This is a genomic window from Pseudochelatococcus lubricantis, from assembly GCF_042432495.1.
GTDB lineage: Bacteria > Pseudomonadota > Alphaproteobacteria > Rhizobiales > Beijerinckiaceae > Pseudochelatococcus > Pseudochelatococcus lubricantis.
Map to the genome: position 1 here is coordinate 1 of NZ_JBHLXC010000004.1, position 56,396 is coordinate 56,396.

At 63.4% G+C, this 56,396-nt stretch carries 51 protein-coding genes, 1 tRNA gene, 1 pseudogene and 1 CRISPR repeat array; of the genes and pseudogenes, 15 read left to right on the forward strand and 38 right to left on the reverse strand.

Going from position 1 to position 56,396, the window contains the following annotated elements:
- The first annotated feature begins 110 nt into the window (after positions 1-110).
- Positions 111-2,462: a CRISPR direct-repeat array (repeat unit 32 nt; unit sequence GTTTCTATCCACGCTCCCACGCGAGGAGCGAC).
- Between the two features lie 203 nt (positions 2,463-2,665).
- The 7 genes from cas2 to cas3 form a co-directional block, all read right to left on the reverse strand.
- Entirely contained in the window at positions 2,666-2,956 is a 291-nt protein-coding gene (gene cas2 / locus ACFFJ7_RS10445; RefSeq protein ID WP_166950079.1) for a CRISPR-associated endonuclease Cas2, read from the reverse strand.
- A gap of 9 nt (positions 2,957-2,965) precedes the next feature.
- Positions 2,966-4,000: a type I-C CRISPR-associated endonuclease Cas1c gene (cas1c, locus tag ACFFJ7_RS10450; RefSeq protein WP_377592184.1), complete on the reverse strand. Its 1,035-nt coding sequence runs from the start codon at positions 3,998-4,000 to the stop codon at positions 2,966-2,968.
- Positions 3,997-4,668, reverse strand: coding sequence for a CRISPR-associated protein Cas4 (gene cas4 / locus ACFFJ7_RS10455; protein WP_166950075.1), 672 nt, complete (start codon positions 4,666-4,668; stop codon positions 3,997-3,999). Before cas4 ends, cas1c begins: the two co-directional genes overlap by 4 nt.
- Positions 4,668-5,621 (reverse strand): type I-C CRISPR-associated protein Cas7/Csd2, encoded by a 954-nt coding sequence (gene cas7c, locus ACFFJ7_RS10460; protein WP_377592185.1) that lies wholly within the window; start codon positions 5,619-5,621, stop codon positions 4,668-4,670. The genes cas4 and cas7c overlap by 1 nt, the downstream gene beginning before the upstream one ends.
- Positions 5,618-7,387, reverse strand: coding sequence for a type I-C CRISPR-associated protein Cas8c/Csd1 (cas8c, locus tag ACFFJ7_RS10465; RefSeq protein WP_377592186.1), 1,770 nt, complete (start codon positions 7,385-7,387; stop codon positions 5,618-5,620). Before cas8c ends, cas7c begins: the two co-directional genes overlap by 4 nt.
- Entirely contained in the window at positions 7,384-8,058 is a 675-nt protein-coding gene (cas5c, locus tag ACFFJ7_RS10470) for a type I-C CRISPR-associated protein Cas5c (RefSeq protein ID WP_446686877.1), read from the reverse strand. Before cas5c ends, cas8c begins: the two co-directional genes overlap by 4 nt.
- A 465-nt stretch (positions 8,059-8,523) precedes the next feature.
- Positions 8,524-10,761, reverse strand: a complete 2,238-nt coding sequence (gene cas3, locus ACFFJ7_RS10475; protein WP_377592188.1) for a CRISPR-associated helicase Cas3' — start codon at positions 10,759-10,761, stop codon at positions 8,524-8,526.
- 391 nt (positions 10,762-11,152) lie between these two features.
- On the opposite strand from cas3, the gene ACFFJ7_RS10480 reads away from it, so the two are divergent.
- From ACFFJ7_RS10480 to ACFFJ7_RS10510, 7 genes are all read left to right on the forward strand, one after another.
- Positions 11,153-11,848: a FadR/GntR family transcriptional regulator gene (locus tag ACFFJ7_RS10480; RefSeq protein ID WP_166950067.1), complete on the forward strand. Its 696-nt coding sequence runs from the start codon at positions 11,153-11,155 to the stop codon at positions 11,846-11,848.
- A gap of 258 nt (positions 11,849-12,106) precedes the next feature.
- Positions 12,107-13,864 (forward strand): ABC transporter permease, encoded by a 1,758-nt coding sequence (locus ACFFJ7_RS10485; protein WP_377592189.1) that lies wholly within the window; start codon positions 12,107-12,109, stop codon positions 13,862-13,864.
- A gap of 95 nt (positions 13,865-13,959) precedes the next feature.
- Complete coding sequence (locus tag ACFFJ7_RS10490; protein WP_377592190.1) at positions 13,960-14,985, forward strand: ABC transporter substrate-binding protein; 1,026 nt, start codon at positions 13,960-13,962, stop codon at positions 14,983-14,985.
- 12 nt (positions 14,986-14,997) lie between these two features.
- A complete protein-coding gene (locus tag ACFFJ7_RS10495; RefSeq protein WP_377592191.1) occupies positions 14,998-16,116 on the forward strand; it encodes an ABC transporter ATP-binding protein in 1,119 nt (372 codons plus the stop codon).
- 132 nt (positions 16,117-16,248) lie between these two features.
- Positions 16,249-17,415, forward strand: coding sequence for a mandelate racemase/muconate lactonizing enzyme family protein (locus ACFFJ7_RS10500; protein WP_208394111.1), 1,167 nt, complete (start codon positions 16,249-16,251; stop codon positions 17,413-17,415).
- Positions 17,416-17,430: 15 nt separating this feature from the next.
- The gene (locus ACFFJ7_RS10505; protein ID WP_166950059.1) at positions 17,431-18,582 is read left to right on the forward strand and encodes an enolase C-terminal domain-like protein; all 1,152 of its coding nucleotides are present in this window, start codon (positions 17,431-17,433) and stop codon (positions 18,580-18,582) included.
- Between the two features lie 49 nt (positions 18,583-18,631).
- On the forward strand, positions 18,632-18,850 hold the full coding sequence (locus tag ACFFJ7_RS10510) for a transposase (protein WP_377592192.1): 219 nt from the start codon (positions 18,632-18,634) through the stop codon (positions 18,848-18,850).
- A 78-nt stretch (positions 18,851-18,928) separates the two neighbouring features.
- Here ACFFJ7_RS10510 and ACFFJ7_RS10515 read toward each other — a convergent pair whose 3' ends face one another.
- The 5 genes from ACFFJ7_RS10515 to ACFFJ7_RS10535 are packed head-to-tail and all read right to left on the reverse strand — an operon-like array spanning position 18,929 to position 24,269.
- The gene (locus ACFFJ7_RS10515; protein ID WP_377592193.1) at positions 18,929-19,723 is read right to left on the reverse strand and encodes an HpcH/HpaI aldolase/citrate lyase family protein; all 795 of its coding nucleotides are present in this window, start codon (positions 19,721-19,723) and stop codon (positions 18,929-18,931) included.
- 44 nt (positions 19,724-19,767) lie between these two features.
- The gene (locus tag ACFFJ7_RS10520) at positions 19,768-20,634 is read right to left on the reverse strand and encodes an HTD2 family dehydratase (RefSeq protein ID WP_377592194.1); all 867 of its coding nucleotides are present in this window, start codon (positions 20,632-20,634) and stop codon (positions 19,768-19,770) included.
- Positions 20,635-20,652: 18 nt separating this feature from the next.
- Positions 20,653-21,843 (reverse strand): CaiB/BaiF CoA transferase family protein, encoded by a 1,191-nt coding sequence (locus ACFFJ7_RS10525; protein ID WP_377592195.1) that lies wholly within the window; start codon positions 21,841-21,843, stop codon positions 20,653-20,655.
- Positions 21,840-23,021 carry a CoA transferase gene (locus ACFFJ7_RS10530; protein WP_377592196.1) on the reverse strand — a complete coding sequence of 394 codons (1,182 nt, stop codon included), beginning with the start codon at positions 23,019-23,021 and terminating at the stop codon, positions 21,840-21,842. Before ACFFJ7_RS10530 ends, ACFFJ7_RS10525 begins: the two co-directional genes overlap by 4 nt.
- A gap of 27 nt (positions 23,022-23,048) precedes the next feature.
- Positions 23,049-24,269, reverse strand: coding sequence for an FAS1-like dehydratase domain-containing protein (locus ACFFJ7_RS10535; protein WP_377592197.1), 1,221 nt, complete (start codon positions 24,267-24,269; stop codon positions 23,049-23,051).
- Positions 24,270-24,305: 36 nt separating this feature from the next.
- On the opposite strand from ACFFJ7_RS10535, the gene ACFFJ7_RS10540 reads away from it, so the two are divergent.
- Positions 24,306-24,629: a hypothetical protein gene (locus ACFFJ7_RS10540; protein WP_377592198.1), complete on the forward strand. Its 324-nt coding sequence runs from the start codon at positions 24,306-24,308 to the stop codon at positions 24,627-24,629.
- A 344-nt stretch (positions 24,630-24,973) separates the two neighbouring features.
- Here ACFFJ7_RS10540 and ACFFJ7_RS10545 read toward each other — a convergent pair whose 3' ends face one another.
- From ACFFJ7_RS10545 to ACFFJ7_RS10590, 10 genes are all read right to left on the reverse strand, one after another.
- A complete protein-coding gene (locus tag ACFFJ7_RS10545; RefSeq protein ID WP_377592200.1) occupies positions 24,974-25,552 on the reverse strand; it encodes a cysteine hydrolase family protein in 579 nt (192 codons plus the stop codon).
- 82 nt (positions 25,553-25,634) lie between these two features.
- Positions 25,635-26,270: a GntR family transcriptional regulator gene (locus tag ACFFJ7_RS10550; protein WP_377592202.1), complete on the reverse strand. Its 636-nt coding sequence runs from the start codon at positions 26,268-26,270 to the stop codon at positions 25,635-25,637.
- 69 nt (positions 26,271-26,339) lie between these two features.
- Entirely contained in the window at positions 26,340-27,170 is an 831-nt protein-coding gene (locus tag ACFFJ7_RS10555; protein ID WP_377592204.1) for an N-acyl homoserine lactonase family protein, read from the reverse strand.
- 38 nt (positions 27,171-27,208) lie between these two features.
- Entirely contained in the window at positions 27,209-27,943 is a 735-nt protein-coding gene (locus tag ACFFJ7_RS10560; RefSeq protein ID WP_377592206.1) for an ABC transporter ATP-binding protein, read from the reverse strand.
- A complete protein-coding gene (locus ACFFJ7_RS10565; protein ID WP_377592208.1) occupies positions 27,936-28,712 on the reverse strand; it encodes an ABC transporter ATP-binding protein in 777 nt (258 codons plus the stop codon). Before ACFFJ7_RS10565 ends, ACFFJ7_RS10560 begins: the two co-directional genes overlap by 8 nt.
- Positions 28,709-29,695: a branched-chain amino acid ABC transporter permease gene (locus ACFFJ7_RS10570; protein ID WP_377592209.1), complete on the reverse strand. Its 987-nt coding sequence runs from the start codon at positions 29,693-29,695 to the stop codon at positions 28,709-28,711. Before ACFFJ7_RS10570 ends, ACFFJ7_RS10565 begins: the two co-directional genes overlap by 4 nt.
- Positions 29,688-30,599: a branched-chain amino acid ABC transporter permease gene (locus ACFFJ7_RS10575; RefSeq protein WP_377592210.1), complete on the reverse strand. Its 912-nt coding sequence runs from the start codon at positions 30,597-30,599 to the stop codon at positions 29,688-29,690. Before ACFFJ7_RS10575 ends, ACFFJ7_RS10570 begins: the two co-directional genes overlap by 8 nt.
- Positions 30,596-31,516 (reverse strand): NAD(P)-dependent oxidoreductase, encoded by a 921-nt coding sequence (locus ACFFJ7_RS10580; RefSeq protein WP_377592211.1) that lies wholly within the window; start codon positions 31,514-31,516, stop codon positions 30,596-30,598. Before ACFFJ7_RS10580 ends, ACFFJ7_RS10575 begins: the two co-directional genes overlap by 4 nt.
- A gap of 4 nt (positions 31,517-31,520) precedes the next feature.
- Entirely contained in the window at positions 31,521-32,270 is a 750-nt protein-coding gene (locus tag ACFFJ7_RS10585) for an SDR family NAD(P)-dependent oxidoreductase (protein ID WP_377592212.1), read from the reverse strand.
- Positions 32,271-32,361: 91 nt separating this feature from the next.
- Positions 32,362-33,576: an ABC transporter substrate-binding protein gene (locus tag ACFFJ7_RS10590; protein WP_166950028.1), complete on the reverse strand. Its 1,215-nt coding sequence runs from the start codon at positions 33,574-33,576 to the stop codon at positions 32,362-32,364.
- A gap of 587 nt (positions 33,577-34,163) precedes the next feature.
- Here ACFFJ7_RS10590 and ACFFJ7_RS10595 point away from each other — a divergent pair.
- Complete coding sequence (locus tag ACFFJ7_RS10595) at positions 34,164-35,390, forward strand: CaiB/BaiF CoA transferase family protein (protein WP_377592214.1); 1,227 nt, start codon at positions 34,164-34,166, stop codon at positions 35,388-35,390.
- Between the two features lie 18 nt (positions 35,391-35,408).
- On the opposite strand, the pseudogene ACFFJ7_RS10600 reads toward ACFFJ7_RS10595, so the two are convergent.
- Together ACFFJ7_RS10600 and ACFFJ7_RS10605 are read right to left on the reverse strand one after the other, a co-directional pair.
- A pseudogene (locus tag ACFFJ7_RS10600) lies at positions 35,409-35,492 on the reverse strand (integrase core domain-containing protein); the annotation flags it as partial.
- Positions 35,493-35,986: 494 nt separating this feature from the next.
- Positions 35,987-36,741 (reverse strand): IS5 family transposase gene (locus ACFFJ7_RS10605; protein ID WP_377592216.1). Its coding sequence is split into 2 segments (ribosomal slippage): positions 35,987-36,408 and positions 36,408-36,741, totalling 756 coding nucleotides; the frame shifts between segments, so codons are not numbered across the junction.
- Between the two features lie 97 nt (positions 36,742-36,838).
- On the opposite strand from ACFFJ7_RS10605, the gene ACFFJ7_RS10610 reads away from it, so the two are divergent.
- Positions 36,839-37,249 (forward strand): hypothetical protein, encoded by a 411-nt coding sequence (locus ACFFJ7_RS10610; RefSeq protein WP_377592217.1) that lies wholly within the window; start codon positions 36,839-36,841, stop codon positions 37,247-37,249.
- A gap of 292 nt (positions 37,250-37,541) precedes the next feature.
- Here ACFFJ7_RS10610 and ACFFJ7_RS10615 read toward each other — a convergent pair.
- From ACFFJ7_RS10615 to ACFFJ7_RS10660, 10 genes are all read right to left on the reverse strand, one after another.
- A tRNA-Ser gene (locus ACFFJ7_RS10615) sits at positions 37,542-37,631 on the reverse strand.
- Between the two features lie 301 nt (positions 37,632-37,932).
- Positions 37,933-38,799 carry a phosphonate ABC transporter, permease protein PhnE gene (phnE, locus tag ACFFJ7_RS10620; protein ID WP_166956552.1) on the reverse strand — a complete coding sequence of 289 codons (867 nt, stop codon included), beginning with the start codon at positions 38,797-38,799 and terminating at the stop codon, positions 37,933-37,935.
- 54 nt (positions 38,800-38,853) lie between these two features.
- On the reverse strand, positions 38,854-39,783 hold the full coding sequence (gene phnE / locus ACFFJ7_RS10625) for a phosphonate ABC transporter, permease protein PhnE (RefSeq protein WP_166956556.1): 930 nt from the start codon (positions 39,781-39,783) through the stop codon (positions 38,854-38,856).
- Between the two features lie 104 nt (positions 39,784-39,887).
- On the reverse strand, positions 39,888-40,820 hold the full coding sequence (gene phnD / locus ACFFJ7_RS10630) for a phosphonate ABC transporter substrate-binding protein (RefSeq protein WP_166956559.1): 933 nt from the start codon (positions 40,818-40,820) through the stop codon (positions 39,888-39,890).
- An 82-nt stretch (positions 40,821-40,902) separates the two neighbouring features.
- Positions 40,903-41,715 carry a phosphonate ABC transporter ATP-binding protein gene (phnC, locus tag ACFFJ7_RS10635; protein WP_166956562.1) on the reverse strand — a complete coding sequence of 271 codons (813 nt, stop codon included), beginning with the start codon at positions 41,713-41,715 and terminating at the stop codon, positions 40,903-40,905.
- A gap of 221 nt (positions 41,716-41,936) precedes the next feature.
- On the reverse strand, positions 41,937-43,307 hold the full coding sequence (ntrX, locus tag ACFFJ7_RS10640; protein WP_166956566.1) for a nitrogen assimilation response regulator NtrX: 1,371 nt from the start codon (positions 43,305-43,307) through the stop codon (positions 41,937-41,939).
- Complete coding sequence (locus ACFFJ7_RS10645) at positions 43,297-45,633, reverse strand: sensor histidine kinase NtrY-like (protein ID WP_377592218.1); 2,337 nt, start codon at positions 45,631-45,633, stop codon at positions 43,297-43,299. Before ACFFJ7_RS10645 ends, ntrX begins: the two co-directional genes overlap by 11 nt.
- A 176-nt stretch (positions 45,634-45,809) precedes the next feature.
- Positions 45,810-47,240: a site-specific DNA-methyltransferase gene (locus ACFFJ7_RS10650; protein WP_377592219.1), complete on the reverse strand. Its 1,431-nt coding sequence runs from the start codon at positions 47,238-47,240 to the stop codon at positions 45,810-45,812.
- A 214-nt stretch (positions 47,241-47,454) separates the two neighbouring features.
- Positions 47,455-47,580 (reverse strand): type B 50S ribosomal protein L36, encoded by a 126-nt coding sequence (gene ykgO / locus ACFFJ7_RS10655; protein WP_166956575.1) that lies wholly within the window; start codon positions 47,578-47,580, stop codon positions 47,455-47,457.
- Between the two features lie 236 nt (positions 47,581-47,816).
- The gene (locus tag ACFFJ7_RS10660) at positions 47,817-48,287 is read right to left on the reverse strand and encodes a DUF3016 domain-containing protein (protein ID WP_377592220.1); all 471 of its coding nucleotides are present in this window, start codon (positions 48,285-48,287) and stop codon (positions 47,817-47,819) included.
- Between the two features lie 742 nt (positions 48,288-49,029).
- Between ACFFJ7_RS10660 and ACFFJ7_RS10665 the strand changes: the two genes are divergently transcribed.
- The 4 genes from ACFFJ7_RS10665 (at position 49,030) to ACFFJ7_RS10680 (ending at position 52,352) form a co-directional block, all read left to right on the forward strand.
- Entirely contained in the window at positions 49,030-49,446 is a 417-nt protein-coding gene (locus ACFFJ7_RS10665; RefSeq protein WP_377592223.1) for a DoxX family protein, read from the forward strand.
- 4 nt (positions 49,447-49,450) lie between these two features.
- Positions 49,451-50,344 (forward strand): VOC family protein, encoded by an 894-nt coding sequence (locus ACFFJ7_RS10670; protein ID WP_377592225.1) that lies wholly within the window; start codon positions 49,451-49,453, stop codon positions 50,342-50,344.
- A 14-nt stretch (positions 50,345-50,358) separates the two neighbouring features.
- On the forward strand, positions 50,359-51,360 hold the full coding sequence (locus tag ACFFJ7_RS10675) for a glutathione S-transferase family protein (RefSeq protein WP_166956522.1): 1,002 nt from the start codon (positions 50,359-50,361) through the stop codon (positions 51,358-51,360).
- A gap of 77 nt (positions 51,361-51,437) precedes the next feature.
- A complete protein-coding gene (locus tag ACFFJ7_RS10680; RefSeq protein ID WP_166956495.1) occupies positions 51,438-52,352 on the forward strand; it encodes a LysR family transcriptional regulator in 915 nt (304 codons plus the stop codon).
- 149 nt (positions 52,353-52,501) lie between these two features.
- Here ACFFJ7_RS10680 and ACFFJ7_RS10685 read toward each other — a convergent pair whose 3' ends face one another.
- Together ACFFJ7_RS10685 and ACFFJ7_RS10690 are read right to left on the reverse strand one after the other, a co-directional pair.
- Positions 52,502-53,212: a L,D-transpeptidase family protein gene (locus ACFFJ7_RS10685; RefSeq protein WP_166956498.1), complete on the reverse strand. Its 711-nt coding sequence runs from the start codon at positions 53,210-53,212 to the stop codon at positions 52,502-52,504.
- Positions 53,213-53,746: 534 nt separating this feature from the next.
- Entirely contained in the window at positions 53,747-54,127 is a 381-nt protein-coding gene (locus tag ACFFJ7_RS10690) for a tautomerase family protein (protein WP_377592227.1), read from the reverse strand.
- 97 nt (positions 54,128-54,224) lie between these two features.
- On the opposite strand from ACFFJ7_RS10690, the gene ACFFJ7_RS10695 reads away from it, so the two are divergent.
- Positions 54,225-55,082, forward strand: a complete 858-nt coding sequence (locus tag ACFFJ7_RS10695) for a LysR family transcriptional regulator (protein ID WP_377592228.1) — start codon at positions 54,225-54,227, stop codon at positions 55,080-55,082.
- Here the strand turns inward: ACFFJ7_RS10695 and ACFFJ7_RS10700 are convergent.
- Together ACFFJ7_RS10700 and tnpC are read right to left on the reverse strand one after the other, a co-directional pair.
- Positions 55,026-55,481 carry a hypothetical protein gene (locus ACFFJ7_RS10700; RefSeq protein WP_377592229.1) on the reverse strand — a complete coding sequence of 152 codons (456 nt, stop codon included), beginning with the start codon at positions 55,479-55,481 and terminating at the stop codon, positions 55,026-55,028. The two genes, ACFFJ7_RS10695 and ACFFJ7_RS10700, sit on opposite strands and share 57 nt — an antisense overlap.
- A 25-nt stretch (positions 55,482-55,506) precedes the next feature.
- Positions 55,507-56,121: an IS66 family transposase gene (gene tnpC, locus ACFFJ7_RS10705; protein ID WP_377592230.1), complete on the reverse strand. Its 615-nt coding sequence runs from the start codon at positions 56,119-56,121 to the stop codon at positions 55,507-55,509.
- Between the last annotated feature and the right edge of the window lie 275 nt (positions 56,122-56,396).

Below are 56,396 nucleotides of genomic sequence, written 5' to 3' on the forward strand. Positions count from 1 at the left end.
AAAATCACAAAGGTCGATGACCTGATGCCGTGGCGTTGGAACGGATAGCGGTCAGACCGGACGCTTACGGAGCGACGGATGGCACCTATAGCACAACTGCTATGGGCGGGGTTTCTATCCACGCTCCCACGCGAGGAGCGACGCGCGTATCTCGATATGAGCCGCGAGCGTGGCGGGGTTTCTATCCACGCTCCCACGCGAGGAGCGACGGCGCTCGCACAGGCTATCGGCGTCGAGCATCGGGTTTCTATCCACGCTCCCACGCGAGGAGCGACCCCTCCCGTTGAAACACGGAGCCCCCCGATGTCTGTTTCTATCCACGCTCCCACGCGAGGAGCGACCAGAAGCCCGGCGCGAAACCCGGACGCATATTCAGTTTCTATCCACGCTCCCACGCGAGGAGCGACGGCTTTTCGCTTCGACTATCGCAGCCTTGACCGTGTTTCTATCCACGCTCCCACGCGAGGAGCGACTAGTGGAGCTGGAGGGTCTGGCCGAGGGATGGCAGTTTCTATCCACGCTCCCACGCGAGGAGCGACACGTCATCAAATACGTATGCCGATACGACGCGAAGTTTCTATCCACGCTCCCACGCGAGGAGCGACGGACGTGGCGCAGAAGGCGGCCGCTCCCATCGGGTTTCTATCCACGCTCCCACGCGAGGAGCGACGCGTCGAGGATGTTGGCGTGTCGCTTGACGAGCTGGTTTCTATCCACGCTCCCACGCGAGGAGCGACAGTCGACCGTCGCTGGGTCCGGCGACAGCAGCGCGTTTCTATCCACGCTCCCACGCGAGGAGCGACGCGTCAGCGTCGGAGGCAGCGGCGACTTGGGCGCGTTTCTATCCACGCTCCCACGCGAGGAGCGACGGTCGGCTGCCGTCAGCCAACGACGATAGCGCCAAGTTTCTATCCACGCTCCCACGCGAGGAGCGACTTCATTTTCATCCCGTTTCTGCTCGCGGCGTTGTTTCTATCCACGCTCCCACGCGAGGAGCGACATTTGGCGCTCGCGCCAGTCCGCGAGCATGTCGGAGTTTCTATCCACGCTCCCACGCGAGGAGCGACGCCCGTGGGCGCGTAACCGCGAGCTTCGGCGACCCGTTTCTATCCACGCTCCCACGCGAGGAGCGACGCGACGACAGACGCCCCAACAGGTCGCGTGGATCAGGTTTCTATCCACGCTCCCACGCGAGGAGCGACACGACGTTCCCGACTTCCTGCACGCGCCGGTGGTGTTTCTATCCACGCTCCCACGCGAGGAGCGACGCTCGCCGCCGCGCCCCAGCCCGAACATGTAAAGGTTTCTATCCACGCTCCCACGCGAGGAGCGACATCCACAGTCGTCTCACTCCGGCCTTCCTCGCTCTCGTTTCTATCCACGCTCCCACGCGAGGAGCGACGTCGCCTTGTTGACATTGGTGCGGAGCCAGGCACAGTTTCTATCCACGCTCCCACGCGAGGAGCGACTGCGGCAGATGGTTGACATAAGGTCTGTCACAGATAGTTTCTATCCACGCTCCCACGCGAGGAGCGACTGCTATCAGTCGAGGCGTTTAGCGCATGGTTCAGGTTTCTATCCACGCTCCCACGCGAGGAGCGACGTAATCGTTGATGTACAATTTCATGTATGGCGTTGTTTCTATCCACGCTCCCACGCGAGGAGCGACCGACAGCTCGGGGAATTTCACCAGCATCTCGTCGTTTCTATCCACGCTCCCACGCGAGGAGCGACGCCGGGCATACCTGTCGACTGAATATCGTGAGGCGTTTCTATCCACGCTCCCACGCGAGGAGCGACATTCGCACTATAAGACATTGCACCCTCCTAAAAAGTTTCTATCCACGCTCCCACGCGAGGAGCGACGCCTGTTTCGCCTGCTTCTTGGCCTCCTGGTTCGCGTTTCTATCCACGCTCCCACGCGAGGAGCGACAGAGATCGCGGCCAGATGTCGTGTCCTCCAGCAAGTTTCTATCCACGCTCCCACGCGAGGAGCGACCAAGCTCAAGGCCGATCTGATGGCCAGGCGCGGTTTCTATCCACGCTCCCACGCGAGGAGCGACCGCCATCGTCGCCCGAATGCGGCGGCAACAACATGTTTCTATCCACGCTCCCACGCGAGGAGCGACCGGTGTTGCCGCGCGCAACGCGCGCCGGTTCCAGGTTTCTATCCACGCTCCCACGCGAGGAGCGACTGCTCAATGCAATGACTGCACCACCAGCAGCGCCAGTTTCTATCCACGCTCCCACGCGAGGAGCGACTCGATCTCGCCTTCGACGTGATACGTCTCACCAAAAGCGTTTCTATCCACGCTCCCACGCGAGGAGCGACCTGGTATGACATGCAGCCCGGCGATCTTGACCCGTTTCTATCCACGCTCCCACGCGAGGAGCGACGCTCCGGGCATGAAAAAGCCGCCTCGAAGGGCGGTTTCTATCCACGCTCCCACGCGAGGAGCGACGCCCTCTGCCTAGCAGATTGTTACGGCAAAGGAACTGTGGCTCGTAGTGCGGACGTGTGATTTTTTAGGTGCTTACTGAAGGATTGCCGGCGATGGAATCGGAGAGTATCAATGATTCCAGTTTGTTACCTTCTGTGCGAACATCCCGGTGTTGTGCGGCACGCTTGGGGTTCGCGCAGTGTGGGCACTGGGCTTGCGGGGGATCAGACGATCAGCGTTCCGCCAAGGTCGGTCGCGGGTTTGGCGCCGACGTGCTCCACCTTTCGCCGCCAGTTGGAACCCAGGTAGTAATAGCGCAGACTGTCGAGTTCCGGCTTGATAATGCTCTCGAGCCGGGCTTTTAATTTCGTCCATTGAGCGGGATCCACTTCGATCTCGAAGACCGAGTATTGTACACGCTGTCCATGGTCCCGGCAGGCTTTAGCTACAGCGCGCAAGCGCGCGTCCCCTCCTGCTTCGGTCGTCTTGACGTCGTAGGTCACGAGCACCATCATGAGAACGCCCTACTTCCAGAACCATGGAGGATAGGCGTCGATGTCTCCCCGCAGATGCCGGGCCAGCAGTTGCGCCTGCAGATAAGGTACCAGCCCGAGCGGTGTCTTCTCGTCCAGAAAGAGATGCTGCCGTTCCTCCCGCTTGCGCTCCTGCCAGGCGGTCAGCACAGTCTTGCGCGCCTCGTCCGACATGATCACCGCCCCGCCGTCCCGCTTTTCGAAATCGCCTGCCCGCAACTGGCGCCGATTGACCAGCGACAGCACCAGCCGGTCGACCAGGACGGGGCGCAGTTCCTCCATCAGATCCAGTGCCAGACTCGGGCGGCCGGGCCGGTCACGGTGCAGGAAGCCCACGGCCGGATCGAGCCCCACGCTTTCACAGGCGCTGCGGCAGTCATGCGTCAACAGGGTGTAGAGAAAAGACAGCAGCGCGTTGACGGGATCGAGCGGCGGACGGCGCGACCGGCTCCGCCAGCGCATTTCCTCATCCGGCGAGCGGATCAGGTGGTCGAACACCGAAAAATACAGGTTGGCCGCCTCCCCTTCCGATCCACGCATGAGATCGACCGTATCGTCGACGCTCTGCACGCGGCGGATGATCTGGGCCAGGCGCCCGGTAACGCCGACGATGCGGTCGCGGGCCAGAGGATCGAACGTATCGCCATAGTCGCGCAAGCCACGCATCAGCACCGCGCGCTGGTTGGACACTTTGCCGATGACGATCGAACGCACTACGTCTTCTGGATTATCGGAAGCCTTGTATTGGGCGCGCCGCAGCAGGACATTGCCGCTCACCGGCCCTTCCACGCGGGCCTGGAACCGGCCATTGCGCTCCAGCAGAACCAGTGTGATGCCCGCCGCTGCGCAGGCAGCCATCAGCGCCGGCGATAGATAGATCGCGCCGAAAATCACCACGGAAGCGAGCATGTGCAGCGGCACGCGGACGCGCTCGGCGCCTTCCACCTCCACCACCAGGTTCTCGCCGTCCTTGCGGAGCGATGCGCCTTCCGTGGTGACGTAGAGCGTATTGAGAAGCTTTTTCATGAAAGCTCCCCCGTTTCAGACAAAAGTGTGGTCACCATGCGATCGCGCCACGCCTTGACCGGCTTCACAACCGCGTCCGGGCGACACAGATCGATCAGCGAACAAGCCCGGCAACGGGAGCGATGAGGAGTCGGCGGTGGAGTGCGGCGCGACGCAAAGACCTCCGCGAGCGCGTCGATGGTCTGTCGCGTCAAGTCCCGCAACGCACTATCGAACGGCACCACGACCCGCCGTTTCGTTTCGGCGTAATAGAGCGCGCCCTCCGGCACGTTCCTGCGGGTCATTTCCTCAAGGCAGAGCGCCTGCGCGCAGAGTTGCACCTCGTCGGCCCGATGCAGCTTGGCCTTGCCGCGCTTGTATTCGACGGGAAAGGGAGTCTCCACTCCCTCTCCCGCATGAAACTCGACCATGTCCGCGACGCCTGCGATGTTCAACCGCTCCGAGGCGAGCGGCAACGCCATCACGCGGCGAACCCCGCGCGCCTTGCGAGAACCGCCTTTATCCGCCACGGCGTGCAGGACATCGCCTTCCGCCGTGAACCGGTTGTCGGCCCACAGCCGCTCCAGATGGATGAGCGCCGCCTGCCGCAGGCAATAGACTGCATGCTGGAGAGCGGAAAGCGGAATGGGCTCCGCCTCCCCCGTGTCATGCGCCGCGGCAGGCACCATCACAGCCTCTCGATGATCTCAACCCCCGCGGGCAAACTGTCCTGATCGACGCGGATGATATAGTCGGAAAAGGCGCGGGCGGGCGACAGGGTGTCCGGATTATTGCCGATTGCCTTGAACTCACCTTCCACGTTGCGTCCGATCTCGATGCGATCGAACAGTGCGTGGGCGGGTGCGTTGCCAAGCGCGCTGTCGTGCCTGAACACAATGAGCCGGCGCGCCGCCATTTCACCGCGCGCCGCCGAGCGATCGTGCTCGAACATATTGGCGAGCGCCTCGAACAGCAGGTCGAGGTCGGCCTCGGAAAAGCCGGTGCGTTCCGCGAACTTGGCGGAGATGAAGCCGTGCGCGACATAGAGGCCGTAGGGCACGATGTATTTCCGGCCCATGGTGCGGTTGTCGACGCGCTCGGGCCCTTCCTCGCTGCCCTCGGCCCGCTGTTTCCTTTCCGCCTCGTTGGTGGCGGCCATGCGGGTGATGGAGATTTCAAGCGGCATGATCGGCTCGGCGGACCGCGCGAACGTCAGCTGCACCGGCCCCTTCACCTGCCCGCAGTTGATGCCGGTGGACATGACAGCGCCGAAAGTGCGCACGTCGAAGAAGTTCAGGCACATGAAATCGCGCAGCTTTCTCGCCTCCGCGTCGTCCTTGGGGTTGAGCTTGGCATCCTTGTTCACCTTCGCATCGCCGGGACGCAGCGCCCGATAGGCCTGCCGGTGCTTGTCGTTGAGGATGGCGCCTTCCTCGACATAGATATGGAAGCCGTCCTGCCCACCCCGTGCCAGTTCCACGTAGTTGCGGATCTTGCGTTTCAGGCTGACGTCCGTCACCAGCCCCTTGCTGGTCTCGGGATCGATGCGCGGCAGGTTGCCGGCGTCCGGATCGCCGTTGGGGTTGCCGTTGGCGACGTCGAAGATGAAGGCGAAATCGTAGCGATTGGCAAGAACGGTCATTGTGCGGCCTCTGCGGATTCGGTGGCGGTTTCAGCGGCGTCGACGGCCTTGCTGAAAAATTCATTGCGCTGATGGTAATAGCCGAGGCCGAACAGGGCCTGTTCCTCGGGCGACAATGAATTGGGGAACGGATCGCCTCCCGGCTGCATCAGCCCCATGATTTCGCCCAGCTTCTTTTCAAGGTTGACCCGCAACCCCGGCTTGTTCTTGCCAAGTTTCGACAGATGGTTGGCGGATCCGCTGTCCAGAATGGAAAAAACCTTGCGCGGCTGAGAAGAGGCGGAGCCGTAGAACTTGTCCTTGACGGTGGCGTTGACGTTGTTGCCAAGCGCCGCCCTCTGGATCTGCTCGTAGACGGCGAAGAGCCGTCCCAGCACGTAACCCCGGTTTTGATGCGTCGGGTCGAGCGCCACGGGCGCCTCCTTCTCCATGTTGAAATTACGACAGATGACCGCTTTCATCATACTGACGCGATAGGCGTTGACGTCGCCATCGGCGCGGATGCGCATCAGCGTGGTGGACAGCAGCGTCAGCGGATAGTGGGTGCCGGCGAGGATCGTGCGTATCCACTCCCCGGCGAGATTGGACGGCACGTTCTCGCGCTTGTTCTGCACGGCGAGTTCCGACAGGTAGCGCCAAACGCCGATGTAGGGTTCGCGCGGCAGCGGAACGATATGCATGTCGGCGAGATATTGTTGATAATGCTTCGTCAGCGTGCCGAAATCGTCCTCGTAATAGAAGCGCACTGACAGGCGCGCAGCATTCGGCGCGAGGCCCAGCACATGGAAACGCACGCCCTTGGCCAGCCTGGGCTCGATATCGTCAAGCCGTTCACCCTTGCGGATACGCCTGAGATGATCGCCGATCGTGTCCGTGTCGCCGGCCGTGTCGGCGGCGGCACTGACGAATTGCGCGAACAGGCTCTCGGCCTCGTCCGCCGCCTCGCCGTCATCCTGGGACCACGCCCAGAACACGGTGGAGGCATCGCCGATCTGCACCCGATGCCGGCTGTCGCGCTCCAGAAACCGGTTGAGCACCGTCGTGTAGGCGAAGGCCGCCGCCTCGGAGACGGGCGCGTTATCACCCTGTTCATGGCCGTATGAGGTGAAAGCGTCGAGGTTGAAGGAAACCAGCGCCGCCCCGGACGATTGCGCACCCCAGACACCCTTGATGGACGGATGAAGCCGCGCCACCGGCCCCCGCTTGCCGCTGACGAGACAGATTTGCGCATCCCGCTCGCCCGCTCCCGACAGGGTCCGCCACAGCTCGCGCGCAGCAGGGCGGTCGTGTATGCGGATATCTCGCAGGCGCTCGCTCTTCAGCGCGAAGACGACATTCTGGTCCTTCATCTCATCGGACCAGAGTGGCGGCGTGAACTGTTCCGGCGTCCAGGATTGCAGGAAGAGCCGGAGCGCCTTGAGCCCTTCGTCTTCCGTCCCGTCCAACGCTTCAAGATGCTTCGCGACGAAAGCCGCGTGCTCTTCGGCGGTGCGTTTTCCCTCCCCCGCTGTCACGCCCAGTACATAGGAGGTTTTGTCCCACAGGAAGTTTGGCGCGATACCGGCCGTGCGTTTCACCGGCTGCGGCACGAGCAACTGGCGCGGTTGCTTCTTCTTGCCGGACCCGTCCCGCAGATCGACGACATGCACCACCGACCCGTCCCCGGCCAGTGAGATCAAAACACCTATCTTTTCCGATGAGAAGCCATAAGGTGGCGCGTCCGGCAGCCGATCATAGGCTTGCACCAGCGAGGTCAGGATGCTCATCGCAGTATCTCCGGCGAACCGGGTGCCGGCACCCTGACGACGCCGTCTTCCAGACGCGCCCTGAAGAACAGCGATGGGCGGTCCTTCGCCTTGTGGTCGATGTCCCACAGCATGAGCCCGAGATCGCGTGTCTCGTCGATGGCCTTCGGCAACGGCTGACCGGCCGGCAACAGGGAGAAACGGGCAGCGAACTCGCGCGTGCCAAGGCAAGGCTGGTGAAAACATTGTCCGCGCGCGGCGCGCCGGTTGAACATATCGAGATGCTTGCCCACGCTGTCATCGGGGCCCGCCCTGTCGGTCAGCACGAAATGCGCTTCGATGACATAGGCGACATCGACAAGAACGGTGGACGCCCGCTGCTGACGTTCCTCGTCAACCAGCAATTGCAGCCCTTCGAGGCTGCCTCGGTTCATGGCTGTCTTGATGTTGCCAGCCGGCGCCTTGTGCCCGACCTCGTTGCGGCGGATGGATTGGAACTTGATGGGCCTGAGGACGTGAATCGCGTCTATAATGAAATTTATAGCCGGCTTCCAGTGTATAGATTCAAGAATTCCGCGCGCCGCTGAGGGAGTCATAATATCATAGCTGACACGCTCCACTTTTAGTTCCGCCCTCGTAAAACAAGCGTTGTCGCCAGAGACGTTGAGTCTGATGCCATAAGCCAACGACACCTCCTGTTCTATTTTGCGCAGCCGCTCGCAAGAACGTATTTTGGTAGCTTGTTGTAGCCAATTGACGGATTGTTAGCTTCCAGGAGCCGGATGAACTCCCTCTCTTTTCGGAGAACCTCGGCGTCACTTGCCGTAGCAGACTCCCACAGGATTTCACGGCAAATAGACATTTTCCGCCGCGACTCGCGCGTAGGAAAATCAGCCTCCACTGATGGCGTATGAGGACTGCCGAAATACGCAATGGAATCAGTGAGGTCACTGCCTACGTAAATTTTGCCGTTGGGCCAAGTAACCCTATAAACAATCTTTATCCGATTCATGGCGACACCTCGGCGCAAACAGCGCACTCTCAAGCTGCACGGTATAGCACTTGTCATCCCATGCGGGGGACGCGGACAGAAACTTGTTTTTTCAAATGATCTCGTGCGTAGCGGGCTAGTCGGCATGCCCGCTACGCGCCTTCAATCACACAACCAAATCCTCTATCGCCAGATAATCGGCATCCTCCCAGATCAGCCCAACATCTTCCCGGTAGAGCTTCATGTTACCCAGCACCGCAAACTGATCGCCGCGCAACTCTGGATGCGCGAAGTAAGCCTGCTTATTGGCAATCAGCAACGCCCGCGCCTTCGGCGGCACCTGCACCACGTAGCTCTGTAATTGACGTGCGATCGTGCTGGAGGAAATATCCGGCACGCCAAGTCTAGCCACAGCCTCGCGCGCAGCGTCGTCCAAAGCCACGATCACCGGCTCCATGCCGCTTTCGATCATGCGAAAATCTGCCGCCGCCGAGCGATAGGCAAAATCCGTCCCGCCACGCACAATCCTGAACCGTTCACAGATCTTCTTTTCATCCAGCCTGCTCTCACCTAGCCGCCAGTATACTTCTGCGAAATAGGCCTGCATTGCATTGACGGAAAGCAAATCCGGATGATCGTCCATGATACGCTGCATATCACCGATCAACCCGGCGATCTCGACAGGCGGCGAATAATCGGGCGCGCGGAATACGCTGACGATACTATCGTCGACTGGGCGCTTTCCCTCCCGATTGCACCGTCCGGCCGCCTGGACGATCTGGTCCAGCCCCGCCTCAGCGCGCCACACTTTCGGGAAATCGACATCGACACCGGCCTCGATCAGGCTCGTTGCGATCACCCTTACCGGCCGATCACGCTTAAGCCGCTCCCGCATATCTTCCAGAATGCGGCGCCGATGCGCGGCGCACTGGCGTGTCGTCAGATGCACCAGCCCTTCAATCCCCGCTGACTCAGCCTCCTTGTAAAGCTCAAACGCATGCCTGCGGCTGTTGACGATCACGAGCGCCTGCGGCGCGTTCCGGAGCGCGCGAATGAGAGCATCGTTATCCATATCGCCGACATGCCGGATACGCGCCCGGCATAGTTTCTCCGCGAGCCCCTTGGGATCGGGCGCAAGTTCCCGGCCCGCGAGCGGCAGGCCGTGGGCAAGGTCGCGCTCATCCAGCGCAGGCTGGGTTGCCGTGCAGAGCACGATGGTGCAGCCGTAGTTCAGCGCCAGCTCATCCAGCATTCGCATGCAGGGCCGCAGCAGATGGCGCGGAATCGTCTGCGCCTCATCAAGGATGATTATGCTGTTGGCGATGTTATGCAGTTTCCGCGCCCGCGATGGCCGCGCGGCGAACAGGCTCTCGAATAGTTGCACGTTGGTCGTCACCACCACGGGAGCAGCCCAGTCCTCCATGGCGAGCTTCAACTTGTCCCGTTGCTGCGGCGGTCCTTCACGACCGTGTTTCTCTTCATCGATAGCGGAGTGATGCTCCAGTACATGCTCGCGCCCAAGAATCTCACGAAAAATCGCCGCCGTCTGGTCGATGATCGAGGTGAAGGGAATGGCATAGATGATACGCGCGTGGCCATGCGCCCGTGCGTGGTCCAGCGCGAAGGCCAGCGACGCAAGCGTCTTGCCTCCACCGGTCGGCACGGTGAGCGTGAAAAGGCCGGGCCTTTCCACAGCCCGGGCACGGACATGGGCGAGGATGTCGCCGCGCAGCCGATTCAATGGCGTATCGGACTTTTTCCCGTCCATGTAGGCGCCGAAAGCGTCATGGAAACCGGGAAGCAATGCCTGCAAAGCGCACCATTCACGATCCGCCTGCCGCCCTTCCAGCGCCATGTAAAAGGCTTCGGTATCCCTGTAATCGGCATCTACGAGACAGGAAAAGATCATCCGCCCGATAACCGAGATCTGGAACGCCGCATGCGGATTGCGGATACGTGAGAAAAACTCCGGAACAAGTTTTTCGGCATTTGGAAGCAGTTCCGTTTCCCAGGCGGGATCGGGAGGGACAGTAACTTTATCGAGACGGTCGTTCAACGTACCGCGCACTTCGCCTCGCCGGTCCGGCAAGCCCGCATGATGACCGGCAATCGCGTAGGCAATCAGTTCAGCGATGCTTCTGTCCGGCCCCGAAGTGAGCGAGAGAACCGCCTGCGCTCCAGCCGTCGAGTGATCAACCCCTTCCGGCGCGCCATCAAGGCGTCTTTGGAATGCCGCCGTGTACTTACCGAGATCATGCAGCAGCCCGGCCAGACGGGCCGCGTTCGCGAGCCCCAGACGCGCCGCCATTGCCGCCGCCAGCTCGGCAACCGCCAGCGAATGGTCCCTCAGAATCTGCCAGTCGCTCTTGTCCGCCCTCTTTCCCGTATGTGCATAATAAATCATATCATTCTCTCAGTTGGCAGCATGCTTCAGAGCGTTTTCGACATCGATCTGCGCGAGATGCGTTCTAGGAGCGAATTCTCGAATGTCGTCCACCGCAGGGACTGCGCGGTGTTCCTCTCATCGAGTCCGGCGCTTTCGGACCGCCAGTGGGCTGCGCAAACTCCGCGCACGGTATAGCGCTTTCCGACCAGAATTCGATCAAAAACGCGGAACCCAGACTCTTTCCTGCTTCAACTTGGACAGGACACCGCGCCTTGAGCAGGATTCGAACATATCGAGAGTCGAACAAGCGGCAGACCGCAAAAACGCTTGACATGCCCCATCACGCCCAAGATACTGGTCTGACCATCTGGCCACCGGATGTTCTAACCAAACCCATAGAGCGGTCAGAATGAGCGACCTCGGAATATCTCCTATCGAAAAACGGACCGCATCTGAGGCAATCGTGCAGCAGATCCAGCGTTTGATCGCCGAGAAGCGGTTCAAAGCGGGCGACAGGCTGGGCTCGGAGCGCGAGCTGGCGGCGTCGCTCGGCGTGAGCCGGTCCACGCTGCGCGAAGCCTTGAAGACCCTGCAAAGCACGGGGATCATCGAGGTCCGGCCCGGAACCGGGACTTTCGTATGCGAGGCACAGATCCGGCCGTTCGCCAATATCGCCGAGTTGGGCGACGTGGAGAAGCGCAAGCTGCTCCAGCAGGTTTCCGACGCGCGCAAGCTCGTTGACGTTGAGGTGGCCGGCGTTGCCGCACAGGTTTGCAACAGGAAGCTGATCGCGGAAATCCGCCGTCACGTCGACAACAGTCGGATCGACGTCATCCGGGTCAAGAACGAGTTTGCACTCGACCTGCAGTTCGAGGCCCTCATAGCGCGGGCTACGGGCAACCCTTATCTCGTCGAGCTGCAGCGCGTCGCCCATGAGATGTTCGCCCGCGCATGGACACAGGGCGGTTTCATCCCGCGCCCGGCGTCAGTCCGCATGGCGCAGCACGAGGCAATTATCGAGGCGATCGAACGAGGCTCCGCCGCCGACGCGAGAGCCCTCATGGCCGCCCACCTCGATCTCGGCATCATGCCTGAAGTCGGATGACGCCCCGCCAGCCTACTAAAGCGTTTTCACGCAAAGTGTATACCGCTCCGCGTGAAGAAAACGCGCAATACCAACAACCTTCTATATTTCGGCGTTTAATCGAAATGCCGGAAATAATTAAGAATTGATAAGCCGCTGGAGCGCTTTCCGATCAGTTGAAATCAGCTAATCGATCAGAATTCGCTAAATCAAAAAATCTGGATTCTGTCTTGTTTAAACGAAAACAAGACAGATTCTAGCGGCACTCTGGAGGAAACAATGGAAGCAACCGCGCCGAAATCGGCCGCGCCTTACACCGATTACCGATGGGCAAGCGCTTGGAAGCTGGCAGTTCCGCGTCTTTGGATCGCATTGCTTCTCGTCATCCTTGGGTTCCTTGTTCTGTATCCCGTCGCCATGCTGACCTATGGGGCGCTGACGAACGAGGATCCCGTCAGCGGCTCTGGCCAGGGCACCATCTCGCTGTCGAATTTCCTGGCCGTGCTCAGTGACCCCGCGGTCAGGAGGGCGACCTGGAATTCACTGGTTATCTGTACCGGCGGCACGGCGATCGCGGTAGTCGTCGGGCTTCTGTTTGCCTGGACCACCGTGCGAACCAATACGCCGATGCGGCGCTTCATCGAAATAGCAGGCATGCTGCCGCTTTTCGTACCGCCTCTCGTGGCCGCCTTTGCCTGGGGCCTGCTTGGGTCGCCACGCACGGGCCTCATCAACGTCGCTTTCAAATTCATGGGATTGCCGCTCAGCGTCAATTTCTACTCGACTGCCGGAATGATCTTCATTTTCGGCATTTACTACGCTCCGTACGTCTACATGTTCACGGCCTCGGCATTGAAGAACATGGACCCGTCGCTGGAAGAGGCTGCGGAAATCGCCGGCGTGGGTCCCTTTCGGACGCTGTTCACTATCGTCTTCCCCCTGATAACGCCCGCGATCCTGTCCGGAACGCTGCTGTCGTTCGTGGTGATGCTGGGCATCTACGGCATACCTGCGGCGCTGGGCACACCCGCCCAGATTTCCGTGCTGACAACCTACATCTACGGCCTGATCTCGTGGTCCCCACCCAATTACAACGCTGCGGCTGCAACATCCGTCATCCTCATCGCCGTAACCGCCCTGTGCGTGCTGCTTCAACAGCGGATCATGAGAGGGCGCAGCTACGTCACGGTTTCCGGCAAATCCTTCCGGCCCAAGCAACTCGATCTCGGCAGTTGGAAATGGGCCACCTTTACGTTCGCCCTCGCGTATCTCATGCTCGGCGTCATTTTGCCCACCATCGCGCTGCTCATCGCCTCGTTCAAGAAGTTCCTGTTCATTCCCGACATCGGGGCGCTCTTCAATTTCTCAGCCTATTCGCTGTCGCATTACGAGCAGCTTTTCGCCAATCCGCTGACGTGGCGCTCGGTTGTCAACACGTTCGAGATCGGCCTGGTGACTGCGATCATCGGCGGGGTGCTGGCTTTCTCCATCAGCTACACGGTCTACAGGACAAACCTCCCCGGGCGCAGAACGCTCGATATCATCTCGACGTTACCGGTCGCGATTCCCGGCCTTGTTGTCGGCGTGGCCTACATCTGGGCCTGGATCGGCTTGCCGCTCAACCTCTACGGAACGATCTGGATCCTGGCGCTCGCCTTCGTCGCCCGCTTCCTGCCCGACTCGGTGAAGTCTCTGTCTACATCCCTGATGCAAATTCACAAGGATCTCGAAGAGGCGTCTCAGGTCTGCGGCGTAGGCGTCCTGGGCACGATCCGTCAGATCATCGTGCCGCTGGTGATGCCGGGCCTGATCTCGTCGATGAGCCTGCTTTTCATCCTCGCCATCCGTGAACTCGGCTCGTCGCTGTTCCTTTACGTGAGCGACACGATACCGATGGCGGTCCTGCTTCTCGATTTTTACGAGGGAGGCAATGTCGGTGTCACGGCAGCGTTCAGCCTCGTGCAGACGTTGCTGCTCGTCGCTGTCATAGGTCTTTCCACGGTGGTCGCCCGCTCCTTCGCGACCTTTTCCAAATAGAGGTTTTGCAGATCGGTCCTTCTGAAGACCAGCCAATATCCCGGCAAAAACAAAACAAAGCCGGGGACTTAATACCAACAAACGGGAGTGAAACAATGAAATACTTTACATCCTATAAAGTATCTATTGCTGCATCCTTGCTTGTGCTCGCCATGGCGGGTGCGGCCAAAGCGCAGGACGAACTGGGCGGCGCGGCGCTGATCGAGGCGGCCCGCAAGGAGGGCAAGCTCGTTCTGTACACCTCCAACCAGATCGAGGCGGAACAGGAACTCGTCAAGGAATTCAACAAGCGCTTTCCCGACATTCGCGTCGAGATCGTGCGTGCTCCGGGGAGCCGGCTGGCAACGCGCATCGCCACCGAGCTTTCGGCGAACCAGTTGAGCGCCGACGTGATCGATATGTCGGACCGCGGCCTCGTGGCCGAGATCAAGGACGCCTTCGCCGACTACGCACCGCCCAATGCGGCCGATTATCCGGATGCGGTGAAGTCCATACCCAACCTGTGGCCGAAATCGACCTGGGGCTTCGTGCTCGCCCACAACGTCGCCATCGTACCGGAAGGCCCCTCCAGCTGGGCAGACCTGCTGAAGCCCGAATACAAGGGCAAGGTCGGGCTGGTCGTCGCCAACTCCGGAGGCTCGACATGGACGACCGCCATGTTCCAGCGCAAGGAGTTGGGGGACGACTTCTGGCAGAAGCTGGCTGGAAACGGCGTCACCGTCTATCCGAGCGGTTCGCCGCTGGCCAGCGCCCTCGTTCGCGGCGAGGTCGCGGTCGGCGCCGCGCAATCCAATTCGGTGATCCCGCTGGCGCGGGACGGGGCGCCCGTCAGCGTATCCTTCCCGCAGGAGGGCATTCCGATCACCCCGTCCGCCGCCGGATTGACCAAAACCGCCAGGAATCCCAACGCCGGCAAGCTCTACCTGAACTGGTCGCTTTCCGCCGAGGGGCAACAGGCGTGGGTGAAGGGCCAGGGCGGCTTTTCCACGCTGCCGCAGGCAGGCCTGCCCGACGGCGCGCAGGAAGGCGCGGTCAAGCTCTGGCTGCCCGATCCGATCGAGTATCAATCCGTTCGGAACGCGTGGATCGCCGAATGGAACACGATCTACAACGTCCAGTAAGGAGAGCGGTCGATGTCGGCGGAACTTCGCATTCGCAACCTTCAAAAGCGCTTCGGGGCAACCAACCTGCGCCCGGCGGTGGACGACGTGAGCTTCACCATAGCGCCCGGCGAGATCGTCGTCTTGCTCGGGCCGTCCGGCTGCGGCAAGACCACGACGCTACGGTCGGTGGCCGGCCTGGAGAAGCCGACGGGCGGCACGATCGACATTGGCGGCGAGCGCGTCGCTGACCCGGTCAACAAACGCTTCGTCCTTCCCCAGCACCGCAATCTGGGAATGGTGTTCCAATCCTATGCCGTGTGGCCGCACATGACGGTCGAGCAAAATGTCGCCTATCCGCTTCGCCACCGCCGTATCGGCAAGGAGCAGACCAAGCGCAAAGTGGATGAGGCCATCGAGATCGTTGGCCTCGGCGCCTACCGCGAACGCCCGGTCGTCGCGCTCAGCGGCGGCCAGATGCAGCGCGTGGCGCTGGCGCGCAGCCTCGTGTACCGGCCGCGGATCCTGCTGCTCGACGAGCCGCTGTCGAACCTCGACGCCAAGCTGCGCCTGCGCCTGCGCGACGACCTGCGGACGATCATCAAGGATGCGGGCGTCACGGCGCTCTACGTCACGCACGATCAGTCCGAGGCGGTGGTCATCGCTGACCGGATCGGAGTCATGAAAGACGGCAAGCTGCTCCAGCTTGACGATGCGATCACGCTCTACAACTCGCCGGCGGATGTGTTCGTCGCCAACTTCACCGGCGCCGGCACCCTGCTTGCCGGGCGGGTGGAGCGCGTCGCTCACGGGATGGCGCTGGTGCAACTCGACGATGTTCCCTACTCGGTCCGTACCCGCGTGCCCGATGATACCGCACCGGGTGACCGGGTTCTCGTGTCGGTCCGGCCGGAAAACGTCCACCTCGAAACGGAGCGTCGAGAGGATGGAGAGATGGCTGGCATCGTCAAGTCGCTGCAATACGAAGGCACCCAGACCGCCTACAGGATCATGGTCGGCGACAAGGAAGTCCATTGTACCGAGCTTGGCACACGTCCGCGGTTTGCCCCAGGCGACACGCTTTTTGTCTGGATTCCGCCCGAGGTGTGCTGGGCCTTCCATGCGCGGGCAGGAACGGCGACGAGCCACTGAAAGCGGCGGGGCTGCCCCAGCTCGCCCGCCGCGCTGGTGCACATCCGAGGTCTTTGATTGCGAGCGGATTCCCCTCGGTCGGACGGTTCCGACCCACCGGCGGGAGGAAGCCTGTTTCTGGAGAGAAGTTAAATGGTGACCATCACCAATGTTGAAGCTCTGCACGTCGGCCAGTTCATGTACGCGAAGGTGACCACGGACGAGGGTATCACCGGTATCGGCGAAGCTGGGATATGGGGACATCTGGGGGCTGCGGGCGCGGCGATCGAGCGCTTCGCGGAGTACCTGGTCGGCAAGCCCGCCTTCGCTATCGAGCATCACTGGAACGTGATGCACCGGTTCAGCTATTTTCAGGGCCTGGCGATCAACGCCGCGATCTCGGCCATCGACATCGCCCTGTGGGACATCAAGGGCAAGGCGCTCGGCGTCCCTATCTACGAGCTGCTGGGCGGGGCCGCGCGCACAAAGGCACGCATCTACGGCCACATATACGAAAGCTCCATCGACGGAGTATTGGCGGAATGTGAGCGCAAGATGAACGCCGGATTTACTGCATTCGGCCATCTCAACCCTTTCCTCGACGAAGGAAACGAAAAGGTCTATTTCAAGACCCACGTCGCCAAGATGCGCGATGCCGTCGATAATGTAAGGCGCATGCGTGAGGTCGTCGGCGACAGGGTCGACCTTCTGATCGAGCTGCATCGCCGCCTCACGCCCGCCGAGGCCATTACCTTCTCGCGTGAAATCGAGCCTTATCATCCGATGTTCGTCGAGGACCCCATCCGGCCGGAAGGGGCGGACGCCATGGCGCGCGTGGCGGAGCGTATCCCGGTTCCCGTCGCCACGGGCGAGCGCTTCGGTACGATTTACGAGTTCCAGGCTCTGCTGGCCCGCAACGCAGTCGAATACGCGCGCATCGACGTGTGCCTTTGCGGCGGGATCACCGGCGGCAAGAAGGCCGCAGCGATCGCCGAGGCGCATCACGTGCAGGTCGTGCCGCACAATCCCCTGTCGCCCATCGGGCTGGCGGCGTGCCTGCAACTCGCTGCCGCCATTCCCAACTTCGCCATCCAGGAATACGCGACCGGCTTCGAGGATGGAATCTTCACCTCCACCATGACGCATCTTGGCAGCGACATCGTCGACCGGGTTCCGGTTCCGGTCGACGGCTTCGTGGAGATTCCCGACGGACCTGGCCTCGGCATGTCGTTACTCGATGACGCCGCAAGGATCAGGCCGCCCTCGACGAAGCCGATCTCAATGCGGCCGCACTTCGACGGATTTGTCGTGGATCAATGAACCAGGAGAACCAAAGTGCAGATAGAATATCTGGAGGTCATTCCCCTCGACCTGAAGCTGGAGCAGACATACAGCGGAGGCACCTACAAGGTCGATTCCCGGCCGACGATCGTGACGCGCGTCTATCTTTCCAACGGAATCGTAGGCGAGACCTACGGCGGTGATGAGTTCCATACGCAGATGGAGATCGTCTCGGTCATCCGGGATCATCTCGATCCCCTCCTGCGTGGCGAGGACGTACGGGACCATCAGCGGCTGTGGTCGAAACTCTTCAACATCAATCTCGATCTCGGCAACAGGGGTCTCCATCAACTTGACATGCACCCGCGCGGCATCCTCCTGCAGGCCATCAGCGCGGTCGACAACGCGCTGTGGGACGCCCGCGGCAAGCTGTACGGCGTGCCCGTGTACAAGCTGCTCGGCGGCGCGCGGGACCGCGTTCCGGTCATATCAATAGGCGGATACTACCCCGTCGATGACACCGACCCTTGCGAGGCGATCGCGCAGGAGGTCGACCACGTCCGCGCGGCCGGCTGCATGGGCATCAAGATGAAGGTCGGCAGGATCGAGCTTGAGGCCGATCTGGAGCGTGTCCGCGCGGCGCGCAAGGCCGGCGGCCGGGACTTTATCCTCACCGTGGACTCGAACCAGGGCTGGGCTCCACACGACGCCATCAGGTTTTGCGTCGCGCTTGAGAAGCTCGACCTGAACGTGCGCTGGATCGAGGAGCCGCTTAAATGGTGGGATCAGACCGACGGCCTGCGTCTCCTTGCCTCCAAGACAAATATCCCGATCAACGTCGGCCAGGGAGAGATTTCCGGCCGCGCGTGCCGGGACCTTATCACCAAGGGCGACGTCAACATCCTCAATCTCGATTGCACACTGTGTGGCGGTATCACCGAGTGGCAGCGCGTTGCGGACATGGCGAGCCTGATGAATGTCGAGATGGCGCACCACGAGGAACCCCAGCTCGCTATCCACCTGATCGCGGGTAACCCGCACGGTCTGTTCGTCGAGATTTTCGCCGACCGTCGTCGCGACCCCCTGCTGTGGATGTTGCCGGAGAACTTCCCGATCATCGAGAATGGCTACATGAAGGCGCCGGACGCCCCCGGACTGGGCATCACGTTGAACCAGGATGTCATCGCGAAGTTCAGGATCGCGTAAAGCGTATCCCCCGCCGCCCTGCCGGCGGCCCGGAGCATGCCGCAGCTTCATGGAAGTGGCGACATGCTCACACCCCTTGGCTGGAGCAAGCGCCCGTCCATCGGACCGGGGTCGGATCGAGAAAATTTTGGGAGCCTGGAAGCGCAGTTACCGCTTGCGGTGGATGCGATGGAAAGGCTTGGCGAAAGCCACCACACAGATCAGCCTGACCGCCATCGCCTACGATTTCAAACGCAACTACACCATCCTGCGCGTTCAAGGTGCGTGAGCTACGGTCCGGAGAAGCGCATGTCGCCTGTCGACTTGCAATCAGACTAGCGGCGCCGTTCCGGCAATGGATGGAAGATCATGCTATCTCGGCGAGGATCGCCCGGGCGCGCTCAAGCACGGGCCGGTCCACCATCTTGCCGTCCACCTGCACGGCGGCGCCGGCGCTCGCCTCGATGGCGCTCACGATGCGCCGCGCCCAATCGATTTCCGCCTCCGAGGGAGCGAACCCGGCGTTGACGCGCGCGACCTGACTGGGATGGATGCACAGCTTGGCGGTGAAGCCGAGGTCGCGCGCCCGGGCGATGTCGGCTGCCAGGGCGCTCTCGTCCTGCAGCGCGACGGTGACACCGTCGATCGGCGGCGGCAGACCGGCGCGGCGGCAGGCGACGACGATCTGGAACCGGGCAGGATCCAGCACCGCGCCGGTGCCGGGGATCCGGGCATCCGCACCGAAATCGAGGTTGCCGAAGGCCAGCCGCGCAACGCCTTGTGACGCGGCGACCGCACCAGCCTCTACCAGCCCGTCCACACTCTCGACAATCGCGATGAGCGGCCTGTCCGGCAGGGCCCGCGCCACGAGCGCGATGCTCTGCGTATCGGCCTTGGGCACCATGACGGCCGCCTGCGGACACTCGGCCAGCGCGGCAAGATCGGCCTCGAACCAAGGCGTGTCGGCGCCGTTGATACGGACGACGCCGATGCCGTCCTCGACGAACCACTGCATCGCGTGCTGCCGGGCGAAGTCCTTGTCCTGCGGCCCGACCGCATCCTCCAAATCGATGATGATCCGGTGGGCGCCCGACGACGCGGCCTTGCCGAAACGGTCCGGGCGGTGCCCGGGAACAAAAAGGTAGCTGCGCGGATGATTCATCCTCTGCCCCTGCAAGGTGGGTGACCTCTTTTCCCGATGGGCGCTCAGGGCCGGAAGGCCGCTTCCGCGCGCATCGTCAGTTCGCCGTCAGGCCCCTTCGCCCAGAGCGACAGCCCGTCCCCGTTCTCCTGTCTCGCGGCCTCCACATGAAAACCGCGATCCACGAAAAGCGGCGCCATCGCCCGGAATTCGAAACGCGACAACGGCTGCTGCGGCCGCGAGCGCGTGGCAAGCCCGTGCAAAAGCGTGGCGATCAGCGGGCCGTGCACCACGAGGTCCGGATACCCTTCCTCCTCCCGCACATAGCGCTGGTCGTAGTGGATACGGTGTCCGTTCGAGGTGAGGGCCGAATAGCGGAACAGCAGCACCGGATCGGGTTGCACCGGCTCCGACCACTCCGCGCTCTCCGGCGCGGGCGCCGGGCGGGACTTGGCGGCACCGGGCGCAGGGGCGTCTCGATAGACGATGTCCTGCTCCTCCTCGATGCAGACCGCCCCGTCATGCGCGATCGTATGGCGGACAGTGACGAAGACGAGCGTACCGGCGCTGCCGTTCTTGACCGCCACATTGGCGATCTCGCTGGTGCGGGCGACCGTGGGACCGACCGGCAGCGGCGCGTGATAGACGAGCCTTCCTCCGGCCCACATGCGCCGTGGCAGCTTCACGTCCGGCAGAAACCCGCCGCGCTTGGGATGGCCGTCCGGCCCGAGATGGCTGCGGCGTACGAACGGATTGAAGAACAGCCAGTGCCACCCCGGCGGAACCGTGCCGGTATCTCCGGGCACCGACTCCAGATCCAGCGTGGCGGCCAGGGCCTCCACACGATCCGCGGCTATCACTGCATGCGTCGTCTGCGTGCGGCCGATGGCGTCGGCGTAGTCGTCGCCGACCTTGTGGACCTCTTGCGACATGCTTCTTCCCCCCGATGTTCAATAGATAACCCGGTCCGCGACGAGTTCCTCGTATTCCTTCCGGCCGATGCCCAGAAGCTCACCGTAGACGTATGCCTCGTGCTCCCCAAGCTCCGGCGTTCCGCGCTCGATGCCCACCGTGCTTGCCGAGAAGCGGGCCGGAAAGCCGACGGCTGCGCGCTCGCCCTCACCAGCCGCCGCGACACGCACGATGGCGGCGCGGGCGCGCAGATGCGGGTCGTTGACGATGTCCTCCGCGCTCCACGAGACATGCGCCGGCACCCCGGCGCGCTGCAGCCGCTCGGCGGCATCGTCGGCGTTCTGCGATGCGCTCCAGTGCGCCACGATGTCGTCCAGCGCCTCACGGCGCGCGTGGCGCTCCCCGGCAGTGACGAACCGCTGATCCATGGCAAGCTCGGGCCTGTTCATGACGGCGAGGAGCGCGTGCCATTGCGGCTCGGTTTCCACCGCGATGCTGAGCCAGCGATCCGGTTCGGCCGTCGCGAAAAGCCCGTGCGGCGCACGCCTGTAATCCTCGTTGCCCATGCGCTCCATGGTCACGCCCGCCGCGACCGCTACCAGCGCCTCTCCGATGAGCGAGGATGCAACCTCGCGTGCAGCAACGTCAACATGCGTCCCCTCACCCGTCCTGCGGCGCTGGTGCAGCGCCGCGACAGTCGCGAGGGCGGCATTGAGGCCCACCGAATGATCCATGACATGCCGCATCTCGACCGGGGGGCCGTCCCGATAGCCGGTGAGATAGCCGAGGCCGCCCCACGCGCCGAACAGCGGCGCATAGCCCGCGAAATGCGAATCCGGCCCAGTCTGACCCGACGACGACACCGACACCATGACGATGTCAGGCTTGACGGCGCGCAGGACATCGTAGCCGAGGCCAAGGCGCTTCATGACGCCGGCCCGGAAGCTCTCGGCGGCGACATCCGAAATGGCCACGAGCTGCTTGGCTATCGCTACTCCCCTCGGGTGCTTCATGTTGAGCCGGACGGAAAGCTTGTTCGACGCCACCTGATCGAAGCTCGCCGGCCCGGTGCGGCCGTACACGGTGTGCGGCTTGCGGAAAATGTCCGGACGCAGTGAGGTCTCGATCTTGATGCATTCCGCGCCGAGCTGGGACAGCATGTGGGTGCAGAACGGCCCTGCGGCATGCACGGTAAAGTCCGCTATGCGGATTCCTTGCAGAGGTTTCACGCGCTTTCCCTCTGATCCTGGCCGACACCGGGATGGCGGCGATGTTGCGCTGTGGGGCTGTCCGCCTCCGGCCCCTCCGGCAGGTCGCGCATCGGTAGCGGCTTGTCGCCGAAACGGAAGGGCGCGGTCTGGATACGGCAGGCGCCGGCGCCGGGGACGTTAGCCTTGGCGAACAGCTCCCGCGCGTTTTCATGGCGCCCCGCCAGCACGTGGACGGGCGAACCGTACCGTGCCATCGGCACGCCGAGTTCCTGGGCGCGGGCAACGAGTTCGTCCACCGGCTGATGGCGCGCCCACGCCCGGATCTGCCGGTTGAGGAAATCGCCGCGGGCGCTGCGTTCCGCGGGATCGGACAGGGCCTCGTCCAGCGCCCAGCCCGGACGGCCCATCAGTTCGACAAGCCCCTGCCACTGGCGCTCCTCCAGCGTGAGAAGCTCCACATGGCCATCGAGGCACGCGATGACGCCGCCGTAGCGGAACGACCGGCTGACACGGTGCTCCAGCGACCCGTCTCCGTAACGCTGCACCATGAAGGCCCCCACGGCGACAGTGGCGTCCTGCGCCGAGACGTCGACATATTGGCCCTTGCCGGCCCACAACGCGGCGAGCGCGGAGAGCGCCCCGGCTATGCCGCCCTGCATCTCGGCAAAGTGCCCGGCGATCTTCAACGGCGGACGATCCGGAAACAGGTCCGCCGACAGGCCGTTGGGCAGCAGGAAGCCCTCGCCGCTGGCGTGGATGACGTTGAGTTCGGTTCCTAGCCAGTCAGCCTTCGGACCCGTGGCGCCGAACGGCAGCACCGACAGGTGCACGACATGCGGGTGACCGGCCGCGATGCGCTCGGAGGAGAGGCCGAGCGCATCGCGCCCGCCGATCGGCGTATCGTCGATAAGGATGTGCGCCTCGCCGACGAGCCGGTCGAAGTCGGCGCGCCCCGCTGCGGTCGTCAGATCGCAGATCACGCTGCGCTTGCCGGCTGAATGATAGGCGAAGAGCGCGCTCACCGCCGACTCAGGAGACAGGAACGGCGGTTCCCGCCTGAGCGGACTGAGGCCGGGCGGTTCGACCATGGTCACTTCCGCGCCCATGGCCGCGAGCAGGCGCCCGGCATAGGCCGCCGCGACGCCCGATGCGTGCTCCACGACCCTGATGCCGGAGAGGGGTAGTTGCGTGTCCATCGTCTTGCGCACTCCGGAACTGCGGCTTCAGCGCACGACCGGCAGGTCGAGGTCGAGGTTCGCACCGTCGAAGCTTACCTGGATCTGCGGGTCACGGCTCGGCAGGATGACGGTGGCCAGCCCCGGCGTCGTCACCTCGCCGCGCTGGTTCTCGCCCCAGATCTCCAGATCGACCAGCGCATGCCCGTCCTTGATGTACTTGCGGCTGACGCGCCCCTTGCACCAGGTCGAATCGCCCATGGTGTTGAACCGGCGCATCTCCGTGCGGATGCGCTTGAGGAAGGCCGCGTCACCCATCCAGTTGGTGACCAGCGAACACATCCACGACGACCGCTGCGGGCCGTAGTCGTAGACGCCGGGCACGCCGACTTCCCTGGCCGTGCTCTCGCGGTGGTGGCCGATGCCCGTATACTCGATGCCGCCGCCCGCCTCCGGGTTGCGGAAGAAGTGTCCTGGATGCTTCATCGCCGCCTTGAAGACGACGCCGTGGGTGTGGCCGCGCCCGCAGCCGACCAGAAAGCCCATTGTATCCATCAGCGACAAGGGCCCGCGTACGATCGGATCGAGCTGCTCGCCCTCGCGCACGTCTTCCCAGTAGCGCACGTTACTGCCGCGCATGCGCTCCTCCTCGCGCAGGATCGCATCGTCGAGCTTCTCGAATTCTTCCGGCGTGTATTCGTAGGGCGTGATGTCCTTGTACTTGCCGGCATCGCGCGCGGCCTTGCGCTCATGGCGCGTGCAGGTGCCGAGCGCGCGGGCGACGAGTTCGCCGTGCTGGTTGACATAGGTCGCCTCGACGTACTGGAGCACGAGACGGCCGGAGAACTTGCTCTCCTTCTCCTCGACGCCGACGACGCGCTCGATGGCGCTGATCCGGTCGCCGGGGCGGATGTGGCGGAACAGTTCCCAGTCGTTGCCAGCGTAGAAACCGTGGACGCCGGGCAGGCCCCAGCGCGTGCGCCCCACCCAGCCGAAGGCCATCGGGAACATCGGGTGGCCGACCTGGATGCCGAAGCGGGTGTTCCGGCCGTATTCCAGCTCGCGATAAAGCGGGTTCAGATCGCCGATGCCATTGCAGAAGTTTCGCAGGGTGTCGGTCGTCGCGTCCTGCAGGTACGGCCCTTCGGGGCGCAGTTGCAGGCCAATCATGGAGCGCGCGTTGGCGACCGCCTCGTCCGTGATCCTGCCCTCCGCGGGCGCGCCGCCGACGTCCTGCTTGTTCCTGTCAATCGTTTCTACCGTAGTCAAAGGTCCATCCTCCCTTGTGGATATGGTCGTTACGCCGTGGAGATCGCGGTCGCGGCGACGCAATGCGGGGCTGGCTCCGGCCGGGAATGCGCCGATCGCCTGCCGCCGGACACCGCTGCGGAAACCGGGGAGCTTGTCCCAACCCGCTTCCCTCAATCGGGAGCGCATTGCGCCCCTGTCGGCAGACATCATGCGCTTAATAATGCATTTTATATGAAACCGGTCAACCCGATTCTTTCCACCCGCCTTGCGCCGAATTTCTCCCGCCGCATCATCTATTTCATGCTGGTCAATGACTTCTGTCGCGCCGCAGAAAATGCTCGCTGGAGAATCAAATTCTCAGCGCAATCCAAGATATAATGCATTGTATGGAAATTTCTATGAAGCCGTAGCCGCTTCCGGAGCGCATTCCGATCAAGCGGAATCATCTGATCCACAAGCGCCCGCTCGTGATCGAAAGCCGAGAACCGGCCGGCGTTCTCGTGACCTGATAGCCTGTCGCAAGCACCTTCAGGCAACGTCGACATCAGGTCATGCGCGAATGGAACGCATGAGATAAAACAGCGATAATTTTTAAGCGTCTCGCTAAAACGTCCAGATGCCCTAGAATGTGTCCTGTTTACGTTGAAACAGGACACATTCTATATTTATTATTTTGAGCGAATGCTGATCGATCAGATAATTATATCTGATCGAAACACGCTCTAGATCCTGAATTCGGCGGCCGTCGTCACGTCGGCGAAGCGGCGGACACCCGCCAGCGCAAAGGCGTGCTCGTCATCGGTCGCGCCAGCGCAGCAATCTTCCAGCACAACGCAGTGGAAATCGCGGTCATGGCCTTCGCGCGCCGCCGCCTGCACGACGCCGTTCGTCGACACCCCGGTCAGCAGCAGCCGCCGGATGCCCTGCGCGCTCAGAAGCGGCTCAAGCGGCGTGCCGTAGAAGGGGCTGACGCGATGCTTGACGATATCCGCATCCCCGTCCTGCGGCGCGAAGTCCGCGTAGACTTCCGTGCCCCAGGTGCCGAGCTTGAAAAGGCCGTTGTCCCTGGCGCGGGAGAAGACCGGCGAGGCGGGCGGGCATTCCCGGTAATCGGGCGAAAAGCCGACGCGCACATAGCCGATCCGGATGCCCGCCTCGCGGGCGCGGGCAATGGCGTGCGCCGTATTGCGGTAAACGTCGCGCTCCCTGCATCTGGGCACATAGGTCCGGGCTCCGGCACCGTCGGGATGCACCAGGTCGTTGATCATGTCCATGACGAGCAGAATCGTGTCGGAAGGCATTGTCGGCTCCTTGGTTTGACGTCCCTTGTGGGGAATGAGGGCAAGGCGGAGTCCGGCAACGGAGGGCTAGGATCGCCCTGCCCTAGTCCGTGTAGCTCGCCTTGAATTCGTCCCAGCCGGCGCGGATGTGCATGCGCAGCGCCACGAGCAGCGCGGCTTCGTCGCGCACAATGAGCGCGCTCAGCATTTCCCGATGCTCGATCGAGGCGCGCTCGATCCGGTTGTCCAGCCGGTTGATGAGATCGAAGGGATAGCGCGCCCACAGGATGCGGACGAAACGCAATGTCTGCGGCAGATGCGCGGCCATGTAGATCAGCTCGTGAAAACGGTAGTTGATGACGCGGACCGCCTCGCGGTCGTCTTTCTTCGCCGCTTCCTCGATCTGGCGCTGAAGCTCGCGCAACTCCTCCAGATGCTGCGGCGTGAGGCGGGCGAGAGCGGCAAGGACCAGCTTGGATTCGAGCATCATGCGTAAGTCCACGATCTCCTCGGTGGCGTGGATGTCGAACGGTGCCACCACCGCACCCCGGTGCGACGAGCCCAGCACGAATCCTTCCGCCTCCAGCAGCTTGATCGCCTCGCGCACCGGCGTGATGCTCGTGCCGATCTTCTCGGCGAGTTCCGCCTGCTTGAGCTTCGATCCGCGCGGGAAACGCCCCGATATGATACCTTCCCGCAGGTAGTCCGCGACCCGCTCTTCCTTCGTCTGATGCCTCAACTTGTTGCCCTTCCTCGCATATGGCCGACAAGGAATAGACTGGATAATCCTGCATGATGCAATCTTTCATCATCGGGATTCCGTCGAAGAGGCGGGAGCGAGGTCGACGCGCACCACCCGGTCCTCAAGCCCCGGCCCGGCGGCTGGATAAAAAGCGGCGATGCGGGGATCATGCGCGGGGATGACGTGATCGTCGCTGTCGGCGAGTTCCCTGATGCGGTCGTGCGCCGCGATCATGTCGGACAGGTTGAAGGCGACGGCGAACGGAACGCCGCGCTCGTATTCCTCGTAGTAGTGCAGCGCGTCCGACGCCAGCACGACCCAGCCGCGCGCCGTGCGCACGCGGACGATCTCCTGCCCGTCGCAATGGCCGCCGACCCAATGCACCGACACGCCGTCGGCGATCGTCCGGTCAAGGCCGTGCAGCGCGAGCCGTCCGGCATGCAGCAGATGGACGAGGCGGGCGATTTCGTCTGGCTCATAGGCGCGGCGGAACCACGGCTTTTCCATCCACGGGCCGGTGACGTAGGCCATCTCCCGCGCCTGCATGAAAAACTGCGCCTTGGGAAAGGCATCGAGATGGCCGATGTGGTCGTAATGCGCGTGGGTCAGAATCACCGTCTCGACGCCTTCGGGCGCGATGCCGAGGTGTCGCAGCGCCTCGACCGGATGCAGGAGAATGCCATGTCCGTGGCGCTCGGCCTTGTCGGGATGCATTCCCGTGTCGACGACGATCACGCTCTCGCCGCTCTTCAGGACCCAATAGTAGAAGTCGAGCACCTGCGGCTCGTCGGGTTGCGTTTCGAGAATGAAATTCTGGCCGCGCACGCGCCGCGCATTCGTGCCGTAACGGATGGCGAAGATTTCGTACTCGGTGCGATTGTCTGATGCTTCGGACATGGCTGACCCCGCTGGCTTCCTCGCTTGATGCGCCCCGCTCAATGGGAGGCCGTCGCGCCTAGATAGGCGTCGATCGCCTCCTGGCGCGCGGCTTCGCCCTTCAGGTCCTGCGCGCGGCGCCACCCCACGATCCGTCCGCTGCGCAGGAAATGGACCTCGTCGCACAGCCGCATCGTCATGCGCAGATTCTGTTCGACGAGCACGATGGCAAGATGCGTCTCCCGGCGAATGGTCGCCAGCCGCTCGAACACCCGGTGCACCAGCAGCGGCGCCAGCCCGAGCGAAGGCTCGTCGAGAAGCAGCAGGCGCGGGCCGGCCATCAGACCGCGGCCAATGGCGAGCATCTGCTGCTCGCCACCGCTGAGCCGCCACGCCGGGCCGTCGGCCTTGTTGGCGATTTCGGGAAACATGTCGAGCACCATGTCGATGCGCGCGCGCCGGGCCACTCCCGGAACGTGATAGCCGCCGAGCACGAGGTTCTCGCGCACGGTCAGATTCCCCACGATCTCGCGGCCTTCGGGCACATAGACGATGCCTGCCCGCACCCGCTGGCGCGCCGGCAGGGACTGCACCGGCTCGCCGTCGAAGGTGATCTCGCCCGTGGCGGGCACGAGACCGGCGACGGCCTTCATGATCGATGACTTGCCCGCGCCGTTGGCGCCGAGCAACGCCACGACGGAACCGGTGCCCACGTCGAACGACACGCGCTCGGCCGCCTGGGCCTTGGCGCCGTAATAGACGGAGAGATTGCGCACAGTGAGCAGGCTAGTCATCGTCGCTCCCCAGGTAGATGCGCACGACCTCGGGATCGTTTCTCACCGCCGCGGGTGTGCCGCAGGCGACGAATTCCCCGAAGTTGAGCACGTAGATGCGGTCGCAGATCGACATCACGAGGTCCATGTCGTGCTCGACGACCACCATGACGAGATCGGGCGTGGCGAGGTTGCGCAGCGCCCGTGTCAGGTCGCGCGTCTCGGCGTTGTTGAGCCCCGCCGCCGGTTCGTCAAGGAGCAGCACCGACGGACGCCCGACGATGGCGCGCGCGATCTCGACCAGCCGCTGCATGCCGGGCGGAAGCTGCCCGGGCATCAGCGCCGCCGCGTCCGCCAGCCCCAGATCCGCCAGCGCGGCGAGCGCCGCCTCCCGCATGGCGTTGCGCTCCCGTCGCCCCCTCGGCAGGGGCAGGAACGCATCAAGCCATCCCGCATGAAATTTGCGTGACAGGCCGATCATCACGTTCTCAAGCACGGAAAGATCAGGGCAGAGAGCCACCGTCTGAAAACTGCGGACAATCCCCTTGCCGGCACGGGCCGCAGGTGACAGGCCGTCGAGCGGCTCGCCGGCATAGGTGATCGTGCCGCCCTGCGGCCTGTAGGCTCCGGTCAGGCAATTGAAGAGGCTCGTCTTGCCGGCGCCGTTCGGCCCGATCAACCCGGTAATTTCGCCCGGTCGAAACTCGACATCGAGCCCCTTGAGCACCTTGATGCCACCGAACGAAAGGGAGATGCCCCTGCCCTGCAGGGTCGCGGCACCGGCGTTCATGACACACCTCGCGCGCGACGGTGCATCATCCCGCCGATCTTCGGCAGATAATGTCCGCAAAGAATGACGGCGAGCAGCGCCAGACCGTAAAGAACCGGGATCCACGCACCGGACGCCGACAGGAGCTGCGGCACCAGCGTGAGGAAGGCCCCGCCGATCAGCGCGCGTGGCAGCGTGAGCCCATAGAAGCTGACGACCGATCCCACCAGCAGGAAAATTGCCGACCAGAGTGTGAATCCGCTGGGCGACACGGTCGAGCTTGCGAAGGCCAGCGTCGCGCCCGACAGTGCGGCAATGCCGGCGCTGATGCCCATGACGCTCACCCGCGCCCAGACCCGCCGCGTGCCGAACGCATCGGCGGCCGCAGGGTGCGAACGGGCGAGCAGCAGCTTCAGCCCCTGGCGCGAATGGCGAAGTCGGGCCAGCGCATAGGTGACGGCGACGAGCACGACGAGCGCGGCGTAGTAGCGCTGCAGCGACATACCGACACCGGGCACCACGGGGCGCGACACATAGAGCCCCTCGAAGCCGCCCGTCCATTCGTCGGCGTTGTTGATGATCTCCGGCAGCGCCAGCGCGAGCGCCATGGTCGAGACCGCGAGATAGATGCCGGACAGCCTTCTGGACGGCCAGGCGAAGCAGATGCCGGATACGACCCCGAGCGCCAGCGCCACGGGCAGCCCGACAAGCAGCGATACCCCGAGGCGATGCTCCAGGATGGCGACGGAATAGGCTCCGACTGCGGCAAAGAAGCTGTGTCCGATCGACACCTCGCCGCCGTAGCGCACCAGAACGCTCACCGCCAGCACGCCAATACTGTTGGCGAAACAGACGCCCAATGTATAGGTCCAGGAACCCGTCACGGCGAACGGCAGGCATACCAGCACGGCGATGAGGACCGGCGTTGCCCACCGGCCGGCCTGCAGCCGCCAGTCGGAACCCGACCGAGCCGGGCGGCCGGATTGCACGACGCTCTCAGACACGCGACCCTCCCACTTTCGCAAGTGCCCCGCTGGGGAAGATGTTGAGCGCCAGCAGGATCACGCCGAGCAGGAAGGTGCTGCTGAACTCCGGCGATACGTAAAAGGTGAACAGGTTCATGAAGATGCCTATCAGGATACCGCCCACGAGACTGCCCGGCAGGCTTGCGAAGCCGCCGAGCACCGCGGCGGCGAAGGCCTGCAGCATGAACGTCGCGACCGTCGTGGAGCTGAGGAATGTCGTAGGCACGATGAGCAGAGCCCCGACGACGCCGAGTATCGCCGCCACGCACCACGCGAAAAGATGCACCGAACGCAGGTTCAGGCCGCACACCTCGGCGGCGAAGGCGTTGTCGGAGATAGCGCGGAAAGCAACGCCGAGCTTGGTGTAGTCGATGACGAAGAACAGGATGCCGATGGTGACCACGGCGACGAACAGCACCGTCAGGTCGTAGCCGGTTATCAGTAGTCCGAGGATGGACGCGCTGAAGCGTGGCACCGGCAGGTCGAGGCTGACGATATCCGCACCGAACATCAGCAGCGTCGCACCCTGCACCACAAGCCCGACGCCCAGCGTTGCGATGGTGGCCGTGAGATCGGATTCGAACACCAGCGGCGCGATCAAGGCATAGCTCACAAACGCGATCGCGATCGCCGCAATGACAGCGAGCAGCACCGCCGCCCCCCACGAAAGCTCAAGCAGCAGGCCGCTGGAAAAGCCGTAGACGAGAAACGCCGCGAAGCCCGCCACGTTGCCGTGGGAGAAGTTCACCACCCGCGAGCTTTTGAAGATCATCACCAGCCCCAGCGCGCCCAGCGCGTAGAGGCAGCCCGTGATGACGCCCGACCAGATCAGCGGAAACAGGTCGCGCAACACACTTCCGACGGTTTCGACAATGACAGTCATGATCCGTCTCCGGCCTGTGACCCGTCTTCCGCCATGGTGGCGTCCTCGACGAGCCGGATGACGCCGGGGAAGTAGCGTCCGCCCAGGCCCTTCTCGATCGCCTTCTGATAGTAGCGGCGCACGGTCTCGGCCGCTTTCAGCGGCACACCCGTCTCATGGGCGAGCTGGAAGACGTAATCGATGTCCTTCAGCACGTATTCAGGCGGGAAGGAGCGCTCGGGAAAGTCGCGCGGCAGCATCGACTTGCGCCCGTGATTGCGCAGCACGAAGCTGTCCCCGGAGCCTTTCGACACCGCGTCGAGCAACACCTCGGGCGCCACGCCGGCCCGCTCGCCCAGCACGATCATCTCCGCCAGCGTCACGACATTCTCGAACACCAGCATGTTGTTGACGAGCTTGAGAACCTGACCCGCGCCGACATCGCCGCCGTGGGTAATATCGGTCGCGATGTAATCGAGCAGCGGCTTGATGCGCTCGAAGACAGGCGGCGGCGCGCCGACCATGACGCTGAGTTCGCCGCGCTGGGCCGCCTCACGGGTCCGCGCCACGGGAGCATCCGCGAAGGCGATGCCCTTGCGGGCGAGATCGGCCGCCACGGCGCGGGCGAGAGCGACGGGCGTCGTTGACAGATCGACCACGACAGCGCCCGCCTTGGCATGGGTCGCCACCGCCCCCTCTCGGCAGACCGACTCGACCTGCGGCCCGCCGGGCAGGGAGAGGAAGATCACGTCGGCCTCAGCCGCCAGGGCTTCGGGCGAGGTCGCCGGCTCGGCCTTCGTGTCCGCCAGGGCCTCCAGCGCCGTGGCCGACAGATCGAAGGCGATGACGCGGCCGGGGTGCTTCAGCGCCACGTTGCGGCACATCGGGCCGCCCATGACGCCCAATCCGATAAATCCAATCGTCTCGGCGTTGCTCATATCATCAATCCATCAACATGCCGCCGTTCACGTCGAGAACGGTGCCGGTGATCCAGTTGGACGCGGGTGAACACAGAAAAAGGATGGCCTGCGCCACGTCCTCGGGCTGGCCGAAACGGCCGAGCGGCACGTTGCCGTTCGGGGACGGCGCGGCCCGTTGCGTAACCGTCTGCCACATCGGGGTCTCCACCGGCCCCGGCGCGACGACGCTCGCGAACACGCCATGCGGCGCGCCCGCCTTGGCAACCCATTTCATGAGGCCGTGTACCGCGGACTTCGCGGCGATATAGGCCGGCCCCGAAGCGACACCGCCGATTTTCGCGGCGATCGAGCCGAGGGCCACGATCTTGCCGGCCCCCTGCTCCATCATGACGGGAAAAACCTCCCGCAACGGGTTGACGACGCCCATCAGGTTCACGTCGAGGATCGCTCCCCACTCCTCGTCCGTCGCTTCGGTGAGGGAGCGGTGCGAGATCGTCCCGGCGCAGAGCACGAGGACATCGATGCGACCGACCGCGTCAAGGACCCACGACACCGTCGCGCGCGTCTCTTCTCGTGAGGTCACATCATACCTGCGGTACTTTACGCCGCTCGTGCCGAAATCCGTGTGCTCGACTATGTCGGTCGCCACTACCGTCGCCCCCGCCTCGGCGAGAGCGAGCGCCGTCGCCCTGCCGATGCCGCCGGCGGCGCCGGTGACCAGTGCGGTGCGACCGTCAAGGCGCGCCGGAGCACTAACCGGAATGTTGGCCATTCCTATCTCCTCATGAATTGAAAATCGTCATTGAAAGCCAGCGTGGAAAGCCAGCTCGCGCCCGCCCGTTGCACACCCGGCGTCAGCGCACTCAGTTGCCCGTCGTCGCGTCGAACACCACGGTGGGATACGGCCGGAAATCGCGCACCAGGACGAATTCCCCATTCTGCGCCTGGATGATGCCCTCCTGGCGGGTGCCGCGATGGTCACCCGGACGGAAGGATACGCCGCGCGCGCCGCCGACGGCGGCGTTGTCGAGCGTTTCCAGCGCCGCGATCAGATTTTCGCGCGTCAGCGGCTTGCCGCTGTCGAGCAGGGCCTCGAATCCCTTGGAGAACACCGCCGCGTTGCTCCAGCCGTTGAGGCCGAACACGCCGACGGGATCATCGGGATAATACTTCTTGATGGCATCGCGGTACGCTGCGACCTGCGCATCGTCGCTTGAGACCGGCAGCAGCCAGGACGAGAAATAAGTGCCGTTCAGCAGATCGCCGGCCAGCTTGAACGTCGACGGGTCCGCGGTGAAGAACGGGGCAAACCATTTGACATTGAGTCCCTGAAGATCAGCGACCTTCAGCGCGGCGGCGAGGTTCGCGTTCGATCCGAACAGGATGACCGCTTCCGCGCCCGCATTCGCAACCCGACGGATATGCGGGCTGAAACTCGTCGTCTTGACGTCGAAGGAAACGGACTCGGCCGGCGTCAGCCCCTGCTCGGCCATATAGGCGTCGAAGCCGCGCTTGGCGGACTTGCCCAGCTCGTCGTTCTCCCACAGTAGCGCGATCTTCTTGAGCCCCAGCTCCTTGACAGCATAGTCCGCGTTCGCAGCGGCCGACCAGCCGTAATCCGGCAGCAGCGGGAACACGTTGCGCTCGACGAAGAACGCGCTCGCGCCGCCGATCGGCCCGATCATCGGCAGCCCGACCTCTTTCGCATAGGGAATCACCGCCGTATTGGTAGCAGTACCGACCGACGCCGCCAGGGCGAAGGCGCCGTTGTCCTCCACGAGCTGGCGGGTGACGGCGACGCTGCGGGCCGGATCATAGCCGTCGTCATAGGTGACGTAATTCACCGTCCAGCCCTTGATGCCGCCGTTCTCGTTCTGATGCTTGAAATGGGCTTCAGCGGCGTGGGTGAGGATGGAATAGAACGGGACCGGCCCGGTCACCGGCGTGAACGCGCCGACAGTCACCACCTTTTTTTGCTCGTCTATCCCCACCTGCTGGGCGCCGGCAGAGAAGGCCGCGCCAACCGACAGCGCCAGAGCAGCTGCGGCTACAATACTTTTTCGAACATGCACCTTCATTGTTTCCCTCCCCATCGAGCTGCCGTTAGGACAACCGCGCTTTCATCGAAGCGAAGAGCTGTTCCCCGGCATTGTTATGGACTCCCGGCAAGGCGTGCACCGCTGCTATCCCTCTTCGAGCGCGCCCCGCCAGTCTGCCAATCTTTTTTTGCAGGCTATTGCGACCAGACGTATCGGTCAACAAAAAATGCACCATGCATTATATGAATCTCTCGCTATTTTCGCTCCGCACAGCTGATCCGCAGCCGCCCTACCAAGCTGCCGGACGATGTCCTCTCGATAGCGCAAGGCTCGGCCCGTATAGCCATCCTCTCAACCCGTCACTGCCCGGAGCCTCAGTTTGCGCCTGCAAACTGAGGCAAAGCTAGATAATTAGCATCCTGAGCCTGAATGGCGCTGCGGCCATATCCGCGCGAATCGTCCCCCAAATTATACAGCGACATTTGCTTCAGGCAGCAGCAACCACGGCAATCGGCAACAACCATTGCACCAGGCGCCATCTCCATGCATTATGTAAAATGCATTATTTGATCACTCCGCCATTGTGTTTGATTGGCGGTCGACACCTAAAGCGATAAGGAGAGGTAATGTTCACCGGGGTTCTCGCCAATCGGACCGTGCTCGAACTGGGCAGCATGATCGCCGCACCGTTCGCCACCCACATACTCAACCAGATGGGAGCGGAAGTGATCAAGATCGAACCGCCGTCAGGCGACACGACGCGCAAGCTGGTTCGGGGCGGCCCAAGCGGCACATACATCGCCTACAATCGCGGCAAGAAGAGCATCTGTCTGGACCTGCGGTCGGACCGCGGTCTGGAGATTTTTCACAAGCTGGTGAAGAACGCCGACGTCGTGGTGCACAATCTGTCCCCCGGCGCGGCGAGGCGGCTGGGCGTCAGCTACACAGGCTGCTCAGCCATCAACCCCGCTATCATCTATTGCCACATCAAGGGATACGGAGCCGGGCCGCTGTCGGAGGGCGTCGCCTCGAATCCGATCGCGGAAGCCGCCACGGGCGTCATGTATGCCAACCGCGTCGACGGCAGGCCGTCACGCCTTGGCCCTTCGTATCACGATCAATTCGCCGGCTGCTATGCCGTCATGGCCATTCTGTCGGCGCTTCTCGACGCAGGCGGGGATGCCAGGCGCCGCAACATCGAGCTTGGTCTCTATGAAACCGGCCTGCACATCGCAGCGCGTGAGCTTGTCGGTGTCCAGCTGAATTCACAGCTCCTCGGCCGGCAGGATCAGGAACCCTCCCCCGAGTTCAGCATTCCGGGATACGGCGCCTACGAGACCCGCGACAACCGGTGGATTTATCTGGTCATGCTGACCGATGAGCACTGGAGCAAGTTCTGCAAAGCCGCATCCGTGGCGACCGATCCCGAGCTGGCGACCCTGCGGCAGAGGCGAAAGAGCCGGCCGCAGGTCGAGCAGCTTGTGAGCGCGGCGGTCGAGACCTTCGACTACGACGAGCTTGCCCGCAAACTGTCGGAGGTTGGCGCCGGCTTTACCGAGGTCCTTTCCCCGGACAGGGTCCTCGACGCACCGCAGGCCCGCGAATCCGGAAAATACGCGCAATTCCCATTCTCGGGCTACGCATTCGCGGCCCCGAACTTTCCGCTGCCGGCGCTAACGGGAGAAAACGTCGAGAACTCACCGCCTCCGCTCCTCGGGGAGCATACATATGCCGTGCTCCAACAGATCGGGTATGAGGATGAAGAAATACGGTCGTTCATCACCGAAGGAGCAGCATTGACCGCCAACCACGACGCCGAACTGTGGGCGAAAGTGCGCGACGCCAAAGCGTAACCGCATGCAATCGCATTGTGCGTTCAGGCACTCTGCCCGAAACCTGCCGTTGAACGACTCGATGAACGAGTTGTCGGTCGGCTTGCCTGGCCGCGAGAAGTCGTGGAGGCGCGAAAAATAAATGGGAACCTGACGGCGAAGGCGTCGATAATTATTTTGGAATGGCGGATCAGTTAACCCATTGAAAAATGGGTGAATACCGCGTGAATGACCGTCTCCAATGGGGGTTTTTAGGGACCTTACGGATTATAATTCCTGAATAATTATGAACTGTCTGATTTTGTTGGTGTTATTGCCGAACACGGCAATCTGAGCGGTCATATGGGCTGCAGATTGGCGAACTCACCATAGCCACCTTCAAGGGGCGAGCGTCGCCCGAAACCGCTTGAGGGAAGTTGGTGTCAATAAATTTCCGTCCACTATCCGAATCGCAATGCCGACGAGCGCGCTGTTGATGTAGGCGTCCTCAACTCGCATATCACTTTGCTCCTCTGTAGCTTGCTTTACCGCTTCCCTGCATATCCAGCGCTTATTTTCAGCCAACCAGTTAGCCCATATACTTATTTCTTTAGCGTCTAGGCTCAGGACTCATTGATTTATAGGTAGAAGGTGACGGCGGCGGCGATGCATATGGCGGAAAAGAAGGTGTGGGCGCATCGCTCATAACGTGTTGCGATGCGTCTCCAATCTTTGAGACGGCCGAACATGATCTCGATCTTATGGCGCTCTCGGTAGAGGACAGCATTATGCGGGATTGGGCTCTTTTGTTTGGCGCGTGACGGAATGCATGCTGCGATCCCGCGCTCGGCCAGATCCTTGCGCAACCAATCGGCGTCGTAGCCCTTGTCTGCCAGCAGTTCCTTGGCCGGTGGCAGGTGGGGTATCATCAGGCGGGCACCCCCGTAGTCGCTCATCTGACCTTCGGAAAGCAGCATGACGAGGGGACGGCCCCGGCCGTCGCAGACGGCATGAAGTTTGGAGTTCAGGCCGCCCTTCGTTCGTCCGATACGTCGGGGAACATCCCCTTTTTTCCCGTGGCCGCATACTGATGAACGCGGACACAGGTCGAGTCGATCATGACGATATCACCATCGTAGGCTGCCGAGACTGCTGCAAGAAGCCGATCCCATACCCCGGCTCGGCGCCAGCGCACGAAACGGTTGTAGCAGGTGGTCGGCGGGCCATAACGCTCCGGGATTTCCGCCCAGGGTGAGCCCGTTCGAAACCGCCAGAGGATACCATTCAGCACCCGCCGGTCATCGGCCCAGGGAACGCCACGGGGCTTGTTGGGCAAAGGCGGCGAGATAATCGACCATTCGTGGTCGGTTAGTTCGTAGCGACGACGCGTCATCAAAGGCATCCTTAGTTGGAAGCCTTGAATCAGAGAACGCCAGAAACGACAAGCAATTTTATGAGTTTCCGCCGTAGTGCGGGGTGGGATCGATACGATGGCGTCCGGCCCCATACTTCATCGTGAAGACGACGGCGAAACCCTGACCCTGTCGGTGCAGGCAACGCTCAAGCGGGTGGGTATGGAGATGCGGCATCTGGTCGATGCACCGCAAGCACGGTCAAACCGCAAACCCGACCGCAGCCTGCTGCGGCTGCTTGCCCGCGCCCAGCGGTTCCGGGAACTGATGCTGGAGGGCGATGGCACGTCCATCGCCGAGCTTGCCCAGGCGAACAGGGTCACGCCATCCTATTTCACCCGTATCGTTCGGCTCGGATTTCTGGCACCCGATATCACCTCGGCGATCCTTGATGGACAGCAGCCGATCGAACTATCCGCCAAACAACTGTCACTCACCAGTCTGCCAAAGGATTGGTCGGAGCAGCGTCGCAAGTTCGGATTCGGGTGACCTGGACGAAACCTCTGGATCCGCTCAATCCTTGCCTCGCCATATCGGCGGGGTTCTTCGTTTCCGGTCCGCCACGCGGTTCATTCCCGCGAGGAACGACGAGAGCGGCGTCCGGCAAGCCGTACCACCAAAATGGCCTCGGGAGATATCTGCGGGTAACGAGCGCCGGTTCTGGTACTGACCCGGTCTCTCAGCACCGTTGCACAACCACCAGCGGTACATGTCTTTGAACTTCCCGCACTAACCGGGCAGGTCGCGAAAAGTCAAAAAATACTGAAAAATCAGATAGTTATGGCGGAGAGAGAGGGATTCGAACCCTCGATACGGTTGCCCGTATACACGCGTTCCAGGCGTGCGCCTTCAACCACTCGGCCACCTCTCCGGACATTGGTTGCGGAATTCATCCGCACAAGCCAATGCTGCTGCGCCTGAAGGGGCTGGTCGTTTGATTGGGCTTTTCCCTTCAAACGTCCTCCGCGATGCGCCGTCCGGATTCTGCCGGGTGGCGGAGCGGTCCCTGCTTCAGCCGGCCTGGATGCCGGTGTGAATTGCTACAGCAGGAGTGGCTTCTAGCCCACTTGCGATGTCCGTGGCAAGGCCTGTTTTGCGTAAACCGGCGCACGATGCGCCGGTTTTCCACCATCCGTCGTTTCGCGGCCCACGGAAGCCGCCGCGTGGCGCCGTTATTGATGGGGACGCCCGATGAGGCGCTCGCGCACCATGCGCGAAATCTGGTCGAGCAGGCCGACCGTGATCAGAATCAGCACGATGATGTAGGCCACTTCGTCGAAGCGCATCACCTGCCAGCGCGAGATCAGCTCGAAACCGATACCACCTGCGCCGACGAGGCCGAGCACCGTCGCCGAGCGGGTGTTTGATTCGAAGAAATACAGCGCTTGCGACACGTACACCGGCAGCACTTGCGGCAGCAGGGCGTAACGCTGCACCGTCACCGGCGAGGCGCCCACCGATTCGAGCCCCTCTACCGGACCCTTCTCCGTGTTCTCGATCGCTTCGGCGAACAGCTTGCCGAAGGTGCCCGTGTCGCTGATGAAGATGGCGAGGATGCCCGCGAGTGGCCCGAGACCGACAGCGGAGATGAAAATCAGCGCCCAGATCACCTGGTCGATGCCTCGCGCCACGTCGAACAGGCGCTTGGTGAAGAATCGCACGATGAAGGCGGGAATGACGTTGCGCGCCGCCAGAAACGCCAGCGGCAGCGCGACGAGCGCCGCGAGCGACGTGCCGATGAAGGCCATGGCAATGGTCTCGCCCAGCGAGCGGAAGATGTCCGCATGCGCAAAATTGGCGAAATTTGACCAGTCGAAGAAGTTCGCCAGCAGCAGAATCGCGCGCGGATCGGGCGACAACAGCCGGGCGGGCGTGAGACCATAGGCTATGTGCAGCCAGACGACGACGGCAAGCACGGCCGCGAAGATGCAGCCCGCGAGCGTGCGCTCGGAAGGCGTGAGGCCGAAAGCCTTCGGGTTTTCAAGCCGCGCGGCGCGGATTTCTTCGGGCGTCACGGCATCGAGACGGATGGGGCGCATGGGTTGGTCCACTTGTCTGTCAATCCATTCGGTGCGTCGGGGTACTCCGCCGCCTTACACAACCCGCGTGTCGCGGATCAGCCGCTGACGCAGGAAGCCGGAAAGGGTGTCGATCGCTACCACCAGCAGCACGATCAGAAGGATGACGGCGCTGATGTCTTCATAGCGGTTGAAGTTGATCACCTTCTTCAACTCCTCGCCGATGCCGCCCGCACCCACCACGCCGATAATGGCGGACGAGCGCACATTGATCTCGAAACGCAGCAGACCGTAGCTCAGGAAGCCCGGCAGCACCTGCGGCACGATGGCATAGCGGATCATCTCGAACCAGTTGCCGCCCGAGGCGACGATGCCTTCCGCCGGGCGGGGGCTGGCGTTCTCGTTCAGCTCCGAAAACAGCTTGCCGAGCGCACCCGCCGAGTGCAGCCCCATGGCGAGAATGCCCGCAAGCGGGCCTACGCCGTAGCAGAACACGAAGAACAGGGCGAAGACGAGATCGGGAATCGACCGCAGCACTTCAAGGAACCGGCGCGACGTCCATACGATCAGGCCGTGCGGCGACAGGTTGTAGGCGGCCGGAAAGCTGACGATGAAGGCGACGGAAAAGCCGAGAAGCGTGGCGAGCACGGCCATGGCCACGGTGTCGAGGATCAGCACCAGGAAGGTGTGGATGTTGTAAAACCAGTAAAGCAGGGATTGCTTCGTATCCCAGCCACCGAACAGATGCGAGAGCGAGACGATCGGAATACGCTCCGCCGACCCCTGCGCCGCCGGCGTCGAAAACAGCTTGGAAACGTATTCGCCGAGCTTCGGCAACCCCTCGATCACCGGCAGAATGCCGAAATCCGCCCACCATGCGGCAAGAGCGAAAAGGGCGAGGAAGATCGCGACGCCGACCAGCGTGGCACGAAACTTCTCCTGGCGGTGTTCATCGATGCGCCGACGCATGATGTCGTAGGCGCTGGCTGTCTCGATATGCGTCATGACGCGGCACTTTTCGGGTTGCGGAGATCAGGCACCGGAGAGGCGGCAAAACGGGAAACCGCCCCGGCTGAAACGCCGGGGCGGTCCCCTTCAACAGATGGAAATCAGCTCTTGCGGCCGCCGGTGGCTTCCGCCTGACGCAGCTTGATGATGTCCTGATAAAGCTCGACCGTCGTCTTGGCATAGCCCTTGCCAGAGCCGCGCTCGATCGCCTTGTAGATGTCGGGGTGCTTCGTGGGCAGGTCGAGGTGGATCTGCAGCAGCTTGGCCTTGAGGTCGGCCGGCAGGTCCGTGCGGACGGTGATCGGGCCGTTCGGGATCTTGCCCGACTGCCAAATGATCTTGACGTCCTTCATGTTGAGCAGCTTCTTGTCGACCATGGCGCGCAGGTTGCCGCGCGAATAGCCCTCGTTGATGTCGCCCTGGCCCGAGGTCCACGTCACGGCGACGTCGTACTGCTTGTTGAGCACCGCGAGCACGCCCTGCTCGTGACCACCGGCGAAGCCGACGCGCGAGAAGAACTTCTCCGGATCCTTGCCCTCAGCCTTCAGCGTGGCGTTGGGGATCAGGTAGCCCGAGGTGGAGTTCGGGTCGGCGAAGGCAAGCGACTTGCCCTTGGCCTCGTCCAGCGAGTTGATGCCGCTGTCGGCGCGCACCACGGCGACCGAGTAGTAGAACGTCGAACCATCGTTCTCTTCCGGAACGACGATCGGCTCGATGCACTTGTTGCAGTCGAGGTACGCACCGGCGAAGCCCGAGGCGCCGAAGGCCGCGAGTTCAACCTGGCCGGCACCGATGGCCTGCATGATGCCGGCGTAGTCGGTGGCGGGGAACAGCTTGACCGGGATGCCGAGTTCGGTCTCGAGCAGCTTGCGGTAGCCTTCGTTGCGGGTCATCAGATCCGAGGCGTTCTCGCCACCGATCAGGCCGACGCGGAACTCCTTGACGGTGTCCTTGTAGCTCTGGGCCTGGGCGGCGAGAGGGGCGGCGAAAGCGAGCGTGGCAGCAGCAGCCGCGAGCATCAGCTTGCGAAGCATGGTGTACTCCGTGAGTGTTGGTGACAATGTAGGGGCTTGGCTGTTTTGCCCGCTGCCGGCCCCCTTACCGGCGGCGTCTGGTTCAGGCGGGAGTGGCAGCCGTCGCCAGCTTCCCACCCGGAACGATGCTGGTCGAGGTGATACGCTCGTCGAGCGTCGCACCTTCGGTCCCATAGATCTGCCGCACCACGGCGTCGTCGAGTTCGTCGGGCGTGCCGTCGAATACGATGTGGCCGTTGGCCATGCCAACGATGCGGTTGCAGTAATGGCGCGCGGTGTCGAGCGTGTGCAGGTTGCTGATCACCGTGATGCCATCATGCTGGTTGATGTCGCGCAGCGCGTCCATCACCACCTTGGCATTGAGCGGGTCGAGCGAGGCGATCGGCTCGTCCGCCAGAATGATGCGCGGCTCCTGCAGGAGGGCGCGGGCAATGGCGACCCGCTGCTGCTGCCCGCCGGAAAGCGTATCCGCCCGCTGCAGCGCCACCTCCGCGATGCCGAGCCGCTCCAGCGCGCGCAGCGCGAGCGTGCGTTCGGCATCCGTATATGTCTTGGTGAGCGACCGCCACAGCGGCACGTGGTTGAGGCGGCCCGTGAGCACGTTGGTGAGCACGTCGAGCCGGTTGACCAGATTGAACTGCTGGAAGATCATCGCAGCGCGGGAGCGCCAGTTGCGCAGTTCACGGCCACGCAGCCGCGTCACATCCGTATCCTCGAAAAGGATGCGGCCTTCGGTGGGGTCGATCAGGCGGTTGATCATGCGCAGAAGCGTGGATTTTCCGGCCCCGGAACGCCCGATAACACCCACCATGCTGCCGACAGGAATCTCGACTCGCGCATTGGCGACAGCGGCCTTCTCTCCGAACCGCCTCGTCACTCCATCAATGATCAACACCGCTCAGGTCCTTGCATCGTTATTTCGTTAACGCGCGGACTCTGGCAGCGGTACGCTACACAACGATGACAATCGGCCCGGAAATTACCCGCCGATGTCCGAAATCTTCCAGCAGCCGCCATCGGGAAGGGCGGCGCCACTTGTCGATCCGCCCGTGCCCCCGCGGCTCCTCCTGTCGAGCCGGAACGAATGCCCGTCGACGGGGCGGGCGCGCCGGCGCCCTACCCGGCTATTCCCAGCGATTTCAGCTTGCGGTGCAGGGCGGAGCGCTCCATGCCGATGAACTCGGCTGTGCGCGACACGTTGCCGGAGAAGCGGTTGATCTGGGCGATGAGATACTCGCGCTCGAATATCTCGCGCGCGTCGCGCAACGTCAGGCTCATCAGCTTCTCCCCCCCTGCCCCTGCGGGCGTGGTGGGCACCAGCGTGCCGATCTCCGCCGGCAGCATTTGTGCAGTGATGGCCGCCTCCAGCTCGCCGCCGGCGAGAATCATCAGGCGCTCGACATTGTTGCGCAGCTGGCGCACGTTGCCCGGCCAGTCGTGGGATTGCAGCACCGCGAGCGCGTCCTCGGCGACGGTGCGCTTCGGCAGGCCGGTGGCCTGCGATATCTGGTCCATGAAAAAGGCAATCAGTTCCGGCACATCCTCGCGATGCTCGGCGAGCGATGGCACGCGGATCGGCACGACGCTGAGGCGGTGGTAGAGATCCTCGCGGAAGCGGTCCTGCGCGATCTCGTGCGCCAGATCGCGGCCGGTCGAGGCAATGATACGCACGTCGACATGCACCCGCGCCGTGCCGCCCACGCGCTGGAAATTCTGGTCCACCAGCACGCGCAGGATGCGGCTCTGCGTCTCGCGCGGCATGTCGGCGACTTCGTCTATATAGAGCGTGCCGCCGTGCGCCTCCTCCAGCGCGCCCACACGCCGCCCGCGCCCGTCCCCGCTTTCCACGCCGAACAGCTCCTGCTCCATGGTCTCGGGCGTGATGGTGGCGGCGTTGATGACGATGAACGGCGCCGACGCCCGGTGGGACAGGTTGTGGATGGTGCGCGCGACGAGTTCCTTGCCCGCGCCGGGCGCCCCGGTGATCAGCACGCGCGCGTTGGTGGGCGCCACCCGCTCCACGGTCTGGCGAAGCTGATTGACAATGGCCGAATGGCCGACGATGCGGCTGGCCTGGACGGAGCGCGCGCGCAGGTCCTTTACCTCGCGGCGCAGGCGGGATGCCTCCAGCGCCCGCTCCGCCACCAGCACGAGGCGGTCGGCCTTGAACGGCTTCTCGATGAAATCGTAGGCGCCGCGCTTGATGGCGGAAACCGCCGTCTCGATATTGCCATGGCCGGAAATCATGACCACCGGCAACTCGGGGTTGTTTTCCTTGACGATGTCGAGCACCTGCAGGCCGTCGAGCCGGCTGCCCTGCAGCCAGATGTCGAGGAACACCAGATGCGGCCGGCGCGCCTCGATGGCGGCCAGCGCCTCGTCCGAGCTGCCCGCCGTTCGGGCGCGGTGCCCCTCGTCTTCCAGAATACCTGCGACGAGATCACGGATATCCGCCTCGTCATCGACAATGAGGATGTCAGCGCTCATGCTTGGGCTCCGGGTTATCTCCGCCGACCGTTTCATACGGTCTGGCGGCGGTGGTAGATGCGGCCGGCGTTTCTGCAGTGAGGCCATCCGGCGCCGGGGGCTGCGGCGCGCCCGGCCGGGCGGGCGCGGAAGCGGCACTCGCCGTGCCGTCCAGCGGCAACCACAGCACGACCCGCCCGCCCCGCCCCGCCGGCGCGTCGAGCAACTGGATGCCGCCGCCATGGTCTTCCAGAATCTTGCCAACGATGGCGAGGCCGAGCCCCGTGCCGCCCTCGCGCGTCGTCATGTAGGGTTCGAGCAGCCGGTGGCGGTTCTCGCGCGGGAAGCCCTTGCCGTTGTCGATCACCTCGATGACGACGTTACCGGCCTCCGCCCGCACGCCGACGCTGATCCGGCCCGGCCCGCGCTCCTCCTCGGGGACGGCTTTCACCGCCTCCGTGGCGTTCTTGACGATGTTGGTCAGCGCCTGCGACAGCAGCCGGCGGTCGAAATGGGCGATGATCGGCGCCTCCGGCAACGCCTCCTCGAACGTGATGTCGGGAGAGCCGACGCGCATCAGGAACAGCACCTGCCGCACCGTCTCCACGATATCCTCGTCCGTCTGCGCGGGCTTGGGCATGCGGGCGAAGGAGGAGAACTCGTCCACCATGCGCTTGATGTCGTCGACCTGCCGCACGATCGTCTCGACGCACTGGTCGAACACCTGCCGGTCCTCGGTGATGACCTTGCCGTACTTGCGCCGGATGCGCTCGGCCGAGAGCTGGATGGGGGTCAGCGGGTTCTTGATCTCATGGGCGATGCGCCGGGCCACGTCGGCCCAGGCGGCGGTCCGCTGGGCGGCGACGAGCCCGGTGATGTCGTCCAGCGTGACGACGAAGCCCCGGTCCTCGCCCTCGTCCTTCTCGCTGGTGACGCGCACATTCAGCATGCGCTCGCGGCCGCCGCGCGACAGCGACACCTGCCCCTGTGCCAGCGCGCGGCCCTGCGCCTGCGCCCGGTGGACGCTGCCGAGCGCCTCGGCGACGAGATCGGCGATCTCGGGGATGGCCTCGCCGACCGGCTGGCCGCCCAGTTCCGCCGCCGACGTGCCGAGCAGCGCCTCGGCCGAGCGGTTGACGATGTTGATGACGCCCTCGCCGTCCGTGCCGATGACGCCTGCCGAAACGCCGGCAAGCACAGCCTCGGTGAAGCGCCGGCGCTGGTCGATCACCTCATTGGCCGCCACCAGCCCGTCGTGCTGCTGGCGCAGCTCGGTGGTCATCTTGTTGAAGGTGGTGCTGAGATGGCCGAGGTCGCCCTCCGTCTTGAGCACAGGCACCCGCACATAGAAGTTGCCGCTCGCCACCTGATCCGTCGCGTGGATGAGGCGGCGGATCGGCGACACCAGCCGGTTGGCGAGGCTCAGCCCGAACCAGACGGCGGACAGCAGCACGATCAGCGCGACGAGCGCGAACATCAGCGCGAAGACGATCTGGATCGTGACCTTCTTCTGCTCCAGCGCCTGATAATATGCCACGCCCACCTCCGCCACGGCGGGAAACTCCACCGCGCGCGGATCGACGTGCCGGGCGACGTAGAGGATTGTCTGCTCCTCCCAAGCAAGGCGCAGGATGGAGCGGAACAGGTTGCCGGACTGGGGAATGAGGCAGACCGGGTCGTCCGAGTTGGCCGCCTCGATATCCTCGTGGCTGGGGCCGGGCAGCTTCTCGCCCTCGTCGGCGTCGAAACGTTCGATCACGGTGCCGTCGGGCTCCACCAGCATGGCGACGGGGAAACCGAGAAAGGTGGCGCGCGAACGCAGAAAGTCCTGAAACAGCTTGCGGTCGGCCCGGTAAAGCACCAACGCGCGGTTCAGGTCGGCGGCCATCAGGTCCGTCTCACGCGCGAGATTGCGGCACTGGCTCTCGCGGTAGGCATCGGCGATCTCGGCCGTGTTGGAGATCAGCGCCTTCAGCGAATTGGTGAACCACGGATCGAGGCCGCGCTCCAGCGTGATCGAGGCGACAACCGCCACCAGCACGGCGGGAAAGGCCGCGACGAGGCTGAACAGCGAGACGATTCGCACATGCAGGCCGGCCGCCGCCGCCCCCGCGCGGCGCGCCCGCACGATGGCCCACGTTTCCCACACCACGATGGCCGTGAGCAGCGCCACCAGAATGCCGTTGCCGACCAGCGCCCAGACGACGACGGAATGCGTCGGCAGGATCGGCGTCAACCCCGCGAGGATGAGGAATGTGCCGAGAGCGGACGCCAGCGCCAGCACCACGGCGATCGTGCCGACAACGCCCGACACCCGTGCCCCGCGCTTGCGCCGATTGTCCGTCATCCGAGCCAAGCAATCCCCGCGTTCACATTACCGTGTAAAGTGCCGGCCATCATCAGCGGCCGTCCCGTAACGCCGTCCCGCCGCGCCGGCGGCGACATGATTCGCTATCGTGGTGTATCCATACAACACTGTTGTATGGATATGACAACCCTCCGCATCTGTGTCTGTCCGCAGTTTTATGACTCGCCGCCCGCCACTTGCAGGACGCGGAAGCCTAGATCGGCGCCGGCGCTTTCCGTCGCCGGCCCGGAGTGCGCTTCCAGCTGGCCGGAAAGCGCTGTCGCCGTGCGCCGCAGGCGTTCCAGCGTGATGGCGAAGATCGTCGGGTAGCCGGCCTCGAAAGCGGGCGAGGTTTTCCACATGCCGTTGGCGCGCCGCTGGCGCGTCGGCTCGGGCGACTGCACCAGAATGAAGCGTCGCCGCAGCCCCGCCCCGATATCCGCCCGCCACAGGCCATGCGCGGTGGAGCCGGAGCCCGCGAAGAAATCCATCACCGTATCGCCCTCCCCCGTCACCATGTCGACCAGATAGGCGATGAGGCCGGAGGGCTTGGGATAGGGCATGATATCGGTGCCGAACAGCGCCCTGATCTCGGCCGTGCCGTCTTCGTTCGTCGGCACGCCGTTGGTGCGGTACGACAGCAGGCTCGCGGTCTTCTTGCGCGCCTTCGAGCGGCTGACGAGGTTGGGCCGGAAGGGCGCCTTGCGGATGGTGATGCGCGCGCCTTCCGTCACCAGCGCGTCCAGCGTCGCCTGCGCATAGCGCCACTCGCCCTTCAGCCGGAAGGCGTTGCCGTTCACGCCGTCGCGAATCTCGACCGCGTCGAGCAGCTCCGTCACGATGTTGCCCCCCGACATATCCTGCGGCGCAATGACGCCGTCGCCGCAGCCGAACGACACCGCCCGCGCGGGAAAGGTGAGGACCTGCACGCCGTTGCCCGCATTGTTGAACGGGTATTTCTTGCCGTCGGTGACGGCGCCTGCGGTGAAGGCCGGCGCCTTGGCGCGGTCGCGCGCGAAGCAGACGATGAACTCCGTCACCCGGCCCATGCGCGCGTCGAGGAAGGACGGCTTCTTCTTCCGCTCCCAGATCAGATGGCCGCAGAAGTTCTCGTCGCCAAAGATTTCACGGCCGATCTGCGTGAGGCTGTCCAGTTCCTCGTCGCCGATGCTGATGAAGATCAGCCCGTCCTCACGCAGCAGCTCACGGGCCAGCAGCAGGCGCGGATACATCATCGACAGCCAGGCGACATGCGGGCGCAGCCATGCGGGCGCATGTGCCGCGTCCGCGCCGCCGGGGGCGGGCGTGCGGAAATCGTCGTTGTAGAGCAGCGGGTTGCCGGTATTGTAGGGCGGATCGATATAGATGAGCTTCACCGTGCCGGCGTGGTCCGCCCGCAGCAGCTTGAGCACGTCGAGATTGTCGCCCTCGATCAGCAGGTTCCGCGTGGTATCGGCGTGGAGCCCGGCATCCGCCACCTCGCGCAGGCGCATGCCGGCGTCGGTCCATGCAGCCCGCCGCGCTTGCGCCTTGCCCGGCCAGTTGAGGCCGAAGCTGGCAGCGGACGCATCGATTTGCAGGGAATCTTCAGGCGGGCAGGCGTTCACGCGGGACGGCTCCCGAAATTATGCCAAAAGCAGCTCGCCCAAGAGCAGCCGGCTCAAGAGGCCACCGTGGCCCGTGCGGCGCTTGAGCAAAGCCCGTACCAGCCGGCCCAGCACCGGGACGCTGGTACTGTGTGTGAAAACGGCCTCCGAAGCGAATCCGGAGGCCGTCATATTGCAGACACAGCATACCCCGCGTGCGGGGTGTCAAAGGGCATCAGCCCTGACGCGCCTTGAAGCGCTTCTGGGTCTTGTTGATGATGTACACGCGGCCCTTGCGACGCACGAGCTGGTTGTCGCGATGACGGCCGCGGATCGACTTCAGCGAATTGCGAATCTTCATCGAACCGTTCTCCGTCCGGCCAGCGCAAGGCCTGCCGGTAAAAAAATAACAATTCCCGGCTGCCGCAAGGTTGACGGCCGCCAAGAGGCTTCTGCTCATTTCAGAGCATGGTTCCTACCTATCCCGCTTGCTCCGGTCAACCCCGATTTGTCGCCCTGGCAAAATATTCGTCGGCTTGGCGGCATCGGAACCGCCCGCGAGGTTGCAACCGGGAGGCCGGCGCGCCAGGAGCAGGTTCAGGAGCCGGCCGGTGGCTGCCTCGCGAACCGCTTGCGGAACCAGTTTTCAAGCAGGATTTTTTCGTGAACGAACGGGTCGACCGACAGGCGCGCCGCCGGGTTGGTCAGATAGTTGACATCGGTGATGCTTTCACGCACCTGCGCCACGGTCCGCCCACCGTCCTTCAGCATATAGCGGAGGCTGAAGCGCGGCGGCGTAATGTCCGTGAGGACGCGGACATCGTTCATCACGCTCCACCAGGAATCGTAATTTCCCGCCAGCCGGATATCCAGAATCTCGATGGTGAGCAACTGTTTCTCGCCGAGATACTTCTTTCCCAGTTGTGCGAGAAAGGTCTCGAAGACTTTCATGGCCTGCGCGCGCGTCGCCGACCGCCTGAAATCGCGGTCCGAAAAATGCTCCGGCGCGACGAACCTCACCTCGACATCCGCCCGCCCGGGTAACGGCAGCAAGAGCGCTACGGTCATAGCCATTCCCGCTGCAATGCGCCTGCTCATGACGAAACTCCGGTATCACCCCAGCAACGTCAGAATAAACGGAACCGCAGTCGCTGTCATCGCTTCGGGCGTCAGATGGCCTTTCGTGTCACGCACAGGCTCAACACGCTGCCCCATCCGGAATCGGGGCGACAACGCGCCGGTAGCCGCCTGCGGATTGCGTCGCGGGCGCGAAATTACACCCTGCCCTCGTCATGCCCCTGGATCCTGATTTTTTGCCACAATTTCAGGCAACAAAGATATTCCAGTTATATGAGAGGGCTAGAGCGATGATTACACGTCGTATGCTTTTCGCTCCGCTGCTGGGAGCGCTGCTCACCCCCGCTGTCGTCGTCGCCGGAGACACGGCGAAGGCCCAGCCCATGCCGCCCCCCTATCGATATCCGCCCCCGCCGCGCCGCGGCCCTCCGCCCGGCGCGTACCGGCGTCCGCCGCCGCCACGCTTCGAACGGCGCCCGCCACCGCGCCGCGGGTGGGTGTGGGTGCCGGGCCGCTGGGAGTGGGCCGGGCCCCGGAGAGGTTACATGTGGAGGCAAGGCTTCTGGGCCAGGTCCCGGCGCTGGTAAAGTCAGCAATCGACGCGCGGGGAACCTTCCCGCGCGACTCACTCCTTCCATTTCGGAAGGAATGAACTACATATTAATGGGATAATCGTTGCGGCGTTTCTGGAGAATATTCACGCCTCGTAGAATTCACCAAGTGAGGCATTTCCATGATCGACTCCCGTACCGCTCCCTATGCCGCGCTCGTTCTGAGGCTCGCGCTCGGCATCCTGTTTCTCGCCCATGCGGGCCTCAAGATTTTCGTCTTCACGCCCGCCGGCACGGCCGGGTTCTTCGGTTCCCTCGGCCTGCCGGGCTGGCTCGCCTATGTGACGATCCTGTGGGAACTCCTGGGCGCCGCAGCCTTGATCCTCGGCGTGTGGCCGCGCCTGGCGGCGCTGGCGCTCGTTCCCATCCTGTTCGGCGCCATCTTCACCGTGCATGGTCCGGCGGGTTTCTTCTTCAACAATCCGAACGGCGGCTGGGAATTCCCGGCATTCTGGATCGTCGGACTCGTCGCCCTGGCACTTGTCGGCGACGGCGCGCTCGCCCTCAAGCCCACGCCGGCCGGCAGCGACAAGGCCTGACGCGATGGCTCCCCGCGATCCCGCCCCTGCCGGCCGGTCAGTCAACCCGACCGGTGTTGCCGGAGCCTCGGACGTACCTGCCTTTCATCTGTCGATGGGCAGGGTCGCGCTGACCGTCAACGACCTTGACCGCGTCGCGGCATTTTACGAGCAGGCCGTCGGTCTCCATCTCCTGCGCAAGGACGGGACAACGGTCGAACTCGGCGCCGGCGGCGACGTGCTGCTGGAGCTGCGCGGAGACGCCTCGGCCCGGAGGCGTTCGCCGCGCGAGGCGGGCCTCTTCCACACGGCTTTCCTCCTTCCGTCGCGCGTCTCGCTCGCGCGCTGGACCCACCATGCAGCCAGAACCCGCACGCCGGTGGTGGGCGCGTCCGACCACGGCGTCAGCGAGGCGCTGTACCTTTCCGACCCGGAAGGAAACGGCGTCGAAATCTATGCCGACCGGCCCGCATCCGCCTGGAAATGGCATGACGGCATGGTAGACATGCCGAGTGACCGGCTCGATATCGAGGCGCTGCTGGCGCAAGCCAATGGCGTAAAGTGGGACGGCTTTCCCGTCGGATCGAAGGTCGGTCACGTACATCTGCAAGTCGGCGCGCTCGCGCCGGCCGAAGCCTTTTATGCGGGTGCGCTGGGGCTCGATGTCACCTGTCGCTATCCGGGCGGCACCTTCTACGCGGCCGATGGCTACCACCATCATATCGCGACAAACATCTGGAACAGCCGTGGCGCCGGCATACGCGACTATCCCTCGACCGGGCTGGCGGAGATCGAGCTTCGTCTCGACGCATCAAGGGCAGCTGCAATCCGCGCACGGGCCGAAGCCCCGGAAGGAACCGCCGGACAGCTCTTGCTGACCGACCCGTGGGGTACATCGGTGGCGGTGATCGCGCGATAAGAAAAGGAAGAATGATGCTCATCGACGGCAAATGGAGCGCAGACTGGCAGCCGGTGCAGGCCACCGACTCGAAGGGTGGCTTCGTCCGCCAGATCTCCGGCTTTCGCAACTGGGTGACGCCGGACGGCAGCGCGGGTCCAAGCGGCGAAGCCGGTTTCCAGGCCGTGGCCGGGCGCTATCATCTGTATGTCGCGCTCATCTGCCCATGGGCGTCGCGGACGCTGATCGCCCGCAAGCTGAAGGGGCTCAAGGACGTCGTTTCCGTGTCGGTTGTCGAACCGGCGCTGACCGATCAGGGCTGGCGCTTCGGCGACTATCCGGGCTCGGACCGGGATAGCGTGAACGGTGCGACCTACATCCACGAAATCTATACGCGCGCCGATCCGCACTATACCGGCCGGGCGACCGTGCCGGTGCTGTGGGACAGGCAGCGCGGAACGATCGTCAGCAATGAGTCGGCGGAGATCGTGCGCATGTTCAATGCGGGCTTCGGCGATCTGGCGAACAACGCTTTCGATCTCTATCCCGAGCATCTGCGCGCCGGGATCGATGAACTCAACGCGCGTATCTATCCGCGCCTCAACAACGGCGTCTATCGCGCCGGATTCGCGACGACGCAGATCGCCTATGAGGAAGCGTTCGCCGAGGTGTTCGGCATACTGGACGAACTGGAGAAACGGCTTGCCGGCACCGGTCCCTTCCTGTTCGGCGAAGACTTCACGGAAGCCGACATCCGGCTGTTCGTGACACTGGTGCGTTTCGACGCGGCCTATCACGGCCTGTTCAAATGCAACCTGCGCCGTCTTGCCGACTATGCAGCGCTGAGCCGCTATCTCATCCGCGTTCTCGACGTGCCGGGTATCCGGGAGACGGTCAGCATCGACCACATCAAGCGTGGCTACTACTCGATCAGGGCGCTCAATCCGAACGGCATCGTCCCGCTCGGTCCGGATTTGCCGGGTCTGGCGCCCGTCGTCCTGGCGCCGGCAACAGCGCCCCAGGAACGGCCTGCATGACCTCAGCCGCGATCTTATAGCCGGACAGTGATTGCCCGGCGGCGCCATAACACCATTCAAAGGGAACACCCGCCCATATGGACCGCCTCGATTGCGACCGCATGTTCGTTACGGTACTCGACACGGGCAGTTTCGCGGCCGCCGCGCAGCGGCTCGGCACGAGCAGCGGTCAGGCCTCGAAGCTGGTCTCGAAACTCGAAGCCGATCTCGGCGTCCAGCTCCTCAAGCGAACCACGCGCGCGCTATCCCCGACCGAGGTGGGCAAGGCCTATTACGAGCGGATGAAAACGCTGCTTGAGGAGTTCGACAGCCTCGACGCCTCCGTTCGAAATACCTCCGGTGCGCCCGCCGGACGACTGCGGCTGACCGCGCCGGTGTCCTTCGGCACGCGCCGCCTCACGCCGGCCCTGCTCGATTTCGCAAACGCCTTTCCCGATATCCAGCTCGACGTCAGCTTTTCCGATCGGATCGTCGACCTGATCGATGAAGGCTTCGACGTCGCGGTCAGGATCGGCAAGCCGCAGGACAGCACCCTGATCGCCCGCAAGCTCTGCGACGCGCGGATCGTCACGGTTGCCGCCCCTTCCTATGTCGAGCGAAGAGGCATGCCCGCCTCGCCGCAAGAGCTTACCGATCACGACTGTATCGTCGACACCAATTTCCGCGATCCGTTCCGCTGGGCATTCGCATCCGCCGGTGTGCCGGAGCCCGTGGCCGTCAGGGTCTCGGGTCGGCTAAGCTTCTCCAACGGCGAGACGTGCCTCGCGGCAGCACAGGCCGGTCTCGGCATCGCCCGCGTCCCCAGCTTCATTGCCGGGCCACTCATCCGGGACGGGCAGGTGAAGCCGCTGCTCGCCGACTTTGAGGATAAGCCGCTCGTTATTCACGCGCTCTATCCGCCGGCGCGCCATCTGGCGCTCAAGGTGCGCGCCCTCGTCGATTTTCTCGCCATATGCTATCGCGGCGAGCCCGACTGGGATCGCGGTTGGTGACCGGGCAGAGCGGTTTGCATTCAAGCCGATCCATCGAATTGAATGCAAGTTGCGGTAGGATATCGAAATTGGAGCGCGCGGCCGGGCCGGCGACCTTTCACAGGTCGCCACCCTCAAAACCGAGAACGCCCGGGCCTAGAGGCTGTTGCCTATGCCGGCAGGACGACCACCTTCGTCTTGACCGGCGTTCGTGAGTACAGGTCGATCATGTCCTGGCTCAGGAGGCCGACACAGCCGCTTGTGAGGTTCGTGCCGATCGTCTCGGGGATGCTGCTGGCGTAGAGCGTGTAGAGCGTGTAAGCGCCGTTCTGGTAGAGATAGAGCGCACGCGCACCAAGCGGGTTGTCGAGGCCGCCCGGCATGCCGCGTGCATATTTGGCCGCCTCGGGCTGGCGCTGGATCATCTCCTTGGGCGGTGTCCAGATCGGCCATTCGCCCTTGCGTCCGACATAGGCATCACCGCTCCACAGGAACCCGGCGCGGCCGACATTGGCGCCATACCGCGTGGCGGATCCGTCGCCCTCGACACGGTAGACGTAGTAGTTCTTCGGATCGACGACAATCGTGCCTGGCTCTTCCTTGCTGTCGAAGCGAACGATCCGGCGGTAGTATTTCTGATCGACCTTGCTGACATCGACCGCCGGGATCGGGAATTTCTCATCGGGCACCGGCCCGTAGATCTGCTCTGCGTAGGCGAGGCTTATGCCGTCGGATGTCGCGCAGCCGGCCAGCCCCAGCGCGCCGATACCGGCGGCCGAGCCGACCAGAAACGATCGGCGGTTGAGAAGCCCTGCCCGACGCCCGAACAGCGCGGTCTCGTCCATCTTGCCGGCATCGGCATTCCCACGATTGATGATCATGACTTTGAATTTCCCATGTCCTGCTGCCCGGCGAGATAAGGCTCCGGCATGCCTCCACTGAGCGTCTTGCCGAGCTGAGATTGCCAGCACGCGGCTCGACTAGCAAGCTCAGGCTTTCGCCGCGCGGTGCCTGCCGCGCATCAAGGCCGGCAAGAGCCACGCGGTCCCGCACTCCAGACTGCGCCGGCCCGACGCTTTGAGTCGATCATGCCGTTGCCCCGGGCATAAGGCAAGGCGACCGTGCTTGCGGGCGCGCTGCTTCTGTTTTCAGGGTTTGTCGATCTGGCCATCGCGCTAGATTTCGGCCTTCGTGAAACGAATCTGAGCATTGCAGGCCTCGTGATGGCGTGAGCCCGCATGTCCTGCGCCGAAATTGCGAGCGCCGAGACCTTGAACACGATTCAGGACCGGGCAAAACGTCGGGAAGCAATGCGGTTGCGCATCGCCGCCTGCGACGCTTCGGGTCCATTGCCGTTCCTCGGATGTGCGTCGCTGTCACAGGCACCTCTCCATATGGGAACAACTCCCGCCATTTCAGGCGTATTGCGCGAGTCCGTTACCAAAGGACCAGTTCTCTTTCTCACCCTCGATAAGATTCACGAACACATCCTCCGGCCGGATGCCCGGGTTTTCGCCGAGTAGCTCCGCGATCCGTCTGAACAGAGCCTTCTTCTGCTCCACGGTTCGGGTATTCCGCGCGCTGATCTGGATCAGCACGAGGTCATCGCTGCGGGCGATATCGAGATAAGATGCCCCGTAACGGAAATTCGCTGCGTCATGCTCGCTGATGACCATGAACTGGTCGCCCTCCGGCACGTCGAAAGTGTCGCGCGTGGCTTGATAGAGGCTATCGAAGATTGCGCTGCGGTAAGCTGCCGATTTCCCGGCGCGCATCGAGATGTGAACGAGCGGCATCAGACATTCCCTCCATTCTGGTTCCGACTTTGACATTAGATGCCGTTAAGTTATTTTGATATGATATGAATAGTGATATCTATGATAATAGATTGAAATGATAGACCGCTCCCTCGACCTGGACTCAGTCCGGGCTTTCGTTCACATCGTGGAGCTTGACAGCTTCACGCGCGCCGCCGAGGCCATGCGTACCACGCAGAGCGCAGTCAGCCTGAAGCTCAAGCGGCTTGAAGACAGGCTTGGCTGCCGGCTGATCGAGCGCACGCCCCGGTACGTGCAGCTTTCAGCGCGCGGCGCGGCTTTCCTCGACTACGCACGCGAACTCCTGAAGGCGCATGACCGTGCGCTTGCCGTGTTCGTCGAAGCCCGGCAGCGCCTCACTATCGGCATCAGCGATCATGTCGCGGGACCTGAACTCCCCGCGCTTATCGCGCGCATGAATGCACAAGACCCCCAATTGCTGATCGAGATCCGGATCGGATCGTCGGGCGATCTGCTGCAAAGCTTTGACCGGCGGGAGCTCGACACTGTTATCATCCGCCTTCACGCGGGTCGCAGCGATGGAGAAGTGCTGACGGAGGAAAGGTTCGGCTGGTTCGCGTCACCGAGTTGGCAGTATCGGGCGGGCGAGCCCCTGCCGCTCTGCACGATGGCCGAGCCTTGTGGCGTGCGGGCGCTGGCTGGACGGATACTCGATACGGCAGGCGTACCGTGGTCGGAAATTTTCGTCGGTGGTGGTGTTGCGGCCGTCTCCGCCGCCGTCACTGCCGGACTGGGCGTTGCCGCCCTGGCGCCGCGCATGTTGCCGCTCGGCGCGGTGGATGTCGGCCCGAAGCTGGGTTTGCCCCCTCTACCGCGCCTGCCCGTCTTGTTGCACTCGAGAGTCTTGGAGGGCCGGTCACGCGAGGCGATTGCCGCTCTCTCGGCTGCGTTCAGAAGCGTAGTGCGAGATTAGGCGACGGTTCGGGAGAGGAGCGAGGGGGTAATGGCCGTGCCGTCCCGCCTCGCTACTATTGCGCGCGGGCGTTGCTGCCGCGAGTGCGGATGACTGCTTCAGTGCGTGTGCGCTGAAGGATAGGTCGGCGACCGGACCTTCCTCCTGGTCGATGTCGACGATCGAATGCGAGAACGGGTCGTCCATGCTCTCCGGCAGGCCATGGGCAGCCACGTAGCGGCGATGAGCGAGCCAGCGGGTGTTATCGTCGTTCGCCACCATCCTGCCGTCGCGGCCGCTATAGTTCACGATGTAGGGTGGGTCGATCAGAATGAAGTCCACCGATCCTCTGTCGAAAGAGCGCATCGTCTGGATGCAATCGGCGTTGAAAATCGAGCCAGGGGTGTGGGTCGACGGCATTGAGCTTGGCCGTTTCGATCAGGGTTTAGGCGATTGCCGCGGCCTTGCCGCCCGCCTCGGAGCCGAGGAAGAGGTAGTTCTTTCGCCCGAGGGCGATGGCACGCATGCCGCGTTCGGCAGCGTTATTGTCGAGTTCCAGGATGCAGTGGTCGAGGTAAGGGCGCAGGCGTTCCATTCGGGCCAGGGCATAGCGGATGGCCGCTGCGCGTGGGGATTTGCCCGAGATTGTGGTGAGTTGCGTGGCCAGCCAAGCCTCGAGATCATCGAAGACAGGGGCGGCATGGGTCTTTCGCAGCTCTGCGCGACGATCAGGTGGCGACCCTCGAGCTTCCTTTTCGATGGCATATAGCTGGGCGATCCGGCCGATGGCCTCTTCGGCGATGGGGGAGCCTTGCAACCGGTGGATGTCCACGAACTTGCGCCGGACATGGGCCATGCAGGCGACCTCGCGGATAGCAGCCGAGCGGTAGAGATCCTCGAACCCGGCATAGCCATCGGCATGCATCCAGCCGTGGAAGCGGGCGAGATGATCCTTCGGGTGCTGGCCCTTGCGGTCACCCGAGAACCGATACCAGGCCGCCGGAGGCGCATCACTGCTCCATGGGCGTTCGCCGCGGGCGTCAATCCAGAGCCGGGCCATCTGGGTCTTGCCGGTGCCGGGGCGAGCATGCCGACCGGCGTGTCGTCGGCGAAGATGGCCTCGGCCGACAGGACATGGCGGCCGATGGCGTCAGTTCCACCTCCATCCGGGGAATGTGGTCTGGGATCGGACGGCGTTTGGGTTTGTCCTTCTCCTCGATGTCCGGCAACTTCAACCGCGCCGTCATTGCCGCAAAGCCCTTGCGCATGTCCGTGACCCCGGCAGCCAGCCAGACCTGCGTATTGACTGGCACCGGGATCACGCCGTCTCTGCCC

Coding starts and splice junctions, on each gene's coding strand:
- ACFFJ7_RS10660 (WP_377592220.1), bottom strand. CDS start 48,287: ATGACCGTAGCGCTCTTGCTGCCGTTACCCGGGCGGGCGGATGTCGAG.
- ACFFJ7_RS10585 (WP_377592212.1), bottom strand. CDS start 32,270: ATGGCCAACATTCCGGTTAGTGCTCCGGCGCGCCTTGACGGTCGCACC.
- ACFFJ7_RS10695 (WP_377592228.1), top strand. CDS start 54,225: ATGATAGACCGCTCCCTCGACCTGGACTCAGTCCGGGCTTTCGTTCAC.
- ACFFJ7_RS10480 (WP_166950067.1), top strand. CDS start 11,153: ATGAGCGACCTCGGAATATCTCCTATCGAAAAACGGACCGCATCTGAG.
- ACFFJ7_RS10520 (WP_377592194.1), bottom strand. CDS start 20,634: ATGTCGCAAGAGGTCCACAAGGTCGGCGACGACTACGCCGACGCCATC.
- ACFFJ7_RS10665 (WP_377592223.1), top strand. CDS start 49,030: ATGATCGACTCCCGTACCGCTCCCTATGCCGCGCTCGTTCTGAGGCTC.
- ACFFJ7_RS10485 (WP_377592189.1), top strand. CDS start 12,107: ATGGAAGCAACCGCGCCGAAATCGGCCGCGCCTTACACCGATTACCGA.
- ACFFJ7_RS10700 (WP_377592229.1), bottom strand. CDS start 55,481: ATGCCGTCGACCCACACCCCTGGCTCGATTTTCAACGCCGATTGCATC.
- cas3 (WP_377592188.1), bottom strand. CDS start 10,761: ATGATTTATTATGCACATACGGGAAAGAGGGCGGACAAGAGCGACTGG.
- ACFFJ7_RS10515 (WP_377592193.1), bottom strand. CDS start 19,723: ATGAATCATCCGCGCAGCTACCTTTTTGTTCCCGGGCACCGCCCGGAC.
- ACFFJ7_RS10490 (WP_377592190.1), top strand. CDS start 13,960: ATGAAATACTTTACATCCTATAAAGTATCTATTGCTGCATCCTTGCTT.
- ACFFJ7_RS10495 (WP_377592191.1), top strand. CDS start 14,998: ATGTCGGCGGAACTTCGCATTCGCAACCTTCAAAAGCGCTTCGGGGCA.
- ntrX (WP_166956566.1), bottom strand. CDS start 43,307: ATGAGCGCTGACATCCTCATTGTCGATGACGAGGCGGATATCCGTGAT.
- ACFFJ7_RS10590 (WP_166950028.1), bottom strand. CDS start 33,576: ATGAAGGTGCATGTTCGAAAAAGTATTGTAGCCGCAGCTGCTCTGGCG.
- cas2 (WP_166950079.1), bottom strand. CDS start 2,956: ATGATGGTGCTCGTGACCTACGACGTCAAGACGACCGAAGCAGGAGGG.
- ACFFJ7_RS10670 (WP_377592225.1), top strand. CDS start 49,451: ATGGCTCCCCGCGATCCCGCCCCTGCCGGCCGGTCAGTCAACCCGACC.
- cas4 (WP_166950075.1), bottom strand. CDS start 4,668: ATGGTGCCTGCCGCGGCGCATGACACGGGGGAGGCGGAGCCCATTCCG.
- ACFFJ7_RS10680 (WP_166956495.1), top strand. CDS start 51,438: ATGGACCGCCTCGATTGCGACCGCATGTTCGTTACGGTACTCGACACG.
- cas1c (WP_377592184.1), bottom strand. CDS start 4,000: ATGAAAAAGCTTCTCAATACGCTCTACGTCACCACGGAAGGCGCATCG.
- ACFFJ7_RS10685 (WP_166956498.1), bottom strand. CDS start 53,212: ATGATCATCAATCGTGGGAATGCCGATGCCGGCAAGATGGACGAGACC.
- ACFFJ7_RS10545 (WP_377592200.1), bottom strand. CDS start 25,552: ATGCCTTCCGACACGATTCTGCTCGTCATGGACATGATCAACGACCTG.
- cas8c (WP_377592186.1), bottom strand. CDS start 7,387: ATGAGCATCCTGACCTCGCTGGTGCAAGCCTATGATCGGCTGCCGGAC.
- ACFFJ7_RS10595 (WP_377592214.1), top strand. CDS start 34,164: ATGTTCACCGGGGTTCTCGCCAATCGGACCGTGCTCGAACTGGGCAGC.
- phnD (WP_166956559.1), bottom strand. CDS start 40,820: ATGCTTCGCAAGCTGATGCTCGCGGCTGCTGCTGCCACGCTCGCTTTC.
- ACFFJ7_RS10510 (WP_377592192.1), top strand. CDS start 18,632: ATGGAAGTGGCGACATGCTCACACCCCTTGGCTGGAGCAAGCGCCCGT.
- ACFFJ7_RS10610 (WP_377592217.1), top strand. CDS start 36,839: ATGGCGTCCGGCCCCATACTTCATCGTGAAGACGACGGCGAAACCCTG.
- cas7c (WP_377592185.1), bottom strand. CDS start 5,621: ATGACCGTTCTTGCCAATCGCTACGATTTCGCCTTCATCTTCGACGTC.
- ACFFJ7_RS10560 (WP_377592206.1), bottom strand. CDS start 27,943: ATGACTAGCCTGCTCACTGTGCGCAATCTCTCCGTCTATTACGGCGCC.
- ACFFJ7_RS10675 (WP_166956522.1), top strand. CDS start 50,359: ATGCTCATCGACGGCAAATGGAGCGCAGACTGGCAGCCGGTGCAGGCC.
- phnE (WP_166956556.1), bottom strand. CDS start 39,783: ATGACGCATATCGAGACAGCCAGCGCCTACGACATCATGCGTCGGCGC.
- ACFFJ7_RS10575 (WP_377592210.1), bottom strand. CDS start 30,599: ATGACTGTCATTGTCGAAACCGTCGGAAGTGTGTTGCGCGACCTGTTT.
- ACFFJ7_RS10645 (WP_377592218.1), bottom strand. CDS start 45,633: ATGACGGACAATCGGCGCAAGCGCGGGGCACGGGTGTCGGGCGTTGTC.
- ACFFJ7_RS10555 (WP_377592204.1), bottom strand. CDS start 27,170: ATGTCCGAAGCATCAGACAATCGCACCGAGTACGAAATCTTCGCCATC.
- ACFFJ7_RS10690 (WP_377592227.1), bottom strand. CDS start 54,127: ATGCCGCTCGTTCACATCTCGATGCGCGCCGGGAAATCGGCAGCTTAC.
- ACFFJ7_RS10500 (WP_208394111.1), top strand. CDS start 16,249: ATGGTGACCATCACCAATGTTGAAGCTCTGCACGTCGGCCAGTTCATG.
- phnE (WP_166956552.1), bottom strand. CDS start 38,799: ATGCGCCCCATCCGTCTCGATGCCGTGACGCCCGAAGAAATCCGCGCC.
- tnpC (WP_377592230.1), bottom strand. CDS start 56,121: ATGGCCCGGCTCTGGATTGACGCCCGCGGCGAACGCCCATGGAGCAGT.
- ACFFJ7_RS10530 (WP_377592196.1), bottom strand. CDS start 23,021: ATGGACACGCAACTACCCCTCTCCGGCATCAGGGTCGTGGAGCACGCA.
- ykgO (WP_166956575.1), bottom strand. CDS start 47,580: ATGAAGATTCGCAATTCGCTGAAGTCGATCCGCGGCCGTCATCGCGAC.
- ACFFJ7_RS10565 (WP_377592208.1), bottom strand. CDS start 28,712: ATGAACGCCGGTGCCGCGACCCTGCAGGGCAGGGGCATCTCCCTTTCG.
- ACFFJ7_RS10580 (WP_377592211.1), bottom strand. CDS start 31,516: ATGAGCAACGCCGAGACGATTGGATTTATCGGATTGGGCGTCATGGGC.